Source organism: Castellaniella sp., assembly GCF_041677825.1.
GTDB lineage: Bacteria > Pseudomonadota > Gammaproteobacteria > Burkholderiales > Burkholderiaceae_B > Castellaniella.
The window spans coordinates 1-56,049 of sequence record NZ_JBAYPG010000013.1 but is presented as its reverse complement, the minus strand read 5'-3'; the positions used below and the strand labels follow the sequence as shown (position 1 = coordinate 56,049).

The 56,049-nt window shown below is 64.6% G+C and carries 54 protein-coding genes and 1 pseudogene (1 of these 55 only partly in view); 24 read left to right on the top strand and 31 right to left on the bottom strand.

The window, feature by feature from the left end:
• The 6 genes from WCY17_RS07225 to WCY17_RS07200 all read right to left on the bottom strand — a co-directional run.
• Window positions 1-495, bottom strand: partial view of an efflux RND transporter permease subunit gene (locus WCY17_RS07225; RefSeq protein ID WP_372701505.1) — the 5' end (the start) only. Its footprint begins 2,646 nt before the window's first position; 495 of the gene's 3,141 nt are visible here — the first part of the coding sequence; its start codon is at window positions 493-495; the stop codon falls past the left edge of the window.
• A complete protein-coding gene (locus WCY17_RS07220) occupies window positions 492-1,604 on the bottom strand; it encodes an efflux RND transporter periplasmic adaptor subunit (protein ID WP_372701504.1) in 1,113 nt (370 codons plus the stop codon). The genes WCY17_RS07225 and WCY17_RS07220 overlap by 4 nt, the downstream gene beginning before the upstream one ends.
• Before the next feature lie 188 nt (window positions 1,605-1,792).
• The gene (phaP, locus tag WCY17_RS07215) at window positions 1,793-2,374 is read right to left on the bottom strand and encodes a TIGR01841 family phasin (RefSeq protein ID WP_372701503.1); all 582 of its coding nucleotides are present in this window, start codon (window positions 2,372-2,374) and stop codon (window positions 1,793-1,795) included.
• A 144-nt stretch (window positions 2,375-2,518) separates the two neighbouring features.
• Window positions 2,519-3,307 (bottom strand): IclR family transcriptional regulator, encoded by a 789-nt coding sequence (locus tag WCY17_RS07210; RefSeq protein ID WP_372701502.1) that lies wholly within the window; start codon window positions 3,305-3,307, stop codon window positions 2,519-2,521.
• 192 nt (window positions 3,308-3,499) lie between these two features.
• On the bottom strand, window positions 3,500-4,321 hold the full coding sequence (locus WCY17_RS07205) for a competence/damage-inducible protein A (RefSeq protein ID WP_372701501.1): 822 nt from the start codon (window positions 4,319-4,321) through the stop codon (window positions 3,500-3,502).
• Window positions 4,311-5,135, bottom strand: a complete 825-nt coding sequence (locus WCY17_RS07200; RefSeq protein ID WP_372701500.1) for an EI24 domain-containing protein — start codon at window positions 5,133-5,135, stop codon at window positions 4,311-4,313. Before WCY17_RS07200 ends, WCY17_RS07205 begins: the two co-directional genes overlap by 11 nt.
• A gap of 248 nt (window positions 5,136-5,383) precedes the next feature.
• On the opposite strand from WCY17_RS07200, the gene WCY17_RS07195 reads away from it, so the two are divergent.
• On the top strand, window positions 5,384-5,767 hold the full coding sequence (locus WCY17_RS07195) for a thioredoxin family protein (RefSeq protein WP_372701499.1): 384 nt from the start codon (window positions 5,384-5,386) through the stop codon (window positions 5,765-5,767).
• Between the two features lie 64 nt (window positions 5,768-5,831).
• Here the strand turns inward: WCY17_RS07195 and WCY17_RS07190 are convergent, their stop codons facing one another.
• Window positions 5,832-7,211, bottom strand: a complete 1,380-nt coding sequence (locus WCY17_RS07190) for a DEAD/DEAH box helicase (protein ID WP_372701498.1) — start codon at window positions 7,209-7,211, stop codon at window positions 5,832-5,834.
• A gap of 121 nt (window positions 7,212-7,332) precedes the next feature.
• Between WCY17_RS07190 and WCY17_RS07185 the strand changes: the two genes are divergently transcribed.
• Both WCY17_RS07185 and WCY17_RS07180 read left to right on the top strand, forming a co-directional pair.
• Window positions 7,333-8,253 (top strand): branched-chain amino acid transaminase, encoded by a 921-nt coding sequence (locus tag WCY17_RS07185; RefSeq protein WP_372701497.1) that lies wholly within the window; start codon window positions 7,333-7,335, stop codon window positions 8,251-8,253.
• Window positions 8,254-8,263: 10 nt separating this feature from the next.
• Window positions 8,264-8,473, top strand: a complete 210-nt coding sequence (locus tag WCY17_RS07180; protein WP_372701496.1) for a zinc-finger domain-containing protein — start codon at window positions 8,264-8,266, stop codon at window positions 8,471-8,473.
• Window positions 8,474-8,485: 12 nt separating this feature from the next.
• Here the strand turns inward: WCY17_RS07180 and WCY17_RS07175 are convergent, their stop codons facing one another.
• Window positions 8,486-9,955: a M48 family metalloprotease gene (locus tag WCY17_RS07175; RefSeq protein WP_372701495.1), complete on the bottom strand. Its 1,470-nt coding sequence runs from the start codon at window positions 9,953-9,955 to the stop codon at window positions 8,486-8,488.
• 111 nt (window positions 9,956-10,066) lie between these two features.
• Here WCY17_RS07175 and WCY17_RS07170 point away from each other — a divergent pair, with 111 nt between their 5' ends.
• Genes WCY17_RS07170 through recQ form a run of 7 tightly spaced genes read left to right on the top strand, consistent with a single transcriptional unit; the run spans window position 10,067 to window position 17,133 of the window.
• Window positions 10,067-11,218 carry an FAD-dependent monooxygenase gene (locus WCY17_RS07170; RefSeq protein ID WP_372701494.1) on the top strand — a complete coding sequence of 384 codons (1,152 nt, stop codon included), beginning with the start codon at window positions 10,067-10,069 and terminating at the stop codon, window positions 11,216-11,218.
• Window positions 11,219-11,238: 20 nt separating this feature from the next.
• A complete protein-coding gene (gene dusB / locus WCY17_RS07165) occupies window positions 11,239-12,249 on the top strand; it encodes a tRNA dihydrouridine synthase DusB (protein WP_372701493.1) in 1,011 nt (336 codons plus the stop codon).
• 14 nt (window positions 12,250-12,263) lie between these two features.
• Entirely contained in the window at window positions 12,264-12,503 is a 240-nt protein-coding gene (locus tag WCY17_RS07160; RefSeq protein WP_372701492.1) for a helix-turn-helix domain-containing protein, read from the top strand.
• Window positions 12,504-12,535: 32 nt separating this feature from the next.
• Entirely contained in the window at window positions 12,536-14,128 is a 1,593-nt protein-coding gene (gene purH / locus WCY17_RS07155; protein ID WP_372701491.1) for a bifunctional phosphoribosylaminoimidazolecarboxamide formyltransferase/IMP cyclohydrolase, read from the top strand.
• A complete protein-coding gene (ruvC, locus tag WCY17_RS07150; RefSeq protein ID WP_372701490.1) occupies window positions 14,128-14,679 on the top strand; it encodes a crossover junction endodeoxyribonuclease RuvC in 552 nt (183 codons plus the stop codon). Before purH ends, ruvC begins: the two co-directional genes overlap by 1 nt.
• A gap of 16 nt (window positions 14,680-14,695) precedes the next feature.
• Complete coding sequence (ruvA, locus tag WCY17_RS07145; protein ID WP_372701527.1) at window positions 14,696-15,286, top strand: Holliday junction branch migration protein RuvA; 591 nt, start codon at window positions 14,696-14,698, stop codon at window positions 15,284-15,286.
• The gene (gene recQ / locus WCY17_RS07140) at window positions 15,286-17,133 is read left to right on the top strand and encodes a DNA helicase RecQ (RefSeq protein ID WP_372701489.1); all 1,848 of its coding nucleotides are present in this window, start codon (window positions 15,286-15,288) and stop codon (window positions 17,131-17,133) included. The genes ruvA and recQ overlap by 1 nt, the downstream gene beginning before the upstream one ends.
• A gap of 1 nt (window position 17,134) precedes the next feature.
• On the opposite strand, the gene ruvB is transcribed toward recQ, so the two are convergent.
• Genes ruvB through WCY17_RS07125 form a run of 3 tightly spaced genes read right to left on the bottom strand, consistent with a single transcriptional unit; the run spans window position 17,135 to window position 20,615 of the window.
• A complete protein-coding gene (gene ruvB, locus WCY17_RS07135; protein ID WP_372701488.1) occupies window positions 17,135-18,193 on the bottom strand; it encodes a Holliday junction branch migration DNA helicase RuvB in 1,059 nt (352 codons plus the stop codon).
• 38 nt (window positions 18,194-18,231) lie between these two features.
• Window positions 18,232-19,287, bottom strand: coding sequence for a cytochrome d ubiquinol oxidase subunit II (locus WCY17_RS07130; RefSeq protein ID WP_372701487.1), 1,056 nt, complete (start codon window positions 19,285-19,287; stop codon window positions 18,232-18,234).
• Window positions 19,284-20,615, bottom strand: a complete 1,332-nt coding sequence (locus tag WCY17_RS07125; protein WP_372701486.1) for a cytochrome ubiquinol oxidase subunit I — start codon at window positions 20,613-20,615, stop codon at window positions 19,284-19,286. Before WCY17_RS07125 ends, WCY17_RS07130 begins: the two co-directional genes overlap by 4 nt.
• A gap of 32 nt (window positions 20,616-20,647) precedes the next feature.
• On the opposite strand from WCY17_RS07125, the gene WCY17_RS07120 reads away from it, so the two are divergent.
• Genes WCY17_RS07120 through minE form a run of 4 tightly spaced genes read left to right on the top strand, consistent with a single transcriptional unit; the run spans window position 20,648 to window position 24,285 of the window.
• Entirely contained in the window at window positions 20,648-22,405 is a 1,758-nt protein-coding gene (locus WCY17_RS07120) for a glutamine--tRNA ligase/YqeY domain fusion protein (protein WP_372701485.1), read from the top strand.
• Entirely contained in the window at window positions 22,402-23,160 is a 759-nt protein-coding gene (gene minC, locus WCY17_RS07115; RefSeq protein ID WP_372701484.1) for a septum site-determining protein MinC, read from the top strand. Before WCY17_RS07120 ends, minC begins: the two co-directional genes overlap by 4 nt.
• 40 nt (window positions 23,161-23,200) lie before the next feature.
• On the top strand, window positions 23,201-24,016 hold the full coding sequence (minD, locus tag WCY17_RS07110; protein WP_372684725.1) for a septum site-determining protein MinD: 816 nt from the start codon (window positions 23,201-23,203) through the stop codon (window positions 24,014-24,016).
• Between the two features lie 2 nt (window positions 24,017-24,018).
• Window positions 24,019-24,285, top strand: a complete 267-nt coding sequence (gene minE / locus WCY17_RS07105; RefSeq protein WP_372701483.1) for a cell division topological specificity factor MinE — start codon at window positions 24,019-24,021, stop codon at window positions 24,283-24,285.
• 153 nt (window positions 24,286-24,438) lie between these two features.
• Here the strand turns inward: minE and WCY17_RS07100 are convergent, their stop codons facing one another.
• The 5 genes from WCY17_RS07100 to ettA all read right to left on the bottom strand — a co-directional run bounded on the left by WCY17_RS07100 (window position 24,439) and on the right by ettA (window position 30,064).
• Window positions 24,439-25,323: an AEC family transporter gene (locus WCY17_RS07100; RefSeq protein WP_372701482.1), complete on the bottom strand. Its 885-nt coding sequence runs from the start codon at window positions 25,321-25,323 to the stop codon at window positions 24,439-24,441.
• 67 nt (window positions 25,324-25,390) lie between these two features.
• Window positions 25,391-27,202, bottom strand: coding sequence for an acyl-CoA dehydrogenase C-terminal domain-containing protein (locus WCY17_RS07095; protein ID WP_372701481.1), 1,812 nt, complete (start codon window positions 27,200-27,202; stop codon window positions 25,391-25,393).
• Window positions 27,203-27,433: 231 nt separating this feature from the next.
• A complete protein-coding gene (locus WCY17_RS07090; protein WP_372701480.1) occupies window positions 27,434-27,655 on the bottom strand; it encodes a hypothetical protein in 222 nt (73 codons plus the stop codon).
• Window positions 27,656-27,811: 156 nt separating this feature from the next.
• Complete coding sequence (locus WCY17_RS07085) at window positions 27,812-28,375, bottom strand: isochorismatase family protein (protein ID WP_372701479.1); 564 nt, start codon at window positions 28,373-28,375, stop codon at window positions 27,812-27,814.
• Between the two features lie 15 nt (window positions 28,376-28,390).
• Entirely contained in the window at window positions 28,391-30,064 is a 1,674-nt protein-coding gene (gene ettA, locus WCY17_RS07080) for an energy-dependent translational throttle protein EttA (protein WP_372701478.1), read from the bottom strand.
• A gap of 137 nt (window positions 30,065-30,201) precedes the next feature.
• Between ettA and WCY17_RS07075 the strand changes: the two genes are divergently transcribed.
• Entirely contained in the window at window positions 30,202-30,636 is a 435-nt protein-coding gene (locus WCY17_RS07075) for a hypothetical protein (protein WP_372701477.1), read from the top strand.
• 23 nt (window positions 30,637-30,659) lie between these two features.
• Here WCY17_RS07075 and WCY17_RS07070 read toward each other — a convergent pair whose 3' ends face one another.
• From WCY17_RS07070 to WCY17_RS07060, 3 genes are all read right to left on the bottom strand, one after another.
• A complete protein-coding gene (locus tag WCY17_RS07070) occupies window positions 30,660-31,598 on the bottom strand; it encodes a glycosyltransferase family 2 protein (protein WP_372701476.1) in 939 nt (312 codons plus the stop codon).
• A 173-nt stretch (window positions 31,599-31,771) separates the two neighbouring features.
• Complete coding sequence (locus WCY17_RS07065) at window positions 31,772-31,900, bottom strand: hypothetical protein (RefSeq protein WP_372701475.1); 129 nt, start codon at window positions 31,898-31,900, stop codon at window positions 31,772-31,774.
• A gap of 140 nt (window positions 31,901-32,040) precedes the next feature.
• Complete coding sequence (locus WCY17_RS07060; RefSeq protein WP_372701474.1) at window positions 32,041-32,601, bottom strand: YceI family protein; 561 nt, start codon at window positions 32,599-32,601, stop codon at window positions 32,041-32,043.
• 187 nt (window positions 32,602-32,788) lie between these two features.
• Between WCY17_RS07060 and uvrA the strand changes: the two genes are divergently transcribed.
• A complete protein-coding gene (gene uvrA, locus WCY17_RS07055) occupies window positions 32,789-38,446 on the top strand; it encodes an excinuclease ABC subunit UvrA (RefSeq protein ID WP_372701473.1) in 5,658 nt (1,885 codons plus the stop codon).
• Between the two features lie 41 nt (window positions 38,447-38,487).
• On the opposite strand, the gene WCY17_RS07050 is transcribed toward uvrA, so the two are convergent.
• Window positions 38,488-39,315, bottom strand: a complete 828-nt coding sequence (locus WCY17_RS07050; RefSeq protein WP_372701472.1) for a ThiF family adenylyltransferase — start codon at window positions 39,313-39,315, stop codon at window positions 38,488-38,490.
• Window positions 39,316-39,459: 144 nt separating this feature from the next.
• On the opposite strand from WCY17_RS07050, the gene WCY17_RS07045 reads away from it, so the two are divergent.
• From WCY17_RS07045 to WCY17_RS07035, 3 genes are read left to right on the top strand one after another with little or no spacing between them, the layout of a single operon-like run.
• A complete protein-coding gene (locus WCY17_RS07045) occupies window positions 39,460-40,098 on the top strand; it encodes a gamma-glutamylcyclotransferase (protein ID WP_372701471.1) in 639 nt (212 codons plus the stop codon).
• A gap of 11 nt (window positions 40,099-40,109) precedes the next feature.
• Window positions 40,110-40,754: a pyridoxamine 5'-phosphate oxidase gene (gene pdxH, locus WCY17_RS07040; protein WP_372701470.1), complete on the top strand. Its 645-nt coding sequence runs from the start codon at window positions 40,110-40,112 to the stop codon at window positions 40,752-40,754.
• 6 nt (window positions 40,755-40,760) lie between these two features.
• Window positions 40,761-41,282, top strand: a complete 522-nt coding sequence (locus WCY17_RS07035) for a flavin reductase family protein (RefSeq protein WP_372701469.1) — start codon at window positions 40,761-40,763, stop codon at window positions 41,280-41,282.
• Between the two features lie 90 nt (window positions 41,283-41,372).
• Here the strand turns inward: WCY17_RS07035 and WCY17_RS07030 are convergent, their stop codons facing one another.
• The 11 genes from WCY17_RS07030 to WCY17_RS06980 form a co-directional block, all read right to left on the bottom strand.
• The gene (locus WCY17_RS07030) at window positions 41,373-41,831 is read right to left on the bottom strand and encodes a MaoC family dehydratase (protein WP_372701526.1); all 459 of its coding nucleotides are present in this window, start codon (window positions 41,829-41,831) and stop codon (window positions 41,373-41,375) included.
• Between the two features lie 131 nt (window positions 41,832-41,962).
• Window positions 41,963-43,024 carry an L-threonylcarbamoyladenylate synthase gene (locus WCY17_RS07025; RefSeq protein ID WP_372701468.1) on the bottom strand — a complete coding sequence of 354 codons (1,062 nt, stop codon included), beginning with the start codon at window positions 43,022-43,024 and terminating at the stop codon, window positions 41,963-41,965.
• On the bottom strand, window positions 43,017-44,180 hold the full coding sequence (locus tag WCY17_RS07020; protein ID WP_372701467.1) for a 5-(carboxyamino)imidazole ribonucleotide synthase: 1,164 nt from the start codon (window positions 44,178-44,180) through the stop codon (window positions 43,017-43,019). The genes WCY17_RS07025 and WCY17_RS07020 overlap by 8 nt, the downstream gene beginning before the upstream one ends.
• Window positions 44,177-44,713 carry a 5-(carboxyamino)imidazole ribonucleotide mutase gene (purE, locus tag WCY17_RS07015; protein WP_372701466.1) on the bottom strand — a complete coding sequence of 179 codons (537 nt, stop codon included), beginning with the start codon at window positions 44,711-44,713 and terminating at the stop codon, window positions 44,177-44,179. Before purE ends, WCY17_RS07020 begins: the two co-directional genes overlap by 4 nt.
• On the bottom strand, window positions 44,710-45,597 hold the full coding sequence (locus tag WCY17_RS07010) for a phosphoribosylaminoimidazolesuccinocarboxamide synthase (RefSeq protein WP_372701465.1): 888 nt from the start codon (window positions 45,595-45,597) through the stop codon (window positions 44,710-44,712). Before WCY17_RS07010 ends, purE begins: the two co-directional genes overlap by 4 nt.
• Window positions 45,598-45,603: 6 nt before the next feature.
• On the bottom strand, window positions 45,604-46,668 hold the full coding sequence (fba, locus tag WCY17_RS07005; protein WP_372701464.1) for a class II fructose-bisphosphate aldolase: 1,065 nt from the start codon (window positions 46,666-46,668) through the stop codon (window positions 45,604-45,606).
• Window positions 46,669-46,731: 63 nt separating this feature from the next.
• Window positions 46,732-47,394 (bottom strand): molybdopterin adenylyltransferase, encoded by a 663-nt coding sequence (mog, locus tag WCY17_RS07000; RefSeq protein ID WP_372701463.1) that lies wholly within the window; start codon window positions 47,392-47,394, stop codon window positions 46,732-46,734.
• Window positions 47,387-48,292, bottom strand: coding sequence for an acetyl-CoA carboxylase, carboxyltransferase subunit beta (accD, locus tag WCY17_RS06995; RefSeq protein ID WP_372701462.1), 906 nt, complete (start codon window positions 48,290-48,292; stop codon window positions 47,387-47,389). The genes mog and accD overlap by 8 nt, the downstream gene beginning before the upstream one ends.
• Complete coding sequence (trpA, locus tag WCY17_RS06990) at window positions 48,289-49,119, bottom strand: tryptophan synthase subunit alpha (protein ID WP_372701461.1); 831 nt, start codon at window positions 49,117-49,119, stop codon at window positions 48,289-48,291. Before trpA ends, accD begins: the two co-directional genes overlap by 4 nt.
• Before the next feature lie 10 nt (window positions 49,120-49,129).
• Window positions 49,130-50,326 (bottom strand): tryptophan synthase subunit beta, encoded by a 1,197-nt coding sequence (gene trpB, locus WCY17_RS06985; RefSeq protein ID WP_372701460.1) that lies wholly within the window; start codon window positions 50,324-50,326, stop codon window positions 49,130-49,132.
• A gap of 234 nt (window positions 50,327-50,560) precedes the next feature.
• Window positions 50,561-52,759, bottom strand: a complete 2,199-nt coding sequence (locus WCY17_RS06980; protein WP_372701459.1) for a bifunctional (p)ppGpp synthetase/guanosine-3',5'-bis(diphosphate) 3'-pyrophosphohydrolase — start codon at window positions 52,757-52,759, stop codon at window positions 50,561-50,563.
• A gap of 179 nt (window positions 52,760-52,938) precedes the next feature.
• Between WCY17_RS06980 and fdxA the strand changes: the two genes are divergently transcribed.
• From fdxA to WCY17_RS06955, 5 genes and pseudogenes are all read left to right on the top strand, one after another.
• Window positions 52,939-53,265, top strand: a complete 327-nt coding sequence (gene fdxA, locus WCY17_RS06975) for a ferredoxin FdxA (protein WP_372684751.1) — start codon at window positions 52,939-52,941, stop codon at window positions 53,263-53,265.
• A gap of 194 nt (window positions 53,266-53,459) precedes the next feature.
• Window positions 53,460-54,677, top strand: coding sequence for a polyhydroxyalkanoate depolymerase (locus WCY17_RS06970; RefSeq protein ID WP_372701458.1), 1,218 nt, complete (start codon window positions 53,460-53,462; stop codon window positions 54,675-54,677).
• A complete protein-coding gene (locus WCY17_RS06965; protein WP_372701457.1) occupies window positions 54,670-55,119 on the top strand; it encodes an RnfABCDGE type electron transport complex subunit B in 450 nt (149 codons plus the stop codon). The genes WCY17_RS06970 and WCY17_RS06965 overlap by 8 nt, the downstream gene beginning before the upstream one ends.
• Window positions 55,116-55,748: an endonuclease III gene (gene nth, locus WCY17_RS06960; protein WP_372701456.1), complete on the top strand. Its 633-nt coding sequence runs from the start codon at window positions 55,116-55,118 to the stop codon at window positions 55,746-55,748. Before WCY17_RS06965 ends, nth begins: the two co-directional genes overlap by 4 nt.
• A 163-nt stretch (window positions 55,749-55,911) precedes the next feature.
• Window positions 55,912-56,049, top strand: a pseudogene (locus WCY17_RS06955) (ABC transporter ATP-binding protein); the annotation flags it as partial.

Here is a 56,049-nt window from a genome sequence, read left to right as displayed (position 1 = left end):
CTGCTGCGCCAGAATATTGTCGGCAAAATCATTGACCTCGGTGATCGGCAGGACATCCGACTGGACCGACAGGATCAGGATGGAGAAATCGGCTGGATTGATCTTGCGAAACGTAGGCGGACTGCTGAGATTCGAAGGCAACTGGCGCGAAGCGGCATTGATTGCGCTTTGCACATCGAGCGCGGCGCCATCGATGTTCCGGTCGAGGTCGAACTGCAGCGTGATCCGCGTGGAGCCCAGCGCATTTTCGGAGCTCATCTGCTGCAACCCGGGGATTGTGGAGAACTCGCGCTCCAGGGGTTGCGCCACGCTGGTGGCCATGGTTTCGGGGTTGCCGCCAGGCAAACGCGCCATCACCTGTATGGTAGGGAAATCCACCTGGGGCAAGGGGGCCACGGGCAGCAGGGGGAACATGGCCAGGCCCACCAGAAACAGGGCCATGGCCAGCAAGGAGGTACCGATGGGCCGACGGATGAATGCCCCGGAAATATTCACGACGTGCCCTCGATGGCTTCGATGGCAAGCCCCGGGCGCAGCTTGTACTGGCCATCGATCACCACCCGCTCGCCGGCCCGCAGCCCGCTGGACACCAGCGCCATGCCTTCCTGCACCACACCCACTTCAACGGGCTGCAGGCGTACACGGTCGTCCGCCTCGGCCACGTAGACCTGGAGGCTGTCCACCCCGCGCTGGATGGCCTGGTCGGGCACCACCAGTGCCTGCGGGTATTGCCCGATCGTCAGACGCACGTCGACGGTCTGACCTGGCCAGATCCGCTGTTCCGGATTGCTCATGCGGGCTTTCAACTGCAAGGTGGCACTGGCCTCATCGATCTGATTGTCCATCAGCACCAGCGACCCCAGCCCCAGCGATTCACCGCTTGCCCGATCGAACACCTCGACGGGCAGGTCACCGCCCTTGTGCAGGGCCGACTGTATGCGCGAGAACTCGGTGTCCGGCACCATGAAGCGCACGGCGATGGGATCGATCTGCCGGATCGTCACCAGGCCTTGTGCATCCGACATCCTCACCTGATTGCCGGGATCATAATTGACCACCCCCGTGCGCCCGCTCAGCGGAGCCAGTATGCGCGTGTCATCGAGCACGGCCTGCGCATGGGCGACCTGCGCGTCGTCTGCCTGCACGGTGGCTTCGAGCACGGCCACCTGGGCCGCCTGCCGATCGAGCACCTGGCGCTCGATGGCACCACGCGTGGCCAACTGCCGATAACGCGCCAGGTCCGCGCGGGCGTTGTCGAGTTGAATCTGGTCACGCGCCAATTGCGCCCGGGCCAGGTCGAGTTGGGCGCGCGGGATGCGATCATCGAGACGCGCGAGCAACTGGCCCTGCTGCACCATGTCGCCCTCATGGAAGCCCAATTCCTCGAGCTGGCCGTCGATACGCGAACGGACCACCACATTCTGCCACGCCTCGCCGGTGCCCAGGCCCTGTACCCACATCGGGACATCCTGGACCTGAACCGTCGCCAGGTGCACCCGAACCGGTGCCGGGGCCGCGGGCGCGGACGCTGCACGAGAAGGTTGCTGCTGCCACCAGTAAAGCCCGGCCAGACCCACCAGCAGCACGGCCGCCAGAAGAAACATGCGTCGAATTGAACTCATCGCTGAAGTATACGGTCTGACGGACGGATTGGCGCGGTCCCGTGGCCAAAAATCACCCGCTCGATGAACTGGACAAACCGGCGTGCCAGGCCCAGGAACAACAACGCCCCGGCAAGCGGGGCGTTGTTGGCTGCATCAGCCATTCGAGGCTGGTGCATGGGTAGGCCGCATCAGTTGGCCGCGGCAGCGCGACTGCCGGTCTTGGTCGCCTTGGTGGCGGCCTTGCTGACGTCGGTGGCGGCCTTCAGCGTGGCATTCGTAGCGGCCTGGAAATTCGACTCGGCCGCACTGGCGGCCTGCCGGGCAGCCTTGGCGGCCGACTCATAGGCGTTGGTGGCGGTGGCCAGGGACGACTTGATCAGGGCAACCGCACCTTCCGAGCCGGTGGGCGCGTTGCGGGCGAACTGCTCGACCACTTCGGCCACTTGCTGCTGACCCTGGCTCAGGTGGGTATCGGCCAGCTTGCTCAGGTCGCTGTGGATGTCGGCCAGGATTTCATAGACATCCTTGCCGTAGGTCACGGCCTGCTCGGGGCGCACCAGCGCCGACGTGAAGCTCAGCAGTTCCTGGGCATCCTTGAGCTCGATGGCATCCTTGGATTTCTGCGCGATCTCTTCAAGGGCCGCCTTGGTGGCCTTCAGGTTCAGATCGACCAGCTTTTCGAAGCCGCTGAAAAAGGTTTCCTGAACGGCCAGCAGGTTGTCGAGGGCCGCTTTCTGGGTCGCCTGCAGGGGTTGTTGGGTAGCGCTCATGATGACTCCTTGTCGTGGGCGAGAAGGACGTTGTCGGTCAGGGGCCGCCACCCTTCTCTGAAGCAGCAGGATTGCTGCATTGCACAATAGAAATTGTACATGAAAGAAAAGCGGTGTCAATCATTTTTGTTGCGACGCAACAACTCAATGCGTGCCATCGTGGCCCAAGGCCGACGAAATGCGGGTGGCGGTGTCGGTGAGCAGCGGAATCCAGTCGTCGCGCATGCGCTCGGCGGGTGCCGAAAGCGACAGACCCGCCAGCAGGGCATCTGTGTCATCGTAGATCCCCGCTGCAATGCAGCGCACGCCCAGTTCCAGTTCTTCGTTGTCACGTGCATACCCGTGGCGACGCACGAGCGCCAGCTCGCGCTCGAGCTGATCGAGCTGGGTGATGCTGTTGCGCGTATTGCCCGCCAGACCGGTCCGCATGGCATAGCTGCGCACGCTGCGCGCATCCCAGACCGACAGGAACAGCTTGCCGGTGGACGTCAGATGCAGTGGCGCGCGCCCACCAATGGCCCGCACCACCTGCATGCCTGAACACTCGCTCCAGGCCCGTTCGACATAGACGATCTCATCGCCCTGAGCCAGCGAGAGATTCACCGTCTGGCCCGTCTGGCGATGCAATGCGCGCATCAGGCCAATGGAGGCCGTGCGCACGTCCAGGCGCCCCTTGACTAACGAACCCAGTTCGAGAAGGCGCATGCCCAGGCGGTACAGGCCGCTGTCCACCCGCTCGACGTAGCGCCCCACGCACAGGTCGGCCAATATGCGGTGTACCGTGGACGCGTGCAGGCCCGTGGCACCGGAAAGCGTCTTGAGCGTGACGGGATCGTTGTGCGCAGCGAGCACATCGAGCAGGCGCATGGCCCGATCGAGAACCTGAATGGTGATGGCTGCGGGGTCACCCGCATGGAGAGAAGAATAAGGCATGATGAGCAGCTTGTTTTTTCCATCATATGAAAAATCAAACCATATGACAACAAACCGCTCGACAACCGGGTCGGTGGGTGTCTCGCGGCCAGCGGTGCACGATGCTGGCCGATGCATCGGCGTCAGCCCTGTCGCGATCTGTATGGGGGCGGGGCACTACAGGCTGCATGGCCTGCCCGCACGCCGGCCGGTTCAGGCGGGCGGGCTGAGCCGGCCTCCGGCTGCCAGGACCTGGGCGCGCAACCATTCGAGCGCCTGCGCAGTGGCCTCGGGCGCGCCTTTCACGCCCAGTTCAGTATGCGGATGACCACCTCGATCCCCTACATTGGGCAGGCTGAACACCCGCACGCCCGGCCATTGCACTTCGAGCTGCTCGAGCGCGGGCGTGATCCGGGATTCAGGCAGGCCGAAAACCAGAAAGGAATACTCTGCGCGAACTTCACAATGGTGCCAGCGGGCATAGCGGGTATCCAGTGTCCAGGCCATCATGGCATGCGCCATGACCGGAAAACCAGGCATGAAACTGTGATCGTGGATGAAAAACCCGGGAATGCGATTGAAACTGTTGGGAATGATCTCTGCACCCTGGGGGAACACCCCCATTTGCAGGCGCTGCTGGTTTTCAGGGTCACTCATGTCGGCCGTGCCCTGCCCCTTGGCCGCCATCTCGGCGCAGCGCTGCGCAATCAGGCGTTCCGCCTCGGGATGCAGGGCCAGCGGCACCCCCAGCGCCCGTGCCGCCGCCTGCCGGGTACGATCATCGGGCGTGGCACCGATGCCGCCGCAGCAGAACACCAGATCATGGGTCGCAAAACTGCGCTGCAGGCAGGCCGTGATGCCATCTTCGTCATCCGAGATGAATTCTGCCCCGTGCAGCCGCATGCCACGCTTCTGCAGGAGTTCGATGAACTTCGAAAGATGCTGGTCCTGACGCCGGCCAGACAGGATTTCATCGCCAATGATGATCAGGCGCACGCGGGGGATTTCAACGGGGGGAGGGACTTCAGTTTGCATGAGAAAATTCCTGGAGATCGATCAGGGTTCGAGCACGCAGTTCGCGCAGGGCATCCAGACAGAAATGGGCATACACCAGCGCCGAGAATACGGGCATCACCAGCCAGAACAGCGGGATCAGGTTCAACAGCGACAGACAACCCGCGAGCAGCCACAGCGGCCGATTGTTGCTTCGCCACAACACGCGCCGCTCGGCGACCGACGCATGTTCGATCAGGGCATCGACGCGCAGCATGCGGTTGACGGCAAAGGCCCACCAGAACACCGGCAGGACGAGCGCAAACGGTGGCACCAGCCACAAGGGCATGGTCAGCAGCCAGCCCAGACAGAACAGCGTGACGACCCAGATCGCGTTCCAGGTGCCGAGCGCGGTCACATGACGCCCCTGGCGTTTCAACCCGGGGTAGTCGTGCCGTTCGAGGTGCCTCAGTACGATGGGCATCACGAAGATTGCCGCGATCACCAGGCCGAGGATCCCGGCCATGGGCAGCAGCAGGCCTGCAGCCATCAATGGCACCAGCACAGGCAGCGTCCACAGCTTGAGTGAGAACCAGCCCAGCGCCAGCAGCCACTGGTCCAGTGCATCCAGCGGCCCCCAGGCCGAAATGGACTGGTCGATCCAGAGCGTCAGGGGTGACCAGAACAGCCACAACAGGATGACCGCGCCCAGGACTGCAATGAAAAATGGCAACAGCAGAGCCAGCAGCATGCGCGGATGCAACTGGCTGACCAGTGCCCGGCGAAAGGCCTGCCCCACCTTGGTGAAGCCAGGCCCCGCCGGCGTGTCATGTGCAATGATTTCTGTCGTGGGCATGATGCGAAGTTTCCACGAACTGCGGCACCAGCGCAAGCCCGCCCATGCGCAGGTTTCGCCATGCAGGACGCGTGCTCCGCCGCGCGCCGGGCCACCCCGCCGTGGACGATCCGGCCCCGGTGCGCGTCGTCCTGCGCCGCTGTGGCCGACGAGGATGGTCGTGCGCCAGTCCGGACGCGCCACGCAGACCCGGCCAGCGCAAACCCTTACAATCGGGCAGGTGCAGCATCGAATCCGGACATCCCATCATGAGCCTGTATGACCCGCGCCTGTATAACCCGCATACCGACAAACCGGCACTCAGCGCCCGGCTGGCGGTTGACGAAGGCCGGCGCGTGGTGTGCTACTGCGCGGCCTGGTGCCGGACCTGCGATGCGTGGCACACGCTGTTCGAGCGCCTGGCGCAAAAACATGCCGACTGGACCTTCATCTGGGTCGACATCGAAGACAACCCCGAGTGGCTGGGCGACGAAGACGTGGAAGACTTCCCGACCTTGCTGATCCAGGACGCCACGGGTACCCGTTTCTGGGGGCCCCAGCCCCCGATGGCCGAAGCCCTGCAACGCCTGCTGGAACACGCCGGCCAGTTGCCTGTGCTGCATGTCGGGCCGGGCCGGGTCGAGGATTTCTGATCCGGCGCGCAGCCGGGCTGCCGTTTCCTGGCGCGCAGCCCATTATCGCGGGCCGAGGACGATTTCAACCGACCGGCTTGCGCTGGCCACCAAGCAGGACGCCCACACAGGGTTTGCTCGACGCCGCGCGCTGCGCCGCCAGTTCACCCACGCCCGATGAGACCGAAGCGGACGGCTCATAGGGCCTGGTGAAAAACTCGTCCAGGGGCGCTTCGGGCGTGAAGCGGCTGGCCCTGCGACCCGACAGGCGGGCCGGGCGCCGTGGTTCGCGCGGCAGTTCGAGGTCGCCACGCGGGATCTTCGTCTTGATGAGTTTTTCGATATCGAGCAGGTAGCGCTCTTCGTCGGGCGTGTACAGGGCAATCGCATCGCCCTCGGCGCCGGCGCGACCCGTTCGGCCGATGCGATGCACGTAGTCTTCAGGGTTGCGCGGCAGATCATAGTTGATGACGCAGGGCACGCCGGCCACATCGAGACCCCGGGCAGCCACGTCGGTGGCCACGAGGACTTCGAGCGCACCGGACTTGAAGGCATCGAGCGCCTTCATGCGCTCGATCTGCGACTTGTTGCCGTGAATGGACTCGGCGCGTATGCCGTCGAGCTCGAGCTGACGCGCCAGCCGGCTGCAGCCGATCTTGGTGTTGGAAAAGACGATCACCTGATTCAGGTGGCGGGACTTGACCAGATGCACGACTGCACGCCGCTTGGCCTCGCTGTCGAGACAATAGGCAATCTGGGTGACGGTATCGGCCGCCGCGTTGGGCCGGGCCACCTCGATCTCGACCGGGGTACGCAGGAAGGTGCGCCCCAGCTTGCGGATCTCGGGGCTGAATGTCGCCGAGAACAGCAGGCCCTGACGGCCTTCGGGCAGCAGCCGGATGATGCGATCCAGATCCGGCAGGAACCCCATGTCGAGCATGCGGTCGGCCTCGTCGAGAACCAGGATGCCGACCTGCCCCAGGTTGACGTTGCGCTGTTCGACGTGGTCGAGCAGGCGCCCGGGTGTGGCGATCAGGATTTCGCAGCCTTCGCGCAGCTGGTCGCGCTGCGGACGGATGTCGACCCCACCGAACACGACCGCCGTGCGCAGGGGTACATGCTGGCTGTACTGCGCCACATTGGCATGCACCTGGTCTGCGAGTTCGCGGGTGGGCGTGAGGATCAACGCACGCACCGGATGCCGTGCGGGTGATGCACTGGTGTTGGCAAAAGGCATCAGACGATGCAGGATGGGCAGGGAAAACGCTGCGGTCTTCCCCGTACCCGTCTGGGCGGCCCCCATGATGTCGTGCCCCGCCAGTGCCACAGGAATGGCCTTGGACTGTATGGGCGTGGCGGATACATAGCCGGTATCCTGGATGGCCCGCAAGATGCCGGGATGCAGGCCAAACTGAGTGAAGGGTATCGTGGATTCAGTGGAATCGGAGGTGGGGGATTGGGTCATTCGAATAGGAAAGGGCACAGGCAAAAAGGGCCTGCGCATGCATGAACGGATCATTTTAACCTGCATCGCAGCAGGCCGGGCAATTGGTACAATAATCGCCTGATCAATTGAGGAGACGGCAATGTCCATGTCCGACCGCGACGGGGTCATCTGGTATGACGGCAAACTGGTGCCCTGGCGCGAAGCCACCACCCATGTACTGACACATTCACTGCATTACGGCCTGTCCGTCTTCGAAGGGGTGCGCGCGTACAAGACCCAGAATGGCCCTGCCATCTTCCGGCTCGAAGAACACACCAGGCGTCTGCTCAATTCGGCGCACATCTACCAGATGAAAATTCCGTACACGCGCGAAGCCTTGCAAGACGCCCAGATCGAGGTCGTGCGGCGCAACAGTCTCGAATCCTGCTACATCCGGCCCGTGGCGTTCTACGGCTCCGAAAAAATGGGCGTTTCGCCACGCGGCGCCTCGGTGCACGTGGCCATCGCGGCATGGCCGTGGGGCGCCTATCTGGGCGAAGAAGCCCTGCGACGCGGCATCCGGGTGAAGATTTCCTCTTTTGCACGCCAGCACGTCAACGTCACCATGCCACGCGCCAAGATTGCCAGTACGTACGCCAATTCGATCCTGGCCAATGCCGAAGCCCTCGATCACGGCTACGATGAAGCCATCCTCCTCGACACCCAGGGCTTCGTGGCCGAAGGCTCGGGCGAAAACCTGTTCATCGTGCGCGACGGCGTGCTGTACGAACCAGACATCGCCTGTGCGCTCACGGGCATCACACGCGCATCCATCCACCAGCTGGCTGCCGACCTGGGCCTGCAGATCACCTCCCGCCGCCTCACGCGCGATGACCTCTACATTGCCGACGAGGCCTTCTTTACCGGCACGGCAGCCGAAGTCACGCCCATCCGCGAAATCGACGGCCGGCAGATCGGCATCGGCGAGCGCGGGCCAGTCACCACGCAGTTGCAGAAGGCCTTTTTCGATGCGGTGTCCGGCAAGACGCCCAAATATCACCACTGGCTTACCAAGGTCTGAAGGAACCACCATGAGCAGCACGCCAGACACCAGGCAAGACGACATCATCCGGGTGGGGGCCGAAGACCTTCCGGTCTATTGCCCGGGGCCCAAGGCACCCCTCTGGAGCCAGCATCCACGCATCTACATCGAGGTCGTGAAAAACGGGGTGGCCCGCTGCCAGTATTGCGGGGCGCAATACGCGCTGCGCGATGGCGAAAAGGCCCTCGGGCACCACTGAGCATGCCAGGTTTCAGCGCTTGAAAGGCTCGAGTAGCGAACGCTGTGCATCCAGGCGCTCGCGCAAGCCGCGAATGCGTACATCGATGCGCGATTGGGCGTAGAAGTCCTGGCTGTGCCTGCGCGCCTGGTCCAGATGCTCCACGGCCGTGGGCAGGGCGCCACGCAGTTCATAGTAGGTTGCCATGGCTTCGTGTGCCTCGACCACGTCATCGCTGCGCTCGAGCGCCATGGCCAGCATTTTCTGGAATTCGGCCACATGGGGCCATTTTTTCACCAGGGCTCGCAGAAGCGTCACCGCATCGCGTGACTTGCCCATCTGCTGCAATACCTGCGCCCGCTCGTAGGCCACACCCTGGCTGTCGGGCCAGCGGGCCAGCGCCTCTGCAGACAGCTTGAGGGCTTCTTGGGGATCCTGCGACAAGGCCAGCCGGACGGCCAGCATGTCGATCTGCGGCGCCAGCTGCGCGGCCCGGGCCTGCTCGAGCCAATCGTGCGCCTGGCCCGGCCGGCCCGCTTCGTACGCCAGCAGCGCAAGCCCATACAGCGCGGCGGCCTTGCGGGGCCCATGCTGCGCTGCCACCTGGCTGCGCAGATCTTCCTCGAGCCGCTGCCGGGTCATGTTGTCGCGTGCCTGGAGCAGTGCCAGACGGGCGCGCACGAACCAGTATTCGGGGTTTGCGGCCGCCGGCGCGCCGGGCAGCCGATCCAGCCGGTTCTCGATGTCCGACAGACGCTGGATCGAGAGCGGATGCGTGGCTGCATAGCCGCCCCCCTGGCCTTCGTTCAGGCGCGCGGCATCCATGAGCCGCCTGAACATGGCGAGCATGCCGCGCGGATCGAAACCCGCCTGGCGCATCATCTGCAGGCCCACCCGATCCGCCTCCTGTTCGGCCCCGCGTGAAAACCCCAGTTGCCGGTCGATGACGGCTGCCTGACCAAACGCCGCCACCCCCATCGCCAGATCACCCTGCCCGGCCATGGCCGCCAGCAGGGCGCCCACCAGGCTGGCCACCATGACGCCCGTGCCGCGGGACTGCTGCTCGAGGCCACGGGCGATATGCCGCTGCATCACATGGCTGATTTCATGCGCCAGCACGCTGGCCAGCTCGGATTCACTTTCGGTCGCCGTCATCAGCCCACTGTTCACGCCGATGTACCCCCCCGGCATGGCAAAGGCATTGATGGCCGGATCGCGCACCGCAAATACGGTGATGTCCTGCTCCAGCGGTTGTGGCGCATGCGCGGCGAGGCGCTGACCCAGTGTGGTCAGATACTGGTTGATGTCGATATCGGCCACATAGGTGGGATCCTGGTAGCCCTGCTCCATGATGGCCTGCCCCAGCAGGCGCTCGAGCGCCGGCGAGAGCTCGATGGCCGAAGCGGCACCCATGGACGGCAGGCCCACGGGCTGGGCGCCAGCCGCCACATGACCTGCCAGCATGGCTGCCGCCATGCACAGGTTCAGAGTGATTCTACGCATGGTACAGGTGACTCCTGCATGCCTGCCAAGATACGGGCGGATACTGAAGATATCGGATGCGTCAGTGTAAAGCATTCTAAAATGAGCCCTTTGTACGCCTCACCGGCTGTCATGACCCCAACACACTTCGATGTCGCCATCCTGGGCGGCGGGCCTGTCGGCTGCGCACTGGCCCTGGCCTTGTCACGTCACGCACCCGACCCCGGACGCATCCTGCTGGCAGGCCCACGGCCAGCACCCCGGCCGCCCAGCCAGACCATCGATCCCCGCGCGCTGGCGCTCAACCATGGCAGTCGCCAGTTTCTCGAGACGCTCGGCGCCTGGCCTGCCCATGCGGCCCCCATCACGCACGTGCACGTCTCCCAGGCCCGGCATGCAGGGCAGACCCATATCGACCATGCCGAACTGGGCGTCGCCGAACTGGGCTGTGTGGTGCGCTACGATGAGCTGCTCGAACGCCTGGATCAGGCGCTCGAGCACAGCGGCGTACAGCGTCTGCTCGAACGCCCATCCAGGCCGCTGGCGGGCGTACCAGTTGTACTGCCCCTGAAGGCACAGGCGCTCACCACCCGCCTGGCCCTGCTGTCCGACGGCGCGCCGCCCCGCGGCCTGCAGCGCGAATACGGGCAGCGGGCGGTGCTGGCGACGATACGTGCCGGCCAGCCACGTCCGGGCTGGGCATTCGAGCGCTTCACCCGCGAAGGCCCGCTTGCACTCCTGCCCCACCCCGCCGATCCGGCACTGTACAGCCTGGTCTGGTGCGTGCCTCCGGTACGAGCAGAATCGTTGCTCGCCATGCCGGCCGCCCGGTTCACCCAGGCACTGCAAGCGGCATTCGGGCAGCGTCTGGGGACGCTGCAACTCACCGGCGACACCCACAGCTTCCCGCTGGCCTTGCACGTGGGCCCACAGCAGCTGGCACCGGGCGTGCTGGCATTGGGCAATGCCGCCCAGACCCTGCATCCGGTGGCCGGGCAGGGCCTGAACCTGGGGCTGCGCGACGTCGCCCAGCTGGCTCACGCCCTGGGTCCCTGGCTGGCCGACCCGCAGTCCGAACCCACGCAGCCCCTGCAGCACTACAGGCACAAACGCCGCCTCGACCGTTGCCTGACCATCGCCATCACCGACACCCTGCCGCGCATCTTCTCGTCCGAATGGGCTCCCGTGCGCCATGCCTGTGGTCTAGGGCTGATGGCACTCGAATTGCTGCCCATGCTGCGCAGGCCGCTGGCCCGGCAGCTCATGCAGGGCCAGCGGCGGTAGAACAGCCTAAAATGCCCGGCATGATGATAGGACCCTGGACCCTCCCGCACCCGGTCTGTGCGGCCCCGATGGCGGGCGTGACCGACCGGCCATACCGGCGCCTGTGCAAGGCGCTGGGTGCCGCCTATGCGGTCTGCGAGATGGCCGCCAGCAACCCGCGCCTGTGGCACAGCGTCAAAACAGCACAACGCCTGGACCATGCGGGCGAACCCGATCCCCTCGCCGTGCAGATCGCCGGCGCCGACCCCGACATGCTGGCCGAGGCCGCCCTGTTCAACATCCGCAAGGGCGCCCGCATCATCGACATCAACATGGGCTGCCCGGCCAAGAAGGTGTGCAAGGCGGCCTCCGGCTCGGCCCTGCTGCGTGACGAAGCCCTGGTGGCGCGCATTCTCGAACGCGTGGTCGCTGTCTGCCGACCGCTGGGGATTCCGGTTACACTGAAAACCCGCACCGGGTGGGATCGCGAAAACCGCAATGCGGTGCGCATCGCCCGCCTGGCCGAAGACTGCGGCATCGCAGCGCTCGCGCTGCATGGCCGCACCCGCTGCGATCTGTACACGGGCGAAGCCGAATACGACACGCTGCGTGCCGTACGCGACGTCATACGGATCCCGCTGATTGCCAACGGCGACATCGACAGCCCCGAAAAGGCACGGCACGTTCTGCGGGTCACCGGGGCCGATGCGGTCATGATCGGCCGCGCGGCCCGGGGCAGGCCCTGGATCTTCCGGGAGATCGCCCATTACCTGCAGCATGGCAGCCACCTGCCGCCACCCACCTACGGAGAATTGCGCGAACTCCTGCTTGGCCATCTTGAAGACCACTACTCGTTTTATGGCGAACAGGTCGGTGTACGTACGGCACGCAAGCACATTGGCTGGTACCTGTCGGGCCTGCCCGAAGCCCGGCCCCTGCTCGCGGGTATCATGACACTGGACAGCACCGATGCGCAGGCCCGTACCCTGTGCCGCTGGTTCGACCAACAGGCCGCCGAAAAGGCAGCCATTCCTGAGACAACCCTGCATTGAAACCGTTCTTGGAAATGAGCACCACAACCCCCTTGGAACAAGCCGTACGCGACCAGCTGGAGCGCTATTTTGCCGACCTGGGCGATTCTGCGCCCCACGACATGCTGGCCATGGTAAACCGCTGTGTCGAGCGCACGGTGCTGCAGGTCGCCATGGAGCGGACCGCCGGCAACCAGACCCGGGCCGCAGACATGCTGGGCATCACGCGCGGCACCTTGCGCAAGAAGCTCCTGGTTCACCAGATCTCCGATTGACCCTTTCTTCTTCCCGAGTACATCGCCCTATCATGACCACACAGACCGCCCTGATCTCCGTATCCGACAAATCAGGCATCGTCGACTTTGCCCTGGCACTGGCCCAGCGTGGGGTCACACTGCTTTCAACCGGCGGCACCGCACACCTGTTGCGCGAAGCCGGTCTCCAGGTCACCGAAGTCGCAGATCACACCGGCTTTCCCGAAATTCTCGACGGCCGGGTCAAGACCCTGCACCCGCGCATCCACGGGGGGCTGCTGGCCCGGCGCGACGACGCAGCCCATCTGCGTACGCTGGCAGAGCATGACATCCCGGCCATCGATCTGCTGGTCGTCAACCTGTACCCCTTCGGACAGACCGTGGCACGCCCCGACTGCACGCTGGGCGAGGCCATCGAGAACATCGACATCGGCGGGCCGGCCATGCTGCGCTCTGCGGCCAAGAACCACGGCTCCGCGGCGGGCGGGGTCTGCGTCGTGATCGACCCGGCCGATTACCCGCGGGTCCTGGCCGAGCTCGACAGCCCGGGCCACCAGGTGTCCCATGCCTTGCGCCTCGAACTCGCAGCCAAGGCCTACGCCCATACAGCAGCATACGACGGCGCGATCGCCAATTGGCTGGGCAGCCTGGCCGAAGCCGAACCAGCGGCCGATCAGGTGCCCGAGCGCGAGCCCTGGCCACGCGTCATGTCATTTCAGTGGCCACGGCACCAGGTTCTGCGCTACGGCGAAAACCCGCATCAACGGGCCGCCTTCTATCGCGACCCGACCGTGGGTGCCGGCCTGTTGGCGAGTTATCGGCAGATCCAGGGCAAAGCGCTGTCCTACAACAACATCGCCGACACCGATACCGCCTGGGAAACCGTACGGCATTTCGCGACCCCGGCCTGTGTGATCGTCAAGCATGCCAACCCCTGCGGTGCCGCGTTGGGCGGCAACGCTCTGGACGCGTACCGGAAGGCCTTCAAGACAGATCCCGTATCGGCATTTGGCGGCATCGTGGCCTTCAATGCCACGGTAGACGAAGCCACGGCGCAGGCCGTCATCGGCCCCTTCCTCGAAGTCCTGATCGCACCGGCGTTCACCGGGGCAGCGCTGACCGTGCTGTCGGCCAAGAAGAACGTGCGCGTGCTCGAAATCCCGCCCGGATCCGCCCACAATGCCTTCGACGTCAAGCGGGTGGGGGGCGGCTGGCTGGTGCAGGATGGCGATCATCACAGCGCCGATCCGGCCAGCATCCGGGTGGTCACCGAACGGGCCCCCAGCGCAGAACAGATGCAGGACCTTCTCTTTGCCTGGCACGTCGCGCGCTACGTCAAGTCCAATGCCATCGTGTTCTGCGGCGATCAGGCTACGCTGGGGGTTGGGGCGGGTCAGATGAGTCGCGTCGACTCGGCCCGTATCGCAGCCATCAAGGCGAGCAATGCCGGCCTTGATCTGCACGGCTCGGCGGTGGCCTCGGATGCGTTCTTTCCGTTTCGCGACGGCCTCGACGTGGTGGCAGACGCCGGTGCCACGTGCGTGATACAACCCGGTGGCAGCGTACGCGACGACGAAGTCATCGCTGCCGCCAACGAGCGAGGGATCGCCATGGTCTTCACCGGCTTTCGGCACTTCAGGCACTGATGCGCATATTGGGGGTGGATCCAGGCTTGCGCCGTACGGGCTTCGGCATCATCGAAACCAACGGCAGCCAGCTGCTGTACGTGACCAGCGGCACGATCACCGTGCCCGCACAGCGCCCGCTGGCCGAACGCCTGCGGGTCATCCTCGACAATCTGCGCCAGGTTGCACGCGACACGAAACCTGATGTGGCCGCGCTCGAAAAAGTCTTTCTGAACGTCAACCCGGCATCCACCCTGCTGCTGGGCCACGCACGCGGCGCCGCGGTCTGCGCGCTGGCCGACAGCGGCTTGAGCGTGTTCGAATATACCGCGCTGCAGGTCAAGAAATCAGTGGTCGGTACGGGCCGGGCCAGCAAGACGCAGATCCAGGCCATGGTACGCCATCTACTGGCACTCGATGGCGAGCCGGCTGCCGATGCCGCCGATGCCCTGGCCTGCGCCATCTGTCACGCCCACTGCGCCCCCCTGGCCGAGCGCCTGCAGGACCTGACGCCCGCGGACAGCCTGTCCCGGCGCAGCCGCAGGCTGCGCACGGGGCGCCTGATGGCCTGAACACACGGAGTCCATGATGATTGGTCGTCTCACAGGTACCCTGGTCGAGCTTGCGCCACCCAGCCTGTGCATACTGGTGGGTGGGGTGGGCTATGAACTGGACGTGCCCATGAGCACGCTCTACAGGCTGCCCGCAGTGGGGCAGAATGTCAGCCTGCACACCCATCTGGCGATACGCGACGACGCCCATGTCCTGTATGGTTTTGCGTCGATCGCCGAACGCAATACGTTCCGCGCCCTGATCCGGGTGACCGGCATCGGTGCGCGTACCGCACTCGCGCTGCTGTCGGGCCTGAGCGTCGACGATCTGGTCGATGCCATCCAGAACCAGGAATCGGGCCGCCTGATCAAAGTGCCGGGCATCGGCAGGAAGACGGCTGAACGATTGCTGCTGGAACTGCGCGACAAGCTCGATGCACCCGGGCTGCAGACAGCGGCCCCGGCCGGGGGTGCCCCCACGCCCTCTGCCGACAATGATGTTCTGCATGCCCTGCAGGCCCTGGGGTATTCGGCCCAGGAAGCCCGCAAGGCGGTGGCGGGTCTGGACAGCGGCCTGAATGTAGCCGAGCGCATCCGCCAGGCACTGAAGAATCTGGCCCGCACCTGATGAGGGTCGAGATTCCCGCAGGCACGGCACCCTCCCTGCACGTGCTGCGCGAGACCTTCGGCTACGAGCAGTTTCGCGGCGAACAGCAGGCAATCATCGAACACGTCGTCCAGGGTGGCAGCGCCCTGGTACTCATGCCCACCGGAGGCGGCAAATCGCTGTGCTACCAGATCCCGGCGCTGCTGCGCCCCGGAGTGGGCGTAGTGATATCGCCCCTGATAGCGCTGATGCAGGATCAGGTCGACGCCCTGCAGGAACTCGGCGTCCGGGCGGCCTTCCTGAACTCGACCCAGACGCTGGCCGAATCGCAGGCGGTGGAGCAGGCCTTCGTCCGAGGCCAGCTGGACTTGCTGTATGTGGCCCCGGAGCGTTTGCTCATGCCACGCTGCCTTGAGTTGATGGCTGCCGGTCAAGTGGCGCTGTTTGCGATCGATGAAGCGCATTGTGTATCGCAGTGGGGTCATGACTTCCGCCCTGAGTATCAGGGGCTGAGCATACTGGCCGAACGCTGGCCGGATGTGCCGCGCATGGCACTCACCGCCACGGCCACGGCAGCGACGCGGGCCGACATCGTGCAGTGCCTTGCCCTGCAGGACGCGCCCCAGTATCTGGCCAGCTTCGATCGGCCCAACATCTGTTACCGCATCGTCGAAAAACACGACGTCCGGCGCCAGCTGCTCGAGTTCATCCGTGACTCGCATGCCGGCGCGTGCGGAATCGTCTACGCCCTCTCCAGGACGCGGGTCGAGCAGACGGCTCAATACCTCTGCGACCATGGCATGACCGCCCTGCCCTATCATGCCGGCCTGAGTGCCTCCGTACGCGCGGCCCACCAGGCTCGCTTCCTGCGCGAAGACGGCATCGTCATGGTCGCCACCATCGCCTTTGGCATGGGGGTCAACAAGCCCGATGTACGCTTTGTGGCGCATATCGACATGCCCAAATCCATCGAAGGCTATTACCAGGAAACGGGCCGCGCCGGTCGGGATGGCCTGCCTGCTGACGCCTGGCTGGCCTACGGCCTGCAGGACGTGATCCAGCAAAGGCGCATGATCGACGAGTCCGAGGGGGACGACCTGCACCAGCGGCGCCAGGTCCGCCAGCTCGATGCCATGCTGGCCCTGTGCGAGACCGTGCACTGCCGCCGTCAGGCCTTGCTGGCTTACTTCGAGGAAGCGACAGCACCCTGTGGCCACTGTGATACCTGCCTGGACCCCCCCGCCGCCTGGGATGGCACCGTGGCCATGCAGAAACTGCTCTCGACCGTCTATCGGTTGTGGCGCGAACGCGGGCAGCGCTATGGCAGTGGCCACCTGATCGATATCCTGCGTGGCCAGCGCACCGGGCGGGTCCTGCAGCAGGGCCATGATTCACTGAGCGTCTTCGGCGTCGGCGCGACCCTGTCCGCGGAGGCCTGGCGCGGCATTCTGCGCCAGGCCCTGGCCCTGGGCCTGCTGTCGGTCGATCTCGAAGGCTATGGCACCCTCGCGCTGACGGAAGCCAGCCGCCCCGTACTCAAGGGCCAGCGCACCCTGATGCTGCGCCCGATCGAACACAGGCCTGCGCGTGCCAGGGGTGCACGACGCGCCACGACGGCCCGCACCCGACCGGAAGACCTGCCGGCTGCCGCGCGACAGTGCTTCGAACGCCTGCGCCAGTGGCGCGCGCAACTGGCACGGGAGCACGGCAAGCCCGCCTATGTCATCTTCAGCGACGCCACCCTGCGCGAGATTGCGCTGGAACGGCCGCAGACCCTGGAAGCATTGGGCCACATCAGCGGCGTGGGTGCCCACAAGCGTGCCACGTACGGCCCTGCCGTACTGGAAAGCGTGCGCGACCCCGACTGATTCAGAACAGCGGCCGGGCATCCGGCCCGGATACCGGTGCCTGCAAGCCCAGATGCTGCCAACAGCGCCGGGTGGCCATGCGCCCGCGTGGCGTGCGCTGCAGGTAACCGTGCTGGATGAGGTAGGGCTCGATCACGTCTTCGATGGTGTCGCGCTCTTCACCGATGGCAGCGGCCAGGCTGTCGACCCCCACCGGACCGCCATCGAACTTGTGCACCACGGCTTCGAGCAGTTTGCGGTCCATGAGATCGAGGCCGCTGGGATCGACTTCGAGCATTTCGAGGGCCGCCTGGGCGACCGGGACATCGATCTGCCCCTGGGCGCGGACATCGGCATAATCGCGCACCCGCCGCAACAGGCGATTGGCGATGCGCGGCGTGCCCCGCGACCGCCGCGCGATTTCGGCAGCCCCGTCGGGATCGGTCGGCACCCCCAGCAGGCTGGCGCTGCGCTGCACGATGCGGGCGAGGTCTTCGGGGGCATAGAATTCGAGCCGCGAGACAATGCCGAAGCGGTCACGCAGGGGGTTGGTGAGCATGCCCGCGCGCGTGGTGGCACCGACCAGCGTGAATGGCTGCAGATCGATCTTGACGCTGCGCGCGGCCGGGCCTTCGCCGATGAGGATATCGATCTGGAAGTCTTCGAGGGCCGGATAGAGGATTTCTTCGACAATCGGCGACAGGCGGTGGATTTCATCGATGAACAGGACATCGTTGCGTTCGAGGTTGGTGAGCATGGCGGCCAGATCACCGGGCCGCTCGAGCACCGGGCCGGAGGTCTGGCGCAGTTGCACACCCATTTCGTGCGCCACGATATGGGCCAGCGTGGTCTTGCCCAGACCCGGCGGGCCGAACAGCAGCACGTGATCGAGCGCTTCATCGCGCCGGCGCGCTGCCTGAATGAAGATTTCGAGCTGATCGCAGACCCGCCGCTGGCCCACGTAATCGGCCAGGACCCTGGGGCGCAGGGCGCGTTCGAGGGAGTCTTCGGCGTGCGAGACCGTCTCGGGGGTCACCAGGCGCGTCTGGGTGGTGGTGAGTGCATCGGTCTGTATGACCATGGAATGACTGTATTGATATCCAGTGAATTGGGCCTATGCTACCACTTGCCGGAAAAATCAGGTAGATCGGGCGGACGCGATCGCCCCAGCACCCGCCAATATACGCGCAGATTGAAAATGATGGCGACGGGCAAGGCCACCACGGTCGCGCTCAGCGCAAGTTGCAGGGTGGCGACGGATGCAGCGGCATCCCAGAGGGTCACCTCGTCGAGCACCAGATAAGGGAAAAAACTGTAGGCCAGCCCACCCAGCATCAGGATGAGAATGATCAGCACCAGGCCATACGGCACGGCAGTGGCGCGGTAGCTGTGGTTGATCATGCGCTGCAGCAGCATCTCGGCCAGAATGAAGCAGGCCAGCAGGAGGCCCCAGACCAGGGCGACGGCGCCCCAGTGCTGACCATCACCCCATTTGAGGAAAACCCCTGCATTGGAGAAGTCGAGCACAACGGAAATCCCCATGACGCCCACGGCGCCCCAGCGCAGGGTACGTCGGGCCCAGCCCACCGCCCGAATGCGCAGCTCGCCGGCCTCCCGCATGATCAGCCAGGCCGCGCCCAGCAGGGCGTAGGTCGCCAGCGAGCACGCCCCCATGAGCGTGGCAAAGCCGATGGGGCCCACGCCGTCCTGGTAGGCGGATACCACCCGCGCCAGCATGTAGCCATGCGAAAACGCCACCAGCACGGCGCCCAGGGCAAAACCGAACAGCCACGCGCCCTGCTGCTCGGCGGGCGCCCGCAAACGGCATTCGAAACATACCGAACGCAGCAATGTGCCAATGGCGAGCAGGGAAAGCGGCAGATACAGTTGCCCCAATGTTCTGGACCAGGCCCCCGGAAAGGCCGCAGCAAACAGCCCCAGGCCCAGCAGCAGCCAATATTCGTTTGCATCCCGCCATGGGCTGAGCAGGGACATCATGCGCCCCCTGAGACTGGTCGGCGCAACCCAGAGCAGACAGCCGACGCCGACATCGAAGCCATCGAGCAGGACCCCGGCCACCACGGTAACCATCAGCACGCCCATCAGCGCGAGGGGCATCCAGAACGCCGAGTCTGCGGCCCCCAGGCCCAGCAGGCCGGCCAGCGAGTCAATCATGCATGCCCCCTGTGGCGTGCCACCGGCACGACCCCGTAACGGGATGCATGCCGCAGCAACTGGCGAAAGCCGAACCCAAGCGCGCCGTATACCAGCACCTGCAGCACGAAGACCAGCCACAGCAGGGGCTCGCCCACTGGCGCCAGCGCATCACGCAGCGTCAGGGCGCCTTGTACGGCATACGGCAGGTTGCCCACCAGCAGATGGCCCCAGCCCACCAGCTGCAGACCCAGCGTCAACCAGAGCAGAACGCGCAAGATCGAGCGCTGGCCGCGCGACAGGCCATCGGGTTCATAGCCGAGCCGGTGGCCCCGCCACAGCGCGACCAGCGCGAACACCATCAGCAGGCCGGACAGAACGACCGCCAGGCGTGCAGAAAAAAAGGTCAGCCCCCATGGCGGCGCGAGGCCAACCAATTCTTCCAGACCCTGAATGGTGCCCTGACGCGCGATACCCAGCCAGGGCCCCCAATCGTGCAGAATGACTGCGGAATACACCTCGCTGGCGCCACGCGCTGGCCAGGACCACCACAATACGGGGTCCGGCAGGCCACCCGACCACTGCGACACCACGGTGGCCAGCCGCGCGGGCTGCACCACCAGCAGAAGGCGCCCCAACTGTGCAGCCGACACGACCTGCAGCATGATCATCAGCGGCAGGCCCCACAGGCCCAGCATGAAGACACTGCGGTCCCCTTCGTCGCTGGGGCGCATGCGAGTCCGCCTGGCCGTCAGGGACAGCATCAGCGTCAGGGCAAGCAGCAGGCTCCCGGCCAGGAACAGCATGAACAGAACGGGTGCCGCACCCTCTGTGGACAAGGACCACCAGCCAGAGAGCTGCCAGACGCCGTCATCGAGGCTCGCACCGACGGGCCACTGCAACCAGGCCAGCAATACCATAACCCACCAGGCGGTCAGACTGGAGCCCAGGGCCACCATGCCGACCACCAGGACGTGCGCCGTATGCGACATGCGCCGCTGGCCATACAGCATGGCCCCCAGAAAGCAGGACTTGAAAAAAAAGGCCGTCAATACGGTCATCCCTGCCAACGGGCCTATGACAGCTCCGGCGCGATCCATCAGCCCGGGCCACAGGGTGCCCACCTGCAGGAGCACCGGCAGCGCCGCTGCAAACCCCATGACCAGCGACAGGGCAAACACGCGCACCCAGAACCGATAGGCGAGCACGGCCGGCCCGCCCCGGCGGGCCCGCAGGCGCAAGGCAAACAGTATCCAGGCCAGCCCCAGTTCGAGCGCCAGAAAAAACAACATGAAGCCAAGGCTCAGGAAAAACTGGGACAGCGACAGAACCCAAGCGGTTTGCGTCATAATGTGCGCTAGTTTAGAGCCAGTTGAGCACCATGACCACAGAAACCGCGCCCAGTTCGAATTTTCTGCGCAGCATCATCGAAAATGACCTGCAATCAGGCCACCTGGAAAGCCGCCGCTGGGGCCCGCCACCGGCCACGGCGCAAGCGCGGCTGGCAGCCCCCGTGGATACGGCCCGAATCCGCACGCGCTTCCCGCCCGAACCCAATGGCTACCTGCATATTGGCCATGCCAAGAGCATCTGCCTGAACTTCGGCCTGGCCAAAGACTACGACGGCATCTGCCATCTGCGCTTCGACGACACGAATCCGGAAAAGGAAGAAGACGAGTACGTGCGCGCCATCATCGACATGGTGCAATGGCTGGGGTTCGAATGGTCGGTGGGCGGGGTCGAGCACTGCTACTATGCCAGTGATTACTTCGAAGCCATGTACGGATTTGCCGAGGCCCTGGTACAGGCGGGCCACGCGTATGTCGACGAGCAATCCGCCGAACAGATGCGCGCGACCCGCGGCACCCTGACCGAAGCCGGCACCGATTCGCCCTGGCGCGATCGTCCGGCCCACGAGTCACTGCGCCTGCTGCGCGAGATGCGGGCCGGCGTGCACCCCGACGGGCGGATGGCGCTGCGCGCACGCATCGACATGGCTTCGCCCAACATCAATCTGCGCGATCCGGTGCTCTACCGCATCCGCCACGCCGAACACCACCGTACCGGCAACACCTGGTGCATCTACCCGATGTACAGCTGGGCCCATCCGGTCGAAGACGCCCTCGAAGGCATCACGCACAGCATCTGTACCCTCGAATTCGAAGACCAGCGGCCATTCTATGACTGGATTCTCCAGCGCCTGGCCGAACTCGGCCAATTGGCTGCGCCCCTGCCGCGCCAGTACGAATTTGCCCGCCTCAATCTCGAATACGTCGTCACCAGCAAGCGCAAGCTGCGCGAGCTGGTGCTCGAAGGCCACGTCAACGGCTGGGACGACCCGCGCCTGCCCACCCTGGCCGGGCTGCGCAGGCGCGGCTACACCCCGGCATCGATCCGGCTTTTCTGCGACCGCCTGGGGGTCAGCAAGGCCGACTCACGTATCGAATACAGCGTGCTCGAGCAGGCGCTGCGCGATGACCTCGACCCGATCGCCGACCGGGCCGTGGCGATTCTCGACCCGCTGCGGCTGGTGATCACGAATTTCCCGGACGCCCGGATCGAAACCTGCAGTGCGCCGCTCAATCCGCACGCGCCCGACGGACCACGCCGGCGCTTTCCTTTCACCCGAACCCTCTACATCGAGCGGGACGACTTCCGCGAAGATCCCCCCAGGAAGTATTTTCGCCTGTTTCCGGGTAATCTGGTCCGTCTGAAATACGCCTGGGTGATCCGTTGCACGGGTTTCACGCGCAATGAAGACGGCGACATCACCGAAGTGCAGGCCGAGTACCTTCCGGATACCCGCAGCGGCACCCAGGGCGCCGATGCGATCAAGGTCAAGGGCACGATCACCTGGATCAGTGCCGTGCATGCAATCGCCGCCGAATTCCGGCTCTATGACCGGCTGTTCCTGGACGCGCACCCCGACAGCGGCCAGCGTGATTTCCTGCAACTGATCAATCCGGAATCCTGCCGCACCGTGCAGGGCCTGCTCGAGCCCGGCGTGCGCGCCGTGCCCGGCGCCACCTGGCAGTTCGAGCGTCTGGGCTACTTCGTGGCCGACCGCGAGCTGTCCACCCCGGAACGCCCCGTACTGAACCGCTCCGTCACCCTGCGCGACACCTGGGCCCGCACATGAACAAGACTGCAATCGCACTGGATTTCAAAAGCGCCACCCTGCATACGCTGCGCGCCGTCCTGCACACCGCCGACACCGTCAGCCTGATCGCCGCCCTGAATCAGCGCATGCAAGAAGCCGGCAGCTTCTATGAGCACGAATCGGTGGTCCTGGACGCCACCGGGCTCACCGAATCACCCAACTGGGCGGCTCTGGTGGCCGCCATGCGCGCAGCCAGGCTGCATCCGATCGGCATACAGGCCGATCCTGCCCTGCAGGATGACGCCTGGCATACGGCTGCCCTGGCACCACTCGAACTCTCGGCGCAACGCGTGGCAGCGTCAGCGGCTGCAGCAGCCCAGGCGGCGCCCGCAGAGCATGGCAAGGCCGGCAGCACGGGCAAATCGGCACGCGCGCAACCGGCCGACAACCCGCTGTCGGGCGAAACCCGCATCGTGCGCCAGCCTCTGCGCTCGGGGCAGCGCATCTATGCGCGGGGCTGCGACCTGATCGTGCTGGGCATGGTCAGCCAGGGGGCCGAAGTGATCGCCGACGGGCACATCCATGTGTATGGGCCACTGCGCGGCAAGGCCATGGCCGGGGCCCGCGGCAACGAGCAGGCCATGATCCTGACCACGCATTTCGAGCCCGAACTGCTCGCCATCGCCGGGGTGTACCGGGTCTTCGAGACCCAGGCATCCGACCCCCTGTACAAACGGGGCGCCCGCATCGAGCTCGAGGGCGAGACGCTGCGCATCCGTGCCCTGACCAGTTGATTTTCCTATACCATATAAAATTTTCACTATGGGGTATTCCATGTCGCGCATCGTCGTTGTCACTTCCGGCAAGGGGGGGGTGGGGAAAACCACCACCAGCGCCAGTTTCTCGGCCGGCCTGGCCCTGCGCGGACACAAGACCGTCGTCATCGACTTCGACGTCGGGCTGCGCAACCTGGATCTGATCATGGGCTGCGAACGGCGGGTCGTCTATGATTTCGTGAATGTCATCCAGGGTGACGCCACTCTCAATCAGGCCCTGATCCGCGACAAGCAACTCGACAATCTGTATATCCTGCCGGCCTCGCAGACCCGCGACAAAGACGCACTGACGCGCGAGGGGGTCGAAAAAGTCCTCGAGGACCTGGCGGCGATGGATTTCGAATACATCGTCTGCGACTCACCGGCCGGCATAGAAACCGGCGCCATCATGGCCGCCTACTTTGCCGATGATGCCCTGGTGGTCACCAACCCCGAAGTCTCCTCGGTACGCGATTCGGACCGCATCCTGGGCATCCTGTCGGCCAAGTCGCGGCGCGCCGAACGCGGTGAACAACCCGTACAGGAACACCTGCTGCTGACGCGCTACAACCCGAAACGGGTCTCCGAAGGCGAAATGCTGTCCCTGCGCGACATCGAAGACATCCTGCGCATCCGCCTGATCGGCGTCATCCCAGAGTCCGAATCGGTACTGCAGGCATCGAACCAGGGCATCCCGGCCATCCATCTGAAAGACTCCGACGTCGCCCAGGCGTACGCCGATGTGGTTGCGCGCTATCTGGGCGAAGAAAAGCCCCTGCGATTCGTCGACTACGAAAAGCCGGGCCTGTTCAAACGCCTGTTCGGGAGCAAGTGAGCATGTCGTTCTTCGATTTTTTCCGCGGGCAGAAGAAGGCCTCGGCCAGCATTGCCAAAGACCGGCTGCAGTTGATCCTCATCAACGAGCGCAGCAGTGGGCGCAATGGCCCCGACTTCCTGGCCGACCTGCAAAAGGAGCTGATTGCCGTCATCTCGAAATACGTGCACATCAACCCCGAAGACATCAAGGTGAACCTCGAGCGCCAGGATGCCCTCGAGGTGCTCGAAGTCAAGATCGAGATGCCCCAGCAAGCCGAAATCCGCTGAACGCGACGGGCTCCGGCGGCGGGCTTCACCAGGCCTCACGCCCGCATCGGGGCCACGCCACGGGCAGGCAATGCAGCCCACGCCGCGGCCTGGTCATACCCCGTCATCACCCTGCCGTTCTTGCCCTGCCGTTCTTTACCGCAGCCATGCCGCTCAGATCCAGGTCAGGGTCACCCAGACCACCACCGGGATCGTGACGACCGACATGACATTCCCCAGCAACACCACGCTGGCGACCAGGCCGGGGTCGGCCTGATACTGCTCGGCCAGCAGATAATTGAGCACCGCCGGCGGCAACATGATGGACAGCACCAGCAAGCGGGTCCATTCGGGTGTCAACGGCAGCAGGCTCAGGATGACGGGCAGCGACAGCAGGCTGGCCACCAGATACAGCCCATTGACGTACAGCGCCAGGCCAATGTGCTGGATCCTGTCCTGGGCCAGACGCACGCCCAGACCGAACAGCATCAAGGGGATGGCGATCTGGCCGGTCAGGTCGACCGTGGTGACGAAAAAGGCGGGAATCCAGTCTTTCCAGGGCGCCATGGCCATGCCAATGACGGCCGCCCAGATATTCGGGTTGCGCAGCCACATCCAGCGGCTGCGGCCTCGCGACATCAGATACAGGCCGATCGAGAAATTCACCAGATTCGACAGTACGAACAGGATGATGATGTCGCCCAGCAGACTGCGACCATAGGCCAGCATCATGAGGGGAATACCAATGTTGCCGGTATTGCGGAACATCCCCGGCACCAGAAAAGCCGAACGGCTGATGCCGCGCACACGAATGAACGACAGCAACAGACCCGGCAGCAGGATGATCAGCACCCCGGCCACGATCAGTGGCCAGCCGCGTGCCAGGTCGACGGGGTTTTCCAGTAGCGCGCTGAACACCATGGCCGGGCAGAACACCATGACATTGGCGTAGTTGATGAACGCCATCTCCGGCTTGTGGGCGGGCTTGCGGCCAAGAAAAAAGCCCAGTGCCGACACAGCAAACACGGGCAATACGATATTCAGCAGGGTCAGCAGCATGGTCGGCGGGCAGTATCCAATAGCGGCAGTGTACCCGTACCCACCGGCTGCCGCCGCAGCCCGCTGTTCACTGCCCCGAACCCGCCATGAATGCCTGGATCGGCATGCGCATCAGCGAAGCGGGCCCGGCCCGCATGGCAGACGCATGAACGCGTGTGCGTGGCAGGATGCGTGCAAAGTAGAAATGGGCCGTGTCCACCTTGGCCTGATAGAACATTGCGTCTGTGTCGCCTGCTGCCAATCGGGCCGCTGCCACGCGGGCCATGTCGGCCCAGAAATACGCCAGCACGACGTAGCCCGAAAACATCAGGTAATCGTACGCCGCGGCACCCACGGCCTCGCGGTCGGCCAGCGCCGACATGCCGATCTGCTGCGTGAGTTCACCCCATTGCCCGTTCAACTCGGCCAGCGGCGCAATGAAGTCGGCCAGCGCCGGATTCGTGCCGTGTGCCTGGCAGAATTCATGCACGATGCGGGTGAAGAGACGCAGGGATTCACCCTGCGAGAGCAGGACCTTGCGGCCCAGAAGGTCGAGGGCCTGGACCCCGGTAGTGCCTTCATACAGGCAGGCGATGCGACTGTCGCGCACGTTCTGTTCCATGCCGTTTTCGGTGATGTACCCATGGCCTCCCCAGACCTGCAGACCCAGGTTGGCGGCTTCGAACCCGGTCTCGGTCATGAAGGCCTTGGCGATGGGCGTAAGAAAACCCAACAGGGTCTCGGCCATTTCCCGCTGCTGCGCATCCGCAGAAAACCGCTGGATGTCGACCTGCTGCGCCGCAAAATACAGCAGCGCCCGATTGCCTTCGGCAAACGCCCGTATGGTGAGGAGCATGCGGCGCACGTCGGGGTGCACGACGATCAGATCCGCCGCCTCACCGGGGTCGGCTGGCCCGCTGAGTGCCCGCCCCTGGCGGCGCTGCAGGGCATAGGCGCATGCCCCCTGCCAGGCCACCTCGGCATGTGCCAGGCCCTGCAGCGCGGTACCCAGCCGCGCCATGTTCATGAAGGTGAACATGGCGCGCAGGCCCAGATTGGGCTGCCCGACCATGAACCCGGTGGCGCCATCGAAGTTCATCACACAGGTGGCATTGCCATGAATGCCCATCTTGTGCTCGATCGCCCCGCAGGACACGCTGTTGCGCGCCCCTGGCTCACCCTGCGCATCGGGCAGGAACTTCGGCACGACGAACAACGAGATCCCCCGGGTGCCCGACGGCGCATCCGGCAAACGCGCCAGAACGATATGCACGATGTTCGCGGCCAGGTCGTGCTCGCCCGCCGAGATGAAAATCTTGTTTCCGGTGATGTGGTAGCTGCCGTCGGGCTGCGGCTCGGCACGTGTGCGCAACAACCCCAGATCCGTACCGCATTGTGGCTCGGTCAGGCACATCGTTGCTGTCCAGCGCCCGGCCACCAACGGTTCGAGATACGTTTTCTGCTGCTCCGGCGTACCGTGCGCCTTGAGGGTGTTCATGGCCCCCTGGGACAGGCCTGGATACATGCCCCAGGCCCAGTTGGCCTCACCGATCAGTTCACGCACCGCCATGTCGAGCGAATCAGGCAAGCCCTGCCCGCCATGCGCGGCCTCATGCGAGAGCGAGGGCCAGCCACCGGCCACGTATTGCTCGAAAGCCGCCTTGAAGCCGGCAGGGGTCTGCACCCCGTCGGCCGACCATGTACAGCCCTCGCGATCACCGATGGCATTCAGTGGCGCCAGCACATCCTGCGCGAAACGGGCACATTCCGTGAGGATGGCCTCGACCATTTCGGGGCTGGCCTCTTCACACCCGGGCAACTGCCGATAATGCGCCGCATAGCCCAGCAGTTCGTTGCGTACGAAACGGATGTCGCGCAAAGGCGCTTTGTAATCAGGCATGCTGGCTCTCCTTGTGGCACCCGGTGCGGCCCTGCAGCCTCTGCGCCTGCAGACCAGGCCAAAAAGGCATTATGCCTCTTTCGGATGGCGACCAGAAGCCCGGCAACTGCCACCACGCCAGACCCATCCCCGCAGGGGCGGCTCGGCCCCAGGCGCCGGGCGCCGGGCGCATGGGCGCATGCGGACCATTTCAGTCACTTGGAGGCGAGCTCAGTCACTCGGAGGGGCGGCTCAACGCGACTTGCCGACCTGATCACCGATGACGCCGCCGATGGCCGCGCCACCGACCGTACCCAATACCCCCCCGCCAGAGACCACCGCCCCGGCAACACCCCCGATGCCTGCCCCGGTGACGGCCGCCTTCTGTCTGTGGCTCATGCTGTCCCAGGATGAACAACCCGCCATGGCGATGGCGAGCAGAAGGCTTGCGCCCAGCTTCAGCGATTGGCTCATGCCGCTCTCCTTGTAAAATACATACTGTCTTTATAAGGCTTTACGGCGGATGGAACTGTGAGACATCCTGTCCAGACCAGACATTTGTAACACGACCGGCGGCACCAGGGATGAGGACGCCGCACGAACCGGGCAGCCGATGACCCGATGACCTCATCAGAACGTCTTCACCCACGCAAGGATCTGCGCAAAGGCCGGATGCTCAGGGGTGTCGAGCCATTCGTAGAGCACCATTTCAGTGGTCACCACCGGCAGACCGCAGGCGCGCCAGCGGCCCAGCCCCGCCTCGCGGTCCTCGGGATGGCGTGACCCCACGCCATCGGCCACCAGGACTGGCTGCCAGCCCGCCCGGGCCAGGCCCAGGCCGGTCTGCAGGACGCAGACATGCGCTTCGGAACCGACCAGCAGGATCTGCCGCCGATCCTCTGGCAGGGTCGATATGAACGCGGCTTCCCGGCTGGCGTCGAAATGGGTCTTTGAATACGACTGCCCGATGAGCGCGCGCAGGGCAGGCACGGTATGGCCTATTTTTTCGGGCCAGTGTTCGGTCGCCAGCACGGGCACCGAAAGCAGCGCGGCGGCCCGGGCCAGTACCTCGACCTTGCGGCATTGTGCATCGGCGCCGTGCATGGCCGGCATGAGCCTCTCTTGCATGTCCACGATCAGCAGGCTGCTGCGGGCCACCGACAGCGTCGAGCCATCCAGATGAATCGATTTCATTTGACCGTCTCCTTGTTATCTCAGTGCCCGGTAGCGGATCCGCCGGGGGCGGGCACCGTCTTCGCCCAGCCGGCGTTTCTTGTCGGCCTCGTATTCCTGATAATTGCCATCGAAGAACACAACCTGAGAGTCGCCCTCGAAGGCCAGTATGTGCGTGGCAATACGGTCCAGGAACCAGCGGTCATGGCTGATCACGAGCACGCTGCCGGCAAACTCGAGCAGGGCATCTTCCAGAGCCCGCAAGGTTTCGACATCCAGGTCGTTCGAGGGCTCATCCAGCAGCAGTACATTGCCCCCCGTGAGCAGGGTTCGGGCCAGATGAAGGCGCCCACGCTCGCCGCCGGACAGTTTGCCGACCTGCTTGTTCTGATCCCCGCCCCTGAAGTTGAAGCGCCCGAGATACGCGCGCGCCGGCATCTCGAAACGGCCCACGGTGAGGAGATCCGCCCCGTCGGAGATCGCCTCGAACACCGTTTTCTGGTCAGGCAGCGCGTCGCGAGACTGATCCACATGAGCCAGTCTGACCGTCTGCCCGAGCACGACCTCGCCGGAATCCGGCGTTTCCTGGCCCGCAATCAGCCGAAACAGGGTCGACTTGCCGGCCCCGTTGGGGCCGATGATGCCCACGATCGCGCCGGGCGGGATCCTGAAGCTCAAATCCTCGAACAGCAGCCGGTCACCAAATGACTTGGAGACCGCCTTGAACTCGATGACCTCGTTGCCCAGACGCTCGGCGACCGGAATGAAGATTTCCTGGGTTTCGTTGCGCTTCTGGTATTCATGGGATGACAGTTCCTCGAAGCGCGCCAGACGCGCCTTGGCCTTGGCCTGGCGCCCCTTGGGATTCTGCCGCACCCATTCGAGCTCTTTGCGTATGGTGCGCTGACGGGCCGACTCGGACGCCTCTTCCTGTTTGAGGCGCGCTTCTTTCTGTTCGAGCCAGGAGCTGTAGTTGCCCTTCCAGGGGATCCCGTGGCCCCGATCCAGTTCGAGTATCCATTCGGCCGCATTGTCGAGAAAGTAGCGATCATGGGTCACCGCCACCACAGTGCCCGGAAACTGGCGTAAAAAGACTTCGAGCCATTCGACCGACTCGGCGTCCAGGTGGTTGGTGGGTTCATCGAGCAGCAGCATGTCCGGTTTGGACAGCAGCAGGCGGCACAGCGCGACGCGCCGCTTCTCGCCCCCGGACAGATGCGCCACCTGAGCATCCCAGGGCGGCAGGCGCAAGGCGTCGGCCGCGATCTCCATCTGGGTTTCGAGGTCATCTGCACCGCTGCTGGCCGCCGCAGCGATCACGGCCTCGAGCCTGGCCTGCTCGGTGGCCAGCGCATCGAAATCGGCATCGGGTTCGGCATACGCCGCATACACGTCGTCGAGCCGCCGGCGCGCCTCAAACACTTCGCCCAGCCCCTCTTCGACCGACTGGCGTACCGTATGTCCGGGATCCAGGCGAGGTTCCTGGGGCAGATAGCCGATGCGCAGGCCAGGCATGGGAATCGCCTCGCCCTCGATCTCCTTGTCTTCACCGGCCATGATCCTGAGCAGCGTGGACTTGCCCGCGCCGTTCAGACCCAGCACGCCGATCTTGGCGCCCGGAAAGAAAGACAGGGAAATATCGCGCAGAATCTGGCGCTTGGGGGGTACGATCTTGCCCACCCGATTCATCGAATAAACATACTGTGCCATCGTGCAACCCTGCAAAAATGAACGCAACCCCGATTGTAGGCCGGACCCGGATACCCGGCCTGGTGATCCCGGATCCGGCGCGCAGGCCGGGCGCGTACAATGGGCAGGCCATTGTCCATGCCAACAGGTCTCCCGCAATGCTTGGATTCACCGCTGCCGACGCCGATCTGCTGGGTCGCACCGCCGATGCGCTCACCGCCTGGATGGGCAAACCGGTCATCGCCGAAATCATTGCCGAAACCGATGCGGGCTATGAATGGGCCCTGTTTGCGATCCCGCTCAAGCCCGGTGAGGCGCTCGAGGCACGCGTACAGGTGGGCGGCGCGGGCGCGCGCTTCGTCGGTGGTTGCGGCGGGCTCGACCTGGGCGATGGGCAGATGATCGAATGCGCGCTGCTATGGGCCATACAACGCTGCGATTTCGGCGAAATCCAGTACATCAAGGTCGATGACCAGGGCGAAGAAACGGCCTGGTCAGACAATCTGGCGGGCCTGCTACCCTTTGCCGTGCACGAACCCGACCCCGCACCCGATCCGGACGACGACGCAGCAGAAACCGACCGGCACGCCTGACCCAACGGCAGCAGCCGAAGCCGTCAGACCAGCCGATCGCGCAGGAACAGGCCAAACCCCAATGGCCAGGTCAGCGTGACCAGCAGGCGTGCCACGGGCCGGGTCAGATGGCGACCCAGCGGTCTGGGCAGGCCCAGGCTGCGCCAGTGCAGGCCAAATCGCGTGTAGTGCACGGCTGCCGACAAGAATGCCCGCGGATCATGGCGCAGCCAGCCCAGGCATTGCTCCAGGGTGTCATGGGCCAGCAGCCACAGCCCGGGCGCCAGAACCCGCATGTCAGCGGATTTTTTCTGGCGTGTGAGGCTGTCGGGGCTGTCGTGATAGACCCTGAAGACCTGATTCACGAAACGGGTCAGGTATCCGGCTCGGGCAATGGCACGCCAGACCAGGCTTTCGGGCACAAAGCCCGCCACGTCTTCCGGAAAGGGAAAACGGCGCAGGATATCGGTGCGCAGGCAGCCGAACTTCTCGCCCCGGACCCGGTGGCGAAAGGTCATCTCCAGCGTAGTCACGTCCATGACGTTCTGCGGGTATGAATCCCCCACCACCTGTCCATCAGGCCGGGCGCACAACCCGGTGATGCCCACGAACTGCGCCCGCCGTTCAGGGGGGATGTCTTCCCAGGCCCGCGCCATCTGGAACAAGGCATCGGAATCGAGCTCATCATCGCTGTCCAGCAGCACCAGCCACTCACCCTGTGCCCGGCGTATGCCGGCATTCAGGGCGGTTTTCTTGTGTTGCTGCCTCTGCCACACGTAGTGGATGGGAAAACCGGCCTCAGCCTGCCAGGCTGAAACACGCAAGCGCGTGTCGTCAGTGGAGCCATCGTCGACGACCACCCATTCGAAGTCCTGGTGGGACTGCTCCTGCAATGAGCGATACACCCGTTCCAGTGTGTGTGCCCGGTTGTACGTGGGCGTAACGACGGAAAACAAATGGCGCCATGCAGTATTGCCAGCCATGATACCCCTTCAGCAGACCCAGGCGGCCTCTTGCCCCGGACACTTCAGCGGGCCGGACAAGCCTGTGGACTCGCCCCATGATAGCCAAAAAAAACCACGAATCCCGGGATCCGTGGTCTGTGGCAGGGCGCAATTGTATGCAAACCATACGACCCTGGAGGAAGGGCGAGCGTTCAGGCGCGCTTGACCTTCTCGAGCATCTTGAAGATCCCCTTGGGCGAGTTCACGAAAAGACGCTTGAAGGACTTGCTCAAGCATCGACGCTCGAGGGTATTGCGTCGATTGCGTTTGATTTCTGCCATGGATGGGCTCCTGAAAGATGGATGTGCACGAGGACGAAACGCATCATTTTAGCAAAACAGCTGAAAGGACTGCGGATACAACGCAGACCGTCCGTGCTCGCCCGGAAGAATGAGATCTGCCGCGCGTGTGACGCCATCCATCAGCCCTGGCGAACCCCCTCGATCTCGATCTGCAGGCGCACGGTGTCCGGGATCCCCGGCAGGCCGAAGTTCATGCCCCACTGGCTGCGCTGCAGATCCACCTGAAAGTCACCGCCACAGACTTCGCGCTGGATGCGTTTATTCTGGTAACAGTTGAAACGCACGGCTTGCAGGGTGACCGGATGCACCTGCCCCAGCAATTCGAGTGTCCCCTGGACAGCGGTGAGCGCATCGCCATCGAACACGAATGCCGTGGATTTGAATATCGACGTCGGATGTTGCGCCACATCGAAGAAATCTGCCCCCTGGAGGTGCTTGTCGAAACCGGGGGAACCCGAACTGATCGATGCCATGTCGATCTGGATCGCGGCAGTGCCGGTTCTGGCCTGGCGATCGAACTGCAGGGCACCGTCGATGGTGTCAAAGCGCCCGCGCACCGTGGATGTGCCGTTGTGGAGCACTTCGAAAGTGACATAGGTATGGTCGGGATCGACCGCGTAGTCAGCCGCCTGGGCGTATCCCGCCAGGCAAAGCAACGGAATCAGGCAAAGACGTTTCATGATGGCCTCCTGTGAGAATGTGCCACCTGGTCATTGTATGGACAGGATCGCGCCATTGGTCACATAGGACCCGGCAGGCTCTGATCCCGATCAAGGAATCTGCATTTACCTGCAAGTACCCTGCATGGCGCTTTGGTCAACGCGGCCTTGCCGTACGGATCTCGCCACGCCAGATTATGATGACGCCATGAACACCCTCATACGCATCACTGGTGCCCGCCAGAACAACCTGAAGAACCTCGACCTGACCATACAGACCGGGCAGCTGCTGGTCATTACCGGCGTATCCGGCTCGGGCAAGAGTTCACTGGCCTTCGATACGCTCTATGCCGAAGGGCAGCGGCGCTACGTCGAGACCTTTTCACCGTACGCACGGCAATTTCTCGACCGCATGGACAAACCACAGGTCGATCGCATCGAGGGCATCCTGCCGGCCATCGCCATCGATCAAGTCAACCCGGTGCGCAATTCGCGCAGCACCGTGGGAACCATGACCGAACTCAACGATCACCTGAAGCTGCTGTTCGCCCGTGCCGCACACTTGCACTGCGCCCAGTGCGCCCGTCAGGTGGTGAGGGACAACCCGGCCAGCATCCGGCAGCAGATCGATGAATGGTGCGCCGGGCACAATCCGCGCCTGATCATCACATTTCCGCTCCAGGTACCGGCCAATTTCACCGTCAATGAAATTCGCGGCTATCTCGAACAACAGGGCTACACCCGCACCCATCCGCCTGCCGAGACTGCCGAGGCTGCCGATGCATCGCGCGTGGCCACGACCGCCAGGACCCGCGACAGGCCTCCCGGGGGTGCCCGCCCCGAACGGGTGCTGCACGTGGTGCAGGATCGCTTCCGGCTCGCGACGGCGGAATCCGGGCGGGTCCAGGAAGCCCTGGAGATCGCATTGCAACAGGGCAAGGGCCATGTCACGGTCCACGCGAGCTTCGACGACGGCACCGAACACACCTGGAATTTCAGCAACCGGCTGCACTGTGCGCACTGCGATCTGGCGTACAAGGCCGCGACCCCCAGCACCTTTTCGTTCAATTCGCCTATCGGTGCCTGTGAGCACTGCCGGGGTTTTGGCCGGGTGATGGGCATCGACTACGGCCTGGTCATTCCCGATGAATCCCTCAGCCTGCATGCGGGGGCCATCAAGCCCTGGCAAAGCCCCAGCTACAGCGAATGCCAGGATGACCTGGAACGCTATGCCGGCAAGGCGGGGATCCGTCTCGATGTGCCCTGGCAACAATTGAGCGCGGCAGAAAAGGCGTGGGTCATCGACGGCACGCCGGACTGGAAAGGCGGCTCATCCGCCTGGAAACACCAGTGGTATGGTATCCAGCGGTTCTTCGACTGGCTCGAAACCAGAGCCTATCGCATGCATGTGCGGGTGCTGCTGTCGCGCTACCGCAGCTACAGCCCATGCCCCCATTGCGACGGTGCCCGTCTGAAGCCGGCAGCGACCCTCTGGCGGCTGGGGCAGGATACCCGGGTCATCCCACACCATCCGCGCTTCATGCCCAGCCAGGTCGGCTGGAGCCCCGAGCAGCTGGCCAGGCTCCCGGGCCTGGGTCTGCATGATCTGATGATCCTGCCGCTGGCCGCGGTACGCCAGTGGTTCATCATGCTGGAGACCGGCACGCCGGTCGACGCGGCGCTGCAGGAACTGCTCGATGAAATCCGCAGCCGGCTGCGCTTCCTGTGCGATGTCGGCCTGGGCTACCTGTCCCTGGACCGGCAAAGCCGTACCCTTTCGGGGGGTGAAGTCCAGCGCATCAACCTGACCACGGCACTGGGCACCTCGCTGGTCAATACCCTGTTCGTGCTGGATGAACCGTCCATCGGGCTGCACTCACGCGACATACACCGCATCGTGCAGGTCATGCACCGGCTGCGCAGCCATGGCAACACCCTGGTGGTCGTGGAACACGACCCCCAGGTCATGCAGGCGGCCGACCGCATCCTCGACATCGGGCCGGGGCCGGGCGAGCGCGGCGGGCACATTCTGTTCGATGGCTCGCCTGCAGAGCTGATCCAGGCCGATACACTGACCGGCCGCTACTTCAGCGGCCGCTTGCGCATCGAGGCGCCACGCCCGCAAGCCGTTCAGGCGGGTACGGCGCGGCTCGTGCTGCAAGGGGTCCGGGCGCACAATCTGAAAAACATCGATGTCTCCCTGCCCCTGGGTCACCTGGTGTGCCTGACCGGGGTGTCGGGCTCAGGCAAGTCGACACTGGTACAGGATGTCCTGCATCCCGCGCTGCGCAAATACCTGGGCCAGGCCACGGAAGCACCGGGCGCCCATGACGCCCTGCTGGGCGCCGAGCAGATCGAAGACGTGGTGCTGGTCGATCAGAGCCCGATCGGCCGCACGACGCGCTCGAACCCCGCCAGCTACGTCGGCGCCTTCGATGCCATACGCAAGCTCTTTGCGGCCGCCGAGGTCTCCCGCGAACGAGGCTACACCACCGGGACCTTCAGCTTCAATACCGGCGACGGCCGCTGCCCGACCTGCAGCGGTACCGGTTTCGAGCACATCGAAATGCAGTTCCTGTCGGATGTCTACCTGCGCTGTCCTGACTGCCAGGGGCGCCGCTACCGGCCTGAAATCCTTGAAGTCCGCATCGAACACCTGGGCCGCAGCGCCGCCATCGACGAAGTGCTCGACATGACGGTGCATCAGGCATTGGATTTCTTCAAAGGGCTGCGCGACGTGCAGTGGGGGCTGGCCCCCCTGGCCGACGTGGGCCTGGACTACCTGCGCCTCGGCCAGCCGGTGCCCACCCTCTCGGGCGGTGAAGCCCAGCGCCTGAAGCTGGCCGGCCACCTGGCCGAAGCGGCCCGTTCGAGGCCGTCGAGCACGCCGCACAAAGGCAAGCTGCTGCTCTTCGACGAACCGACCACCGGCCTGCACTTCGACGACATCGCCCAGCTGATGCGCGCGTTTCGCAAGCTGCTGGCAGCCGGTCATTCCCTGCTGGTCATAGAACACAATCTGGACGTGATCCGCGCGAGCGACTGGATCGTGGATCTGGGCCCCGAAGGCGGCGACCAGGGCGGCCGCATCGTGGCCCAGGGCAGCCCCGACCAGATCATGCACATGGACACGCACACGGCCCATGCACTCGTCGAGCATGAGCACTGGCGCAACGGGCAGGTTCTGGAACTGCAGGAACCCGGTGCGCAGGCCCAGGCCGTACTCGCCAGTCCGGACATCCACATCGTGAATGCGCGCGAACACAACCTCAAGGGCATCGACGTGCACATCCCGCGCGATGCGTTCACTGTCATCACCGGGGTATCGGGTTCGGGCAAGTCCACCCTGGCCTTCGACATCCTTTTCAACGAGGGGCAGCGGCGCTATCTCGAATCCCTGAATGCGTACGCGCGGGCCATCGTGCAGCCCGCGGGCAAGCCCGACGTGGATGCGATCTACGGGATCCCACCCACGGTGGCCATCGAGCAACGCACCAGCCGCGGGGGGCGCAAGTCCACCGTGGCCACCATGACGGAAATCCATCACTTCCTGCGCCTGCTGTACGTGCGCCTCGGCACGCAAATGTGCCCGAAGTGCCATATACCGGTGCGCCCGCAGACTGCGGAACAGATCGTGGCCCAGATCATGCACGATCTGAAGCATGAGCACATCGGCCTGCTGGCTCCGCTGGTCGTGGCCCGCAAGGGATACTACACGGATCTGGCCAAATGGGCCGCCGGACATGGCCATGGCCACTTGCGCGTCGACGGCGCATTCATCGCGACACATCCATGGCCCCGGCTGGACCGCTACAGCGAGCACACCATAGAATTGCCCATCCGCGACCTGCTCGTTGGCGCCGACCAGGAAGGCATCTTGCGCGCGGCTGTCCAGCAGGCATTGACCCACGGGCACGGCACGATACGGGTGCTCGCCGGCCTGACCCGTTCCGGCCCCGGCACGCTGGCCGCCCGGCGAGCTGCCGGGCTGGCACCCGACCCACATGAGCTGACCTTCTCGACCAAGCGCGCCTGCCCGGGCTGCGGCACCAGTTTTCCAGAGCCCGACCCACGGCTTTTTTCCTATAACTCGCGTCATGGCTGGTGCCCGGCCTGTTTCGGCACCGGGGTCGAATTGCCTGGGTTCAATGCCGACCAGACGGGCGAAGAAGCCGCCTGGCAGACAGATCAGGCGCACGAGTCGCAGCCCTGCCGGCACTGCCATGGCCAGCGCCTGAATCCGGTGGCCTTGGCCTTCCAGTGGCAAGGCCGTTCCATTGCCGAGCTGGCCGCACTTGCAGTCGATGCAGCCAGGCCATTTTTTGCGCAGCTCGAACTGAGCGGACGCGATGCCGAAATCGCCCGCGACATCCTGTCGGAGATCCGCGCCCGGCTCGACTTCATGGCCGAAGTGGGGCTCGGCTATCTGGCACTCGATCGCGCCGCCCCCACGCTCTCGGGCGGCGAGACGCAGCGGATCCGCCTCGCGGCCCAATTGGGATCCAACCTGCAGGGGGTCTGTTACGTACTCGATGAGCCCACCATCGGCCTGCATCCGCACGACAACCGCATCCTGCTCGATGCATTGAGCCGTCTGGAGGGCCACGGCAACACGCTGGTGGTCGTGGAGCACGACGAAGACACCATACGCCGCGCAGACCATGTGATCGACATGGGCCCTGGCGCAGGTACCCGTGGCGGCCGCATCATTGCCCAGGGCACGGTGCAGGAGATCACGCGCCACCCGGACTCCATCACCGGACGCTATCTGCGCACACCCCTGGCACACCCCTTGCACGGCTACCGGCCGGTCAGCCCTGTCCACGAATCACTGCGCATCATCGCAGCCAGCAGACATAATCTGAAACATGTCGAGGCGCGTATCCCTCTCGCCCGGCTTGTGGTGGTCACTGGCGTATCGGGCTCCGGCAAATCCACCCTGGCCCGCGATGTACTGCTCGAAAATCTCGGCCGCAGGCTCAGCGACCCGGCGGCGCGCTGGCAGGGCTGCCAGGCGATCCAGGGCTGGGAAGCCATCGATCGGGTGCTGGAGGTCGACCAGACGCCGATCGGCAAGACACCCCGCTCGTGCCCGGCCACGTATGCCGGCTTCTGGGACGACATCCGCAAACTGTATGCCAGCACCAACGAGGCGCGCGTCCGTGGCTGGACTGCATCCCGTTTTTCTTTCAACACTGGTGCCGGGCGCTGCCCCGACTGCCAGGGGCAGGGCATGCGCACTGTGGAAATGAATTTCCTGCCAGACGTCAAGATCCCCTGCGAAACCTGTCATGGTGCCCGTTTCAACGATGAAACGCTCGAACTCCTGTGGAACGGCAGTTCCATTGGCGACGTGCTGCGCATGGAAGTGGATGACGCCCTGGTGCACTTCCGGGCTCATCGCAGGGTCGCCCATGCCCTGCAGCTCATGCAGGACGTCGGGCTTGGCTACCTTACCCTGGGGCAGGCGTCACCCACCCTGTCGGGCGGTGAGGCGCAGCGCCTGAAACTGGTGGCGGAACTGTCCAAGGCCCGGCTGGACGACGGCGTGCTGCGCAGCGGGCGCGCATCACGCGCCCCACGCACCCTGTATGTGCTGGATGAGCCTTCCGTCGGGCTGTCCACGGCAGACGTGGAGAAACTGATCCTCGTGCTGCACCGTCTGGTCGATGCCGGCCATACCGTCATGGTGATCGAACACAATCTGGACATCATGGCTGAAGCGGATTGGCTCATCGATCTCGGCCCTGAAGGCGGTGTCGAGGGTGGCCGGGTGGTCGCCCAGGGCGACCCGCGGGCCATCTGTCGGGAAAACAGCCACACGGGCCGCATCCTGGCCGAATTTTTGGGGCCCGATGGGGCATGATCCGTCTTTGCCCTGCGGGACGGAACCTGCCGCGCATCGGCTCAGGGTGCCTCGGCCAGGGCGTGCTGCAAGGCCCAATGGGCAGCAGCCAGGCCCATGGTCGCCGTGATGGTCACGGCAGAACCGTAACCCGCACACGACAGGCCCGCTGCGTGGCCCGGCCCCCACTGGGCCGGCCGTATGGTCTCCTGGCCAAACCACAGGCAGTGCACGCCCATGCGCGGCGCGCGCCGGCGGCTGCGCGCCGCCCCGGCCGGCGCGGGCGGCCAGCCGTGGTGCTTGCGCAGCTGCTGCCGGATCCGTGCCAGCAGGGCGTCGTGTGTGGCCTGGGACAGATCGCCCGCCCGCAGGGCGAAGGGGTCCGTCTTGCCACCTGCGCCCCCACACACCAACAATGGCAGGCCCTGTACACGTGCTTCGACCACCATGGCCAGTTTCGCACTGACCTGATCCGTGCAATCGAGCCAGACCCCGGGATACTGCTGCATCAGGGTCGCCACGTTGTCCGGTGAAATGAAGTCATCGACCTGCTGGGCAATGCAGGCCGGATTGATGTCATGGATGCGGGCGGACATGGCCGCGACCTTGGCCTGGCCCAGGCTGCGGCTGACCGCCTGGACCTGGCGATTGATATTCGACTCGGCGACATGGTCCATATCGATCAATGTCAGTCGGCCCACCCCCGAACGTGCGAGCGCCTCGAGCGCCCACGACCCGACCCCCCCTGCTCCCGCCACCACGACATGCCGACCCGCCAGAGTGGCGCTCGACCCAACGCCATACAGACGGTCCAGAGCGCCAAAGCGCCGGTCGGGATCAAGATCTTCGGGCATGGCATGCGGGACAGGAGACGAAGCAGACAAGGACATGAAAGGGTCTTATTGGCGTGACAGGTGCCATCGGTGCCACTCACATCGTGGGCGCCACCGGCGCGACTGGCTCCATTTTAATGAAACGAAGACAAGTCTTTTACAATAGGGGGGTTACCCAGTTCCGACCGCACCCTGAATCGCATGCCCAGTCATCCGTACGTCGCCCCCCCGACCCCCGAAACCCTGCAGCTGCGTGATGCCGCCTGGCACGAACAGTCCATCGCCCAGGCACTGGGTCACTGGGACGGGCAATCCGATCTCTGGGTCTTCGGGTATGGCTCGCTGATCTGGCGCCCCGAATTCGACTACCTCGAAGCCCGCCCGGGAACCGTCCAGGGGTATCACCGCGCACTGTGCATGTGGTCGCGGGTAAACCGTGGTACGCCCGAACACCCGGGCCTGGTATTCAGCATGGATCACGGCGGCCAGTGCGACGGGCGCGCTTACCGGATCGCGGCCCGGCGCATACCCGACACCATGCGCGCCCTGTGGCGCCGGGAAATGCCCAGCGGCGCCTACATCCCGCGCTGGCTGCCTTGCGAGACACCCGGGGGCAGTCTCTCGGCACTGGCCTTCACCATGGACCGCAAGGATCCCAGCTATGTGCCGGGGCTGTCGATCGAGCAGATCCTGCACATCGTGCGCACCAGTCACGGTCGTTATGGCCCCTGCAGCGAATACGTGCTGCAGACCGCCCAGGCCCTGGAAGCGGCGGGCATCCTCGATCCGCAGCTGGGTACCATCGCACGGGCCTTGCGGGCCTCCCCCGAAATCCTCTGAACCCATCCCCCATGTCGCTCGCTGATATTCGCCAGACGTACCAGAAATTCGAATTGCTCGAATCCAACGCCCTCGCCGACCCTTTCGAACAATTCAAGCTGTGGCTCGAACAGGCCCTGCACAGTGAAGTCCTCGAACCCACAGCCATGGCGCTGGCTACGGTAGATCCCGATGGCCAGCCGTCTGCGCGCATCGTGCTGCTCAAGGAAGCAAACCAGAACGGCTTCGTCTTCTACACCAATTACGAGTCCCGCAAGGGCCAGGCACTCACGGCACACCCGCAGGCCAGCCTGCTGTTCTTCTGGCCGGAACTCGAGCGCCAGGTGCGCATCGAGGGGCGGGTCAGCCTATTGAAGGCAGAAGAATCCGATGCCTATTACCAGAGTCGCCCGCTGGGGTCGCGCATCGGTGCCTGGGCCTCTCCACAGAGCCGGCCAATGAGCCACGAAGCCCTGGCCAGCAAAGTCGACGCCCTGGCCCGGACGCTGGGCACGGAGCCCCAACGGCCCCCTTACTGGGGCGGCTACTGCCTGCAGGCACAGCGTTTCGAGTTCTGGCAGGGGCGGCCCTCACGCTTGCACGACCGCCTGGTCTATACCCAGGATGCCGACGCTGGTCATGCCGGCGCCTGGCGCATCACGCGCATCGCCCCCTGATACGGCATGGCCTCACACCCAGATCCAGCCGATTTCTCGGCTGCCGAATTCCGCAAGGCGCTTGGGCGTTTTCCAACCGGGGTCACCATCATCACGGCCGAAGACCCTGAAACCAGCCAACCCGTGGGCCTGACCATCAGTTCGTTCAGTTCGGTCTCACTGAACCCGCCCATGGTGCTCTGGACGCTGACCCATAACGCATTGTCATTGCCGATCTACAGGCAACTGGAGCGCTACGTGATCCATGTGCTTTCAGCTGGCCAGGCCGCACTGGCGCGCCGCTTTGCCCATGGATCACAACCCGACCGCTTTCGCGGAATACCCCTGAAACGCACCCCTTCGGGCACCCTCAGGCTGGCTGGTGAGCATTGTGCCGCCTGGTTCGAGTGCTTCAATGTCGGCCAGCATGAAGCCGGTGATCACTGGATATTCATCGGCCAGGTCGAGCATTGCGGACACCACCGCATGCCGCCGCTGATCTACCACGCAGGCGACTTCGACCTGACCCCCAGCGGCGCACCCCTGTAAGACTCGACGGGCCCGCTCGCCGGGGTATCTTACTTTCTGCAGGACTTGACGACCTGCCCGACTGGCCCCTCGGCCCCTGCAGGCAGCGCCTCAGGTTTCGAGTTCAAAGAGATTGGTGACCTCGATTTCAAGGACCTGCTCATCGTTCTGGTTGAACAGGCGCCAGGTCCAGCGCATGATGCCGAGATCATCGCGCGATGAGGACACCCGCTTCGAATCGACGGTGGCCTCGAGGCGCAGCGCGTCTCCTGCCCGCACGGGCGCCATCCAGCGGATGCGATCCAGCCCGGGAGAGCCAAAGCACTCGGACCCCTCGAGGACGGACTCGGCCGCCAGACGCATGGCCAGCCCGCAGGTGAGCCAACCGCTTGCAATCAGGCCACCCCAGCGCCCCTTTTTGGCCCGCTCGGCATCGATATGAAACCATTGCGGATCGTACGCCCGGGCAAATTCGAGCATGGTGGCCTCATCGACGGTAACCGGACCATGCTTGATGACCATGCCGGGTTCGAATTCGTTGAATTTCATATGTTCTTCCTGACTATGAATACCTTGTGAAAATAAGCGGTCAACAGATCAGTTTAACCGCATACCGGCGTATTTCAAGCGCCAGCCGAGCCTTCCAGCCTCGTCAGGCCCTGCCCCAGCGCCTGGGCCGCGCGCGGTTTCAGGGCCGTGTTTCAGGAAAACGCGGCCGCCGCCCGGGTAATGCGATCGTTCACACCTTGCCAAAGCGCCTCGTCAGGCAGTTCCTGCAGCAGGATCTGCTGCAGACCGGCCTCATCCAGTTCGCGCAGCAAGGCGTACAGGCGGTGTGCATAGACGGCCGGATCTGCAGGCAGGGCCACCCACTGCACCCCGGGCGGCAAGGGGCCCGGGGCCGGCCCCAGGCCGATGATGGCGACCCGGGGCACATGCGCCTCGGGGCCCGGATGTGCCGTTGCCGCCCGGGCCGCAGCATGACCTCGCCGTGCATCGAGCCACCCCTGCAAGGCCACTCGGGACTGGATCTGCAGGGGTGTGCGAGGTGCGTAATGCGCCTTGAGCGAACCGGATGCCCGGGGCGCGCCCGCATCGGGGCTGGCCGGCGGTTCACCCAGTATGTCTGCCAGCTGCACCGTGCCGATCTGGCCCGGCCTGAGCAATACGGGGGGCCGGCCGGACTCCAGACGCGACACGTCCAGAATGGTGGATTCGATACCGACCTCGGCCTCGCCGCCATCCAGAATCATCAAAGCCTGCTCATCCAGCGTCGGGAACTCGCGTCGTACATGCGCAGCCCGGGTGGGCGACACGTGACCGAACAGATTGGCCGATGGCGCGGCAACCCCCCCCTGACCGTGCGGCTTGAGCCCCGCGAATGCATGCAGCAGCATCTGCGCAACGGGATGCGAAGGGCAGCGCAGGCCGATACTGTCCTGCCCGCCACTGACCACATCCGGAATGTGCGCGGCACGTGGCAGGATCAATGTCAACGGCCCGGGCCAGAACGCCGAGATCAGGCGCTGTGCCACCGGCGACAGGTGACCGGCCCAGTACGCCGGATCCGTTTCGGGTGACAAATGGACGATCACGGGATGACTGGCGGGCCGACCCTTGATGGCATACAAGTGGGCCACTGCCTGCGGGTTTTCGGCATCCGCCCCAAGCCCGTACACGGTTTCTGTGGGGAAGGCGACCAGACGCCCCTGCTCCAGACGCTGGGCGGCTTCGAGTATGCGTCTGGCGTCGACCTCAGGCATGCGGCAGACCCAGTACGCCCATGACCTGTGCGACCCGTTCATGCAGGCTGGCCGCCGTAGGCGCAAGAATGTTCACATGCCCCATCTTGCGCCCCACGCGCGGCGCGTCCTTGCCATACAGATGCAGACGGGTTCCTGGAACCTGCAATACCGCTGCCCAGTCGGGTTCGACAGGCTCACCCTCGGTGCCCTGCCAGAGATCACCGAGCAGATTGACCATGGCCGCCGGGCACAGCAGGCCCGTGTCGCCCAGCGGCAGACCCGCAAGCACCCGGGCCTGATGCTCGAACTGGCTCACCAGACAGGCATCCTGCGTCAGATGCCCGCTGTTGTGGGGCCGCGGCGCCATCTCATTGGCCAGCAAGCGCCCCCCCTCGAGCACGAAGAACTCGATGCACAATACCCCGTGATAATCCAGATGCCTGGCCACCTGCATCGCCAGGCGCCCGGCTTCAGCAGCCAGGTCGGCCGGAACCGAACCATCACAGAGCGAGACCGCCAGAATGCCATCGCGGTGCCGGTTGCGGATGGCGGGATAGGCCACAGCCTGGCCATTGCGACCGCGCACCACGATCACCGAGATTTCATGGTCGAGTGGCTGCAGCGCCTCGAGAATGCAGGGTACGCGCTGCAACTGCGCGAACGCTGCACGACCGGCGGCGGCATCCTGCACGTGGACCTGCCCCTTGCCGTCGTATCCCAGGCGGCTGGTCTTGAGTATGCCCGGAAACAGCGCTGGGGAACAGGAGGACAGATCGGCATCCGAACCAATGGCGGCATGCGCCGCCACGGCGACACCCGCGGCCTGGAACCAGGTCTTTTCCTGGATGCGATCCTGTGCAATGGCCACCGCCCGGGCGGATGGCGCCGTGACCCGTGTACGGGCCAGATACTGCAGGCTGTCCGCCGGCACGTTCTCGAATTCGGTGGTCAGGGCCACACAGCGCCGGGCCAGCTGTTCGAGCGCGGCGCGATCGTCATAGGCGGCCTGCAGATGCTGATCGGCCACGCGCGCAGCCGGGCCGTCAGGTGCCGGATCGAGCACCGCGACGCGGTAGCCCAGCGCCTGGGCGGCCTGACAGAACATGCGACCCAGCTGACCGCCGCCCAGTACCCCCAACCAGCTGCCGGAGGGCAACGGCGCAAGAGCGTTCATGCCGGCTCCGGAGGCACGACCATGGCCCGTGCGAATTCAGTCTGCCGCGCACGATACGCCTGCAGCCTCTGCATCAGGCCCGGATCATGGATGGCCAGATTGGCAACGACATGCAGCGCCGCATTGGCTGCGCCGGCCTCACCGATGGCAAACGTGGCCACCGGTATCCCGCGCGGCATCTGCACGATGGACAGGAGGGAATCTTCACCATGCAGGTGCCGGGATGCCACGGGCACCCCGAATACGGGCACCGGTGTCAGGGCGGCCAGCATGCCCGGCAGATGCGCCGCGCCCCCCGCCCCGGCCACGATGGCTCGCAGGCCCCTGGCCAGGGCCTGCCGGCCATAGTCAACCATATCGAGGGGCATGCGGTGGGCCGAGACCACCCGGGTCTCGTAGGAAATGGAAAATTCATCGAGCACGGCTGCGGCATGCTGCATGGTGGCCCAATCGCTGGACGAGCCCATGACCAGCCCGACGGCCACGGCACCATCGGCAGGCATGCCAGGCTGCACCGCCGCGGGGGTGCTCATGCGTCGACCCCAGTGAGGCGTTCGAGGGCGTCTTGGTACTTGGCGGCCGTCTGTGAAATGATGTCGGCCGGCAGGCGCGGTGCCGGTGCGGTCTTGTTCCAGGCCTGGGTTTCGAGCCAGTCGCGCACGAACTGCTTGTCGAATGAGGGCGGGTTGGCCCCCGGTTGCCAGGCCTCCGCGAGCCAGAACCGGGATGAATCCGGCGTCAGGACCTCGTCCATCAGGTGCAGGGTACCGTGGGCGTCGACGCCGAACTCGAACTTCGTATCCGCAATCAGAATGCCCCGCGCCAGTGCATGGCGAGCGGCTTCGGCATACAGGGCCAGCGTGACCCGGCGCATCTCGTGGGCCAGGGCATGGCCCACCTGGGCCACCACGTAGGCAAAATCGACATTCTCATCATGCTGACCGAATTCGGCCTTCGCCGCCGGTGTGAAAATGGGCTCGGGCAGCCTGTCAGCCAGACGCAGGCCGGACGGGAGCGCGACGCCACACACCGCCCCATCGGCCCTGTAGTCCTTGTATCCCGAGCCGATCAGATAGCCACGCACCACGGCTTCGACCAGAATGGGCTGGAGACGCTTGACCACCATGGCGCGGCCAGCCACCTGATCGCGCTCATCGGGCGCCACGACCTCTTCGGGCGCGATGCCCGTGGCATGCGTAGGCACCAGATGCCCCAGACGCTGCAACCAGAACTCGGTCAGCGCCGTCAGCACATGCCCCTTGCCGGGAATCGGATCATCCAGAATGACGTCGAAGGCTGAAATACGGTCGGTGGCGACGATCAGCAGGCGATCGTCGCCCACCGCATACATGTCGCGCACCTTGCCGCGCCCCAGCAGCGGCAAGGAGCGGATTTCGGACTGCAGCAGGGTGCGCATCGCGACTTATTTCACCAGCTGGCGCAGTTCGCCCGATGCATACCGCGCAGCCATGTCGGAGAGCGGGACCGGCTTGATCCTGGACGCATGACCAGCCGTACCGAATTGTTCGTAACGTGCCAGGCAGACCTTCCTGGCGGCCTCGCGCGCCGGCTTGAGGTATTCACGCGGGTCGAATTTCGCCGGGCTCTCGAACAGGAAACGACGGATTGCACCGGTCATGGCCAGGCGGATGTCGGTATCGATATTGACCTTGCGCACCCCGTGCCGAATGGCTTCCTGGAGTTCTTCGATCGGGACGCCATAGGTTTCTTTCATGTCGCCGCCGAATTCACGGATCTCTGCCAGCAGTTCCTGGGGCACGCTGGAGCTGCCATGCATGACCAGATGGGTATTGGGCAGGCGCGCGTGGATCTCCTTGACGCGCTGGATGGACAGGATGTCGCCCGTGGGCTTGCGGGTGAACTTGTAGGCCCCGTGGCTGGTGCCGACCGCAATTGCGAGCGCATCCAGCTGGGTCTGCTGGACGAAATCGGCCGCCTGTTCGGGGTCGGTGAGCAACTGCTCGCGCGTCATGGTGCCCTCGGCGCCGTGGCCGTCTTCCTTGTCGCCCTTCATGGTTTCGAGCGATCCCAGGCAGCCGAGCTCGCCCTCGACCGTGATACCCAGCGGATGTGCCATCTGCACGACCTTGCGGGTGACCTCGAGATTGTATTCGTATGAAGAGATGGTCTTGCCATCGGCCATCAGCGAGCCGTCCATCATGACGCTGGAAAAACCCAGGTCGATGGCTCCACGGCAGACATCGGGCGACTGGCCGTGGTCCTGGTGCATGACCACCGGGATGTGTGGATAGGATTCGACTGCGGCCTGGATCAGGTATTTGAGGAAACCCTCGCCGGCGTACTTGCGTGCACCCGCGGAGGCCTGCATGATCACCGGGCTGTCGGTTTCGGCCGCAGCCTCCATGATGGCTTGAACCTGCTCCAGGTTGTTGACGTTGAATGCCGGGATCCCGTAGCCGTGTTCAGCCGCGTGATCGAGCAATTGGCGCATGGAAACCAGAGCCATGATCAGACCTCCAGATGATGGTGTAAGAAAAATGCCTGAGCTGATTTTAAGATGGAATGCGAATCACTGCTGGCGCCGCGCCGACTTCGGCCGAAAGGCCTGCACCCGTTCGGGACGCGTCTCGATATAGGGACCACCGATGAGGTCGAGGCAATAGGGCACGGCCGCAAACACCCCGGATACCCCGGCCGACTGGGCATTGGCGTGCACGCCTTCGAGCGTTTCGCGAATGGCACGGGGCTGGCCGGGCAGATTCAGGATCAGGGCCGCATGGCCATCCGGGCACTCGCGCAGCACGGCCACCTGGCGCGACAGGATGGCCGTGGGCACGAAGTGCAGGCTGACCTGGCGCATCTGTTCGGCAAAGCCGGGCAATTCCCGCGTGGCGACATCGAGCGTGGCATCGGGCGTGACGTCGCGCGGCGCCGGGCCGGTGCCACCCGTGGTGAGGACCAGGTCGCAACCCGTATCGTCGACCAGCCCGCGCAGGGTATCGGCAATCTGTGCCCGCTCGTCGGGCAGCACGCACGAGACCACCTGCATCGGACCGACGATGGTGTCCTGCAGCCAGGCCCGCAGGGCCGGCACACCCTGGTCCGCATACTGGCCAGCAAACGCGCGATCGGATATCGACACCAGCCCCACCAGCAATTCGTCGGGGTGTTTGCGCACCAGGCGCTGTGTCTGCCCGCCGGGCCGTGCCTGCCCGCTGGTGGCTTCAGGCATATGAAGCACCCTGTCGTGCCGCAAAGCCGCTGACGACATCGATCGGCTGGCGCGTGAGCAGCGCCAGCAAGTGAGCCACCCTGGCCTGCAGTTCACGCCGATCCACCACTTGATCGATGGCGCCTTTTTCGAGCAGGAATTCGGCCCGCTGGAAACCTTCGGGGAGTTTTTCGCGCACGGTCTGTTCGATGACCCGCGGCCCGGCAAAACCGATGAGCGCATTGGGCTCGGCCAGCACGACATCGCCCATGAAGGCGAACGACGCCGACACCCCCCCCATGGTGGGATCGGTCAGGATGCTGATGAACGGCAGGCCCGCCTCGGACAACTGCTGCAGCATGGCCGTGGTCTTGGCCATCTGCATCAGGGAGAACAGGGATTCCTGCATGCGCGCCCCGCCGGACGCCGATACGCAGATGAATGGCAGGCGCCGGCGGATGGCCTCTTTCACCCCTCGGGCAAAGCGTTCACCCACCACGGAACCCATGGAGCCCCCCATGAAGGCGAACTCGAAACACGCCAGGACCGCTGGTACGGAGAGCACCGTGCCACTGACCACCACCAGCGCTTCGGACTCGCCGGTCTGCTTGACCGCCTCGGACACCCGGTCGGGGTACTTGTGTGTATCCCGAAACTTGAGGGGATCGGTCGGACGGATGCGCACACCGATCTCTTCTCGGCCTTCGGGATCGAGCAGTGAGTCGATGCGCGCCCGCGCACCGATGCGCATGTGGTGGTTGCATTTGGGGCACACATTGAGCGTGGCCTGCAGATCTTCCTTGTAGAGCACCGATTCGCACGACGGGCACTTGACCCACAAGCCTTCGGGCACCCGTTTGGTACCCGAATCGGTGCTTCGATTGATGCGAGGCGGCAGGATTTTCTCGAACCAGCTCATGATTTTTCCCTGGTGATGCCGGCCATCGCCCGATGCACCCGAGCCAGCCAGCCCGCAGCGGCCTGAATGGCGGCCTGGGCACCGGCCTGTCCGGCGGCCTCGCGGATGACTTCGATGAGCCTGCTGCCGATGACCACGGCATCGGCGTGCCGAGCCACACGTGCCGCACTCTCGGCGTCACGGATCCCGAAACCGACCCCGACCGGGATATCGATATGCTGGCGGATTTCTGCCAGGTGATGCGCCACGTCGTCGGTATCGAGGTGACCTGCGCCAGTGACCCCCTTGAGCGACACATAATAGACATAACCCCGCGCCAGCCGCGCAACCTGCTGCATGCGGGCCACCGTGGAGGTGGGCGCCAGCAGATAGATGGGCGCCAGACCGGCGGCTTCCATGGCGGCCGCAAAATCCGCCGATTCTTCAGGCGTGTAATCGACAGTGAGTACGCCATCCACACCAGCCTGCGCGGCCTGTTCGATGAAGTGGCCCGGCCCCATGCTTTCGATCGGATTGGCATAGCCCATGAGCACCACCGGTGTCTGCGCATCGCGCGTGCGGAACTCGGCCACCATGCCCAGCACGGTCTGCAGGCTGGTACCCGCCGCGATCGCCCGCTCGCCCGCCTGCTGGATGACCGGGCCATCTGCCGCCGGATCGGAAAACGGCACCCCCAGTTCGATGATGTCGGCGCCAGCCGAAACCAGCGCGTGCATCAGGGCGGGCGTGGAACCCACCAGAGGATCCCCCGCCGTGATGTAGGGAATCAGGGCGGCGCGCCCCTGCAGGGCGGCGAAACGCGCAGCCAGACGGGATTGATTCTTCATGCCGCCCCCCTCAGAGCGTGATGCCGCTGTGTTCGGCCACGGTATGCATGTCCTTGTCGCCGCGGCCGGACAGGTTGACCAGAATGATGGTGTCGGCGGACAGTTCGGGCGCCATCTTGATCGCCTGCGCAATCGCGTGCGCCGACTCGAGTGCCGGAATGATGCCCTCGATGTGGCAGCAATCATGATAGGCGGCGAGCGCTTCGGCATCCGTGATGCCTACATAGCGGGCCCGACCGCTTTCCTTCAGCCAGGCATGCTCGGGCCCCACGCCCGGGTAATCGAGGCCGGCGGAAATCGAATGTGTCGGCATGATCTGGCCGTGCTCATCCTGCAGGAGATACGTGCGATTGCCATGCAGCACCCCCACCACCCCGCAGTTGAGCGACGCCGCGTGGCGCCCCGAGCCCAGGCCTTCTCCGGCGGCCTCGATACCGATCAGCTGCACGGAGGCCTCTTCGATATAGGGGTGGAAGATGCCGATGGCGTTCGACCCCCCGCCTACCGACGCCAGCACGTAATCGGGCTGGCGGCCGGCATCCCGGGGCATCTGTTCGCGGCATTCACGGCCGATGATGGTTTGAAAGTCGCGCACCATCTGCGGATAGGGATGCGGGCCGGCCACCGTGCCGATGATGTAGAAGGTGTCTTCGACGTGGGTGACCCAGTCGCGCATGGCCTCGTTGAGGGCATCCTTGAGCGTACGGGAACCGGACTCGACCGGCACCACTTCGGCCCCCAGGAGCTTCATGCGATAGACGTTGGAGGCCTGCCGCCGCACATCTTCGGCACCCATGTACACCACGCAGGGCATGCCGTAGCGTGCCGCCACCGTGGCGGTGGCCACGCCATGCTGGCCCGCCCCGGTTTCGGCAATGATGCGCTGCTTGCCCATGCGCCGCGCCAGCAGCGCCTGGCCAATGCAGTTGTTGACCTTGTGCGCACCCGTATGATTGAGATCCTCGCGCTTGAACCAGATCTGCGCGCCCCCCAGGCGCTCGGACCAGCGGCGCGCATGGTAGACCGGGCTGGGCCGGCCCACGAAATGCTCGAGTTCGTAGGCATATTCACGCTGGAACTCGGGGTCATCACGATACCGCGCATAGGCATCGCGCAGCGCTTCGAGGGCGTGCACCAGGGTTTCGGCCACGAACGACCCACCAAACCGGCCAAAGTGTCCGTGTGCATCGGGCAGTTGATAGGACATGAAGTGCAGTTTCTCCGAAAATGAGCCCCGAGCCAGGAACCCGCCGGGCAAACTGGCATTTTACCAGCCACCGGCCTGGCTGACAGAGTGGCGCACGCCGCCCCCGGCGCCGACCTTGCGCTCCGCTGCGCACGGCACCGGTACCACGCAGGCTTGCCGCCATCAGCCAACAATGGTGGCGGACCAACGACAGTGGCTGGTCAATGGCGTTGGCTGGCCAGTGGCAGCAGCGGGCTAATGACGGCTGGCCTGGACACCGGGCAGTTCATTGACCGCTGCCAGTGCCTCACGGATCTGTTCACCATCGCGGACCTCGATCGTGAAGACCATATGGGCCAGGGAGCGCCGACTGTGGGTCGTCACGCGCACCACACGCAAGCGCAGGCGTGCAAAGACTTCGGACAGATCGCGCAGCAGGTTGGGGCGATCCTGGGCGTGCACGCTCAGATCGACGGGGTACAGGCTCTGGCCGGTATCCCCCCAGGCCACCTCGATACAGCGTTCCGGATGACGCTGGGCCAGCACCGCCCAGGACGGGCAGTCGCGTCGATGGATGGACACACCTCGGCCGCGCGTCACGAAACCCTCGATGGCATCGGGCGGTGCCGGGCGGCAGCAGCGCGCCAGCTGCGTCATGAGGGCATCGACGCCCACCACCAGCACCCCGCTCTTGCCCGTGCGCGAGACGCTGCCTGCGCCACTGTCGTAGACCCGTGGTTCGTCGGGCTGCGCGGTCGATGGTTCGGGCGCCTGGAATGCAGCGTCGATCTGACGCAGGCTGAAGTCTTCTTTTGCGACGGCCACGTAAAGGTCATCGGCGCGCGCGAACCCCAGCTGCTGCGCCAGGTGTTCCTGGTTGATGGCCGTGCGCCCGAGGCGTTGCAGCTCTTTTTCCACCAGTGCCTGACCCTGCGCAATGCGCTGCTGCAACTCGACCGCGTTGAACCAGGCGCGCACCTTGGCACGCGCCCGCGAGCTGGCCAGGAAACCCAGCTGGGGATTGATCCAGTCGCGCGAGGGCCCGCCGGACTTGGCCGCGATGATCTCCACCGTCTGCCCGGTCTTGAGCGGTGTGGACAAGGAGACCATTTGACCGTCGACACGCGCACCCCGGCAACGGTGGCCCAGATCGGTGTGCAGCAGGTAGGCGAAATCCAGGGGCGTGGACCCCGCCGGCAACTCGAGCACCCGCGCCTGCGGTGTCATGACATAGATATGCGGATCACGCGCGACCGCGACCGCGGTGTCATCCGGGCGCCGATCGTCCTTCCAGGACAGCAACTGCCGCATCCAGGCGATCTTCTGGTCATACGCACCGGACGCCGCCACCTGCCCGCCCTGGGCCCCGGCCTCTTTGTAGCGCCAGTGCGCGGCCATCCCGTACTCGGCGAAATAGTGCATCTCGTGCGTACGGATCTGGATTTCGAAGGCCCGGCCCTGAGCATCGGCCACCACGGTATGCAATGAACGATAGCCGTTGGGCTTGGGCCGGGTGATGTAGTCGTCGAACTCATCGGCAATCGGCACCCACAGCGCATGCGCCAGGGCCAGTACCGCATAGCATTCGCGTTCGTCGGCGACGATGACGCGCAGGGCGCGCAGGTCATAGAGCTGGTCGAAGGACAGATGCTTGATGCGCATCTTGTTCCAGATGCTGTATATGTGCTTGGGGCGGCCGGAGATCTCCGCACGGATGCCGGCCTCGGCCAGGGCCTTGCGCAGGCGCCGGATGACGGCCTCGATGAAGGCCTCGCGCTCGACCCGCTTTTCTTCCAGTTGACGCGCGATGGCCTTGTAGGTTGCCGGCTCGAGAAACCGGAAAGAAAGATCTTCCATCTCCCATTTGAGCTGCCAGATCCCCAGGCGATTGGCCAGCGGCGTATACAGCGAGAGCGTTTCACGGGCGAATTCGGCCGGGCAGGCCGCGTGCCCGATCGCGTACCAGCGCAAGGACTGCAGGCGCGACGCCAGCCGGATCAGGACGATACGCAGGTCGGCGGCCATGGCCAGCAGCATCTTGCGCTGCATTTCCTGCTGATTGCCCTCGCCGCGCGCGCCTGCCTGGCCGGTCATCGTGCTCAGCCGCAACAAGGCCCTGACCCCCTGCACCAGCGTGATGACCTCGGCACCGAATGCCTGGCGCAGTGGATCATCACGGGCGAGTTCGCCTGCCGGTTCGGGCTCGACCGACAGCAGCGCCGCAGCGCGGGTGGCCGCATCTGTCTCGAGTTCGGCAAGAATCACGGCCATGGCCGCACTGTGGCCTGCCAGCGGTTCGCCCGTACTTGCACGGGCGCTTTCGAGCGGCTCGCGCACCCAGTCGAGGGCGCGTCGGAGCACGCCGCGGCCTTCGGCATCCAGGCCGCGCGCCGCCCGTTCGAGCCAGGCTGTATCGAAAGGATCTGCCGACAGGGAGACTGAGGAGGATTTCATGGCAGGCTGCCCCAACCAGAGGGCCAGATTTCCGGGCCGGGTTACAAAACTCTATACTACCCGCCTCCGGAATCCTTGTTTCATCCCTGACAACAGGGCGGGATATACGGGTTGACCCCTAGTATTCGGGTAAAATGTCGCAAGACTTTGCCGGTCCGAGCATTTCAGGAGTACCCACCATGACCCACGTCGTTACCGAAAACTGCATCAAGTGCAAGTACACCGACTGCGTCGACGTCTGTCCGGTAGACTGCTTCCGCGAAGGCCCGAACTTTCTGGTGATCGACCCCGAAGAATGCATCGACTGCGCCGTGTGCGTGCCAGAATGCCCGGCAAACGCAATCTTTGCCGAAGAAGACGTTCCCCAGGACCAGGTCGATTTCATCCCCCTGAACGCCGAACTCTCGCCCATCTTCGGGCCCATCAACCGCTCGGTGGGCGAACTCGACGGCGCCGACGACTGGAACGGTGTGGCCGACAAACTGAAATACCTCGAACGCCCGTGAAGCGTGGTGGCCTGTCCGGGGTGTGCGCAGAGGCGCTACAGGGCCCGTGCTGTTCCAGGCCCCCCCATTTCGGAGTTCCTGTGAATCCGGGTAAATCCCAGTATAGGGTTTTTGTGAACTGACGTTACTGTAACCAGGCACATCCAGAGTGCGCCTGTCCGTATACGCTGTCCACGACAAAAGGCCCAAAACACATGCTGTATGACCTGCACGAGATTCAAAGAGCCATTCTCGGCCCCTTTTCGGCCTTTACCGAAACCGGTTCACAACTCTTCTCAAATCCATACAGCCCATTGGCCTACACGCCCCTGTCCCGGCAGCTGGCGGCCGCCTATGAACTCGCGCACCGCGTGGGCAAAGAATACGAAAAGCCCGCATGGGGCCTGGACACCACGCGGATCAACGGCCGCGAAGTCGCCGTCACGGAAGAAATCACCATCGACAGGCCCTTCTGCCGCCTGGTGCACTTTCACCGCGACATCCGGCGCAAGGATCCGCGTGTCCTGCTGGTGGCGCCACTGTCGGGCCATCATGCCACGCTGCTGCGCGACACCGCCCGCTCGTTGATCCAGAATCACGAAATCTACGTCACCGACTGGGTCGACGCCCGCATGGTACCCATCGGCGCCGGCACCTTCGGGCTGGACGACTACGTGCGCTACATGCAGGCCTTTTTGCGGCACCTGGGGCCGGACACCCACGTGATTTCGGTCTGCCAGCCCACGGTACCGGTCATGGCAGCCCTCTCGCTGATGGCCGCCGAAAACGACCCCAACCAGCCGCGCAGCATGGTGATGATGGGCGGGCCGATCGACACCCGCAAATCGCCCACGCAGGTCAACCGCCTGGCCACCACCAAACCCTACGACTGGTTCGAAGACAATCTCATCCACAGGGTGCCCCCACGCTATCCGGGCGCAGGGCGCAAAGTGTACCCGGGGTTCCTGCAGCACGCGGGCTTCGTGGCGATGAACCCCGATCGGCACGTCAAGTCCCATTACGATTACTATCTGCACCTGTTGCGCGGCGACGACAGCGATGTCGAAGCCCATCGCCGGTTCTACGATGAATACAACGCCGTACTCGACATGCCCGCCGAGTTCTACCTCGACACCATCCGCACCGTCTTCCAGGAATTCCGCCTGCCGCGCGGCACCTGGGTGATCGATGGGCAAACGGTCGATCCCGGTGCCATCCGCAAGACCGCGCTCATGACGGTCGAGGGCGCTCTCGACGACATTTCCGGGCTGGGCCAGACCCACGCGGCCCATACCCTGTGCGCCAATCTTTCGCCGTCCATGCGCGAAGTCCTGACGGCGGCGCATTGCGGTCATTACGGGATCTTTTCGGGGCGCCGCTGGCGCGAACAGATCTACCCGCGCATTTCCAGCTTCATACGGGCCCATGCCTGACACCGACGTTCCCTCTCTGCCCTACGGGCCGGCGCATGGTGCCGGCCCGGCATTTCGCATCGCCCTCATCGACGAATCCCTGTGCATCGGCTGCACCCTGTGCATCCAGGCATGCCCGGTCGATGCCATCCTGGGGGCCAGCCAGTTCATGCACACCGTGATCGAAGCCGATTGCACGGGCTGCGAGCGGTGCCTGGCACCCTGCCCGGTCGACTGCATCACCATGGTGCCCACAACGCGTCAATGGACCGACGAAGCCGAGCGCATCGCGGGCCAACGCCATGCCGCCCGCCAGCAACGGCTGGCCACACGGCACCATGAGCATGACGGCCCGGCAGCCCGCACGCTCGCAAACAAGCCACCACCCGTGCAACTCGACGAAAACGACAAACAAGACCGGATCGCCCGCGCACTGGCACGCGCCCGCATGCTGCGCACATGACCCCCGCCGTCGTTTCCGAATGCTTCCGGCGCCTGAAGGCCGCCAATCCCAAGCCCGTGACCGAACTGGAATACGAGACCCACTTCCAGTTGCTGGTCGCTGTCATCCTGTCGGCCCAATCGACGGATCGTGCAGTGAATCTGGCCACACGCCAGTTCTTTCCAGAACACGGAACCCCGGAAGGCCTGCTGGCGCTTGGCGAAGAGGGCCTGATGGATGCCATCCGGACCATCGGCCTGTACCGCACCAAGGCCCGCAACATCCTGCAGACCAGCACGCTGATCATCGAGCGGCATGGGGGGTCGGTCCCCGAGGATCGCGCGGCACTCGAAGCGTTGCCGGGGGTCGGCCGAAAGACCGCCAACGTGGTATTGAACACTGCATTCGGACACGCCGTCATGGCCGTGGACACGCATGTCTTCAGGGTGGCCAACCGCACCGGGATCGCCCCGGGCAAGACCGTACTCGAGGTCGAGCGCCACCTGATGCAGCGGGTTCCGGCCGAGTATCTGCTCGATGCGCACCACTGGCTGATCCTCCATGGTCGCCACATATGCCTGGCCAGAAAGCCCAGATGTCCCCAATGCCCGATTCGGGATCTGTGCGAATATCCAAATAAAATCAAATGATTACCTGAAATGAATACGGCATTCAAGGCACCTGCTGCAGCGCACCAATCAAGAATTGTCCAGCTCGCAACCCTGTAAAACCCTTATGGAGAAGGCCCGGCGCACGTTTCATAATTCGCTGGTTATCCGAGATCAACCTGCAGTTCAAAGGGAACCCTGCATCATGGGAACCAAGCCCGACATCATTCTCGAGACTCGTCACCTGACGAAGTCCTTTCTGGGCTTCGTGGCGGTCGATGACGTCAACCTGAAGGTCCAGCGGGGCCATATCCACGCGCTCATCGGCCCCAACGGGGCGGGC

What these genes read in the sequence shown, in the direction of transcription:
- WCY17_RS07220 (WP_372701504.1), bottom strand. Translation starts at nt 1,604, where the DNA reads ATGTTTCTTCTGGCGGCCGTGCTGCTGGTGGGTCTGGCCGGGCTTTAC.
- phaP (WP_372701503.1), bottom strand. Translation starts at nt 2,374, where the DNA reads ATGAGCGCTACCCAACAACCCCTGCAGGCGACCCAGAAAGCGGCCCTC.
- WCY17_RS07210 (WP_372701502.1), bottom strand. Translation starts at nt 3,307, where the DNA reads ATGCCTTATTCTTCTCTCCATGCGGGTGACCCCGCAGCCATCACCATT.
- WCY17_RS07205 (WP_372701501.1), bottom strand. Translation starts at nt 4,321, where the DNA reads ATGCAAACTGAAGTCCCTCCCCCCGTTGAAATCCCCCGCGTGCGCCTG.
- WCY17_RS07200 (WP_372701500.1), bottom strand. Translation starts at nt 5,135, where the DNA reads ATGCCCACGACAGAAATCATTGCACATGACACGCCGGCGGGGCCTGGC.
- WCY17_RS07195 (WP_372701499.1), top strand. Translation starts at nt 5,384, where the DNA reads ATGAGCCTGTATGACCCGCGCCTGTATAACCCGCATACCGACAAACCG.
- WCY17_RS07190 (WP_372701498.1), bottom strand. Translation starts at nt 7,211, where the DNA reads ATGACCCAATCCCCCACCTCCGATTCCACTGAATCCACGATACCCTTC.
- WCY17_RS07185 (WP_372701497.1), top strand. Translation starts at nt 7,333, where the DNA reads ATGTCCATGTCCGACCGCGACGGGGTCATCTGGTATGACGGCAAACTG.
- WCY17_RS07180 (WP_372701496.1), top strand. Translation starts at nt 8,264, where the DNA reads ATGAGCAGCACGCCAGACACCAGGCAAGACGACATCATCCGGGTGGGG.
- WCY17_RS07175 (WP_372701495.1), bottom strand. Translation starts at nt 9,955, where the DNA reads ATGCGTAGAATCACTCTGAACCTGTGCATGGCGGCAGCCATGCTGGCA.
- WCY17_RS07170 (WP_372701494.1), top strand. Translation starts at nt 10,067, where the DNA reads ATGACCCCAACACACTTCGATGTCGCCATCCTGGGCGGCGGGCCTGTC.
- dusB (WP_372701493.1), top strand. Translation starts at nt 11,239, where the DNA reads ATGATGATAGGACCCTGGACCCTCCCGCACCCGGTCTGTGCGGCCCCG.
- WCY17_RS07160 (WP_372701492.1), top strand. Translation starts at nt 12,264, where the DNA reads ATGAGCACCACAACCCCCTTGGAACAAGCCGTACGCGACCAGCTGGAG.
- purH (WP_372701491.1), top strand. Translation starts at nt 12,536, where the DNA reads ATGACCACACAGACCGCCCTGATCTCCGTATCCGACAAATCAGGCATC.
- ruvC (WP_372701490.1), top strand. Translation starts at nt 14,128, where the DNA reads ATGCGCATATTGGGGGTGGATCCAGGCTTGCGCCGTACGGGCTTCGGC.
- ruvA (WP_372701527.1), top strand. Translation starts at nt 14,696, where the DNA reads ATGATTGGTCGTCTCACAGGTACCCTGGTCGAGCTTGCGCCACCCAGC.
- recQ (WP_372701489.1), top strand. Translation starts at nt 15,286, where the DNA reads ATGAGGGTCGAGATTCCCGCAGGCACGGCACCCTCCCTGCACGTGCTG.
- ruvB (WP_372701488.1), bottom strand. Translation starts at nt 18,193, where the DNA reads ATGGTCATACAGACCGATGCACTCACCACCACCCAGACGCGCCTGGTG.
- WCY17_RS07130 (WP_372701487.1), bottom strand. Translation starts at nt 19,287, where the DNA reads ATGATTGACTCGCTGGCCGGCCTGCTGGGCCTGGGGGCCGCAGACTCG.
- WCY17_RS07125 (WP_372701486.1), bottom strand. Translation starts at nt 20,615, where the DNA reads ATGACGCAAACCGCTTGGGTTCTGTCGCTGTCCCAGTTTTTCCTGAGC.
- WCY17_RS07120 (WP_372701485.1), top strand. Translation starts at nt 20,648, where the DNA reads ATGACCACAGAAACCGCGCCCAGTTCGAATTTTCTGCGCAGCATCATC.
- minC (WP_372701484.1), top strand. Translation starts at nt 22,402, where the DNA reads ATGAACAAGACTGCAATCGCACTGGATTTCAAAAGCGCCACCCTGCAT.
- minD (WP_372684725.1), top strand. Translation starts at nt 23,201, where the DNA reads ATGTCGCGCATCGTCGTTGTCACTTCCGGCAAGGGGGGGGTGGGGAAA.
- minE (WP_372701483.1), top strand. Translation starts at nt 24,019, where the DNA reads ATGTCGTTCTTCGATTTTTTCCGCGGGCAGAAGAAGGCCTCGGCCAGC.
- WCY17_RS07100 (WP_372701482.1), bottom strand. Translation starts at nt 25,323, where the DNA reads ATGCTGCTGACCCTGCTGAATATCGTATTGCCCGTGTTTGCTGTGTCG.
- WCY17_RS07095 (WP_372701481.1), bottom strand. Translation starts at nt 27,202, where the DNA reads ATGCCTGATTACAAAGCGCCTTTGCGCGACATCCGTTTCGTACGCAAC.
- WCY17_RS07090 (WP_372701480.1), bottom strand. Translation starts at nt 27,655, where the DNA reads ATGAGCCAATCGCTGAAGCTGGGCGCAAGCCTTCTGCTCGCCATCGCC.
- WCY17_RS07085 (WP_372701479.1), bottom strand. Translation starts at nt 28,375, where the DNA reads ATGAAATCGATTCATCTGGATGGCTCGACGCTGTCGGTGGCCCGCAGC.
- ettA (WP_372701478.1), bottom strand. Translation starts at nt 30,064, where the DNA reads ATGGCACAGTATGTTTATTCGATGAATCGGGTGGGCAAGATCGTACCC.
- WCY17_RS07075 (WP_372701477.1), top strand. Translation starts at nt 30,202, where the DNA reads ATGCTTGGATTCACCGCTGCCGACGCCGATCTGCTGGGTCGCACCGCC.
- WCY17_RS07070 (WP_372701476.1), bottom strand. Translation starts at nt 31,598, where the DNA reads ATGGCTGGCAATACTGCATGGCGCCATTTGTTTTCCGTCGTTACGCCC.
- WCY17_RS07065 (WP_372701475.1), bottom strand. Translation starts at nt 31,900, where the DNA reads ATGGCAGAAATCAAACGCAATCGACGCAATACCCTCGAGCGTCGATGC.
- WCY17_RS07060 (WP_372701474.1), bottom strand. Translation starts at nt 32,601, where the DNA reads ATGAAACGTCTTTGCCTGATTCCGTTGCTTTGCCTGGCGGGATACGCC.
- uvrA (WP_372701473.1), top strand. Translation starts at nt 32,789, where the DNA reads ATGAACACCCTCATACGCATCACTGGTGCCCGCCAGAACAACCTGAAG.
- WCY17_RS07050 (WP_372701472.1), bottom strand. Translation starts at nt 39,315, where the DNA reads ATGTCCTTGTCTGCTTCGTCTCCTGTCCCGCATGCCATGCCCGAAGAT.
- WCY17_RS07045 (WP_372701471.1), top strand. Translation starts at nt 39,460, where the DNA reads ATGCCCAGTCATCCGTACGTCGCCCCCCCGACCCCCGAAACCCTGCAG.
- pdxH (WP_372701470.1), top strand. Translation starts at nt 40,110, where the DNA reads ATGTCGCTCGCTGATATTCGCCAGACGTACCAGAAATTCGAATTGCTC.
- WCY17_RS07035 (WP_372701469.1), top strand. Translation starts at nt 40,761, where the DNA reads ATGGCCTCACACCCAGATCCAGCCGATTTCTCGGCTGCCGAATTCCGC.
- WCY17_RS07025 (WP_372701468.1), bottom strand. Translation starts at nt 43,024, where the DNA reads ATGCCTGAGGTCGACGCCAGACGCATACTCGAAGCCGCCCAGCGTCTG.
- WCY17_RS07020 (WP_372701467.1), bottom strand. Translation starts at nt 44,180, where the DNA reads ATGAACGCTCTTGCGCCGTTGCCCTCCGGCAGCTGGTTGGGGGTACTG.
- purE (WP_372701466.1), bottom strand. Translation starts at nt 44,713, where the DNA reads ATGAGCACCCCCGCGGCGGTGCAGCCTGGCATGCCTGCCGATGGTGCC.
- WCY17_RS07010 (WP_372701465.1), bottom strand. Translation starts at nt 45,597, where the DNA reads ATGCGCACCCTGCTGCAGTCCGAAATCCGCTCCTTGCCGCTGCTGGGG.
- fba (WP_372701464.1), bottom strand. Translation starts at nt 46,668, where the DNA reads ATGGCTCTGGTTTCCATGCGCCAATTGCTCGATCACGCGGCTGAACAC.
- mog (WP_372701463.1), bottom strand. Translation starts at nt 47,394, where the DNA reads ATGCCTGAAGCCACCAGCGGGCAGGCACGGCCCGGCGGGCAGACACAG.
- accD (WP_372701462.1), bottom strand. Translation starts at nt 48,292, where the DNA reads ATGAGCTGGTTCGAGAAAATCCTGCCGCCTCGCATCAATCGAAGCACC.
- trpA (WP_372701461.1), bottom strand. Translation starts at nt 49,119, where the DNA reads ATGAAGAATCAATCCCGTCTGGCTGCGCGTTTCGCCGCCCTGCAGGGG.
- trpB (WP_372701460.1), bottom strand. Translation starts at nt 50,326, where the DNA reads ATGTCCTATCAACTGCCCGATGCACACGGACACTTTGGCCGGTTTGGT.
- WCY17_RS06980 (WP_372701459.1), bottom strand. Translation starts at nt 52,759, where the DNA reads ATGAAATCCTCCTCAGTCTCCCTGTCGGCAGATCCTTTCGATACAGCC.
- fdxA (WP_372684751.1), top strand. Translation starts at nt 52,939, where the DNA reads ATGACCCACGTCGTTACCGAAAACTGCATCAAGTGCAAGTACACCGAC.
- WCY17_RS06970 (WP_372701458.1), top strand. Translation starts at nt 53,460, where the DNA reads ATGCTGTATGACCTGCACGAGATTCAAAGAGCCATTCTCGGCCCCTTT.
- WCY17_RS06965 (WP_372701457.1), top strand. Translation starts at nt 54,670, where the DNA reads ATGCCTGACACCGACGTTCCCTCTCTGCCCTACGGGCCGGCGCATGGT.
- nth (WP_372701456.1), top strand. Translation starts at nt 55,116, where the DNA reads ATGACCCCCGCCGTCGTTTCCGAATGCTTCCGGCGCCTGAAGGCCGCC.